The following is a 57,671-nucleotide window of genomic DNA, read 5'->3' as shown; positions in this document are numbered from 1 at the left end:
CTGCTCAAACTCGTCTTCATCGTCAACAAACACACCGTGCAGGGTGGAGCGGATCACGTCCAGGTCCATGTCGATCATATGGAACTCCGTGACACCGGGCCTGATGGTGTTCCAACTGTGGGCCGTGGCGAGGTCAACGTAGATCCGGAAGTCGCCCGGGTACGTATCGTCGTAGAAGGTCGCCACGAACTCACCGGTCCTCGGGACCAGCAGGACAGCGTCCGAAGCCGTGTAGAAGGCTGCCCCGGGACGGGAACAGAACTCCCCCGCGCCCTGGAAAATCCACCAGCCGTGAATGTCTTCGCCAAGATACCTGCCAGGCACCACCCAGTGGGCTTTGCCGTTCCATTTCCTGTTCCTCGACACCACGAGGTCGCCGGGCTGCAGTGCGCCCGGTCCGCGGTTGTCCATCACAACGTGGGCAGACTGCCGGTGGTGGGGTGTTCCTGGCCAGGCAGGGGCCTCGCGAAGGGGACCTTGGTCCCCAAAACCTGGGCTACGACGTCGTGCGTTATCTTCTGGGCGGTGAGTCCAACGCGCTCCAGGACCTGGCTCCGGGTGCCGTGGACGAGGAACTCCACCGGCAAACCGACTTCATTAAGGGCCGTGTCCACCCCCGCAGCACGCATTTCCTGCCGGATGCGGGAGCCAACGCCACCAGCGCGCACGCCGTCTTCAATGCAGATGACCAGGCGATGGCGGGCAGCGAGGGCAATGATCGATTTACGGACCGGAAGGACCCAACGGGGGTCCACCACCGTGGAACTGATGCCTTGGGCGCCCAGTCGGCCGGCTACATCCAGCGCAAGCTCAGACATGGCCCCCACGCTGACAATGAGGACATCGTTTTCGGTCGAACCATCGGGTCGGCGGGCGAGGATGTCAACGCCGTCGTGAAGTCGTTCAATCGCTTCAACCTCGGAACCAACGCTGCCCTTCGAGAACCGCACCACCGTGGGGGCATCGTCAATCGCGACAGCCTCCCTCAGTTCTTCGCGGAGCCTGGTGGCATCGCGGGGCGCCGCCAAATGGAGTCCCGGCACGATCTGGACCATGGCCATGTCCCACATGCCGTGGTGGCTGGGGCCGTCCGGGCCGGTGACTCCGGCCCGGTCCAGGACAATCGTGACGCCGGCCTTATGCAGGGCAACATCCATGAGGAGCTGGTCAAAGGCCCGGTTGAGGAAGGTGGCATACACCGCCACCACGGGATGAAGGCCGCCGAAGGCCATGCCTGCAGCCGACGTGAGGGCGTGCTGCTCAGCGATGCCGACGTCGATGACGCGTTCCGGGTGCCTCTCGGCAAACTTGTGCAGGCCCACCGGAATCAGCATGGCGCCTGTAATGCCCACGATGTCCTCGCGTTCATCGGCAATGTCCGCGATCTCCTCAGCGAACACCGAGGTCCATGACCTGGCGCCGGGCATCTCCGTGGACTCGCCCGTTTCGGGGTCGATGATTCCCACGGCGTGGAATTGGTCTGCCTCGTTGGCCAAGGCCGGAGCGTAGCCGTGGCCCTTCTCGGTCATGGCGTGGACGATCACCGGACCTCCGTAGGCCTTGGCGGTGTTCAGCGCATTTTCCATGGCCTGAAGGCTGTGCCCGTCCACCGGACCGATGTACTTCATGCCCAGGTCCTCGAACATGCCCTGGGGGGCCCACCAATCCTTGATGCCCTTCTTCATGGCGTGCAGGCTCTTGTAAGTGAACTGCCCGGCGGGTCCGCCGTTCTGGAGCTTCTTCTTCCACCAGTCCAGCATCCGCTCATACGCCGGGGTGGTGCGCAGGGAGTCGATGGTGGGGCGCAGCGAAGCGAGGTAGTCGGCAAAGCCGCCTACAGTGGGTGCGTAGGAACGGCCGTTGTCATTGACCACAATGACCACACGGCGACGTTTGTCAGCGGCGATGTTGTTGATGGCTTCCCACGTCATGCCACCGGTGAGTGCGCCATCTCCCACAACGGCGACGACGAACCGGTCACCTTCGCCGGTGAGTTGGCGGGCCCGTGAAATGCCGTCGGCCCAGGACAGGGAAGACGAGGCATGGGAGCTCTCCACAATGTCATGCTCTGATTCAGCGCGCTCTGGATATCCGGAGAGTCCACCCTGCTGGCGGAGGGTGCTGAAATCCTGACGGCCGGTAAGCAGCTTGTGCACATAGGACTGATGCCCGGTATCGAAGACAATACTGTCCCGCGGGGACTCAAAAATCCGGTGGACGGCCAAGGTGAGTTCAACGACGCCAAGGTTGGGGCCCAGGTGTCCACCTGTCGCAGCTACGTTGGTGATCAGGAATTCCCTGATTTCGCCGGCCAGTTGTTCCAGCTCGGTGCCGGACAGTTTGGCCAGGTCCTGTGGATCCTTGACGGCTTCCAAAAGTCCCAACGGCCCTCCTTAGGGTGAATGACGTGCTTGTTAACTTTAGCGCGTGCCCGGGACCCGCGTGTTTCCCCACGCTGGCGCACTGCGTGGCATCGATACCGGGACGGCAACAGCCCCGGCTGGTCAGGCGACCGGCCGGGGCTGTCTTGCGTCGGATTCAGCTGGAAAGCAGCTGGACCTACTTTGCGGTGATTTGGCGCAGAACGTACTGCAGGATGCCACCGTTGCGGTAGTAGTCCGCTTCACCCGGGGTATCGATACGCAGGACTGCGTCGAAGGACTTGCTGGTGCCGTCCTCAGCCGTGGCTGTGACCTTCAGCGTCTTCGGGGTTGTGCCGTTGTTCAGCTCGGTCACACCCTCCACTGCGAAGGTTTCCGTACCGGTCAGGCCCAACGTTGCTGCGGACTCGCCAGCCGGGTACTGCAGCGGAAGAACGCCCATGCCGATCAGGTTGGAGCGGTGGATGCGCTCATAGCTTTCAGCGACGACGGCCTTGACGCCGAGGAGCGCCGTGCCCTTTGCTGCCCAGTCACGAGATGAACCGGAGCCGTATTCCTTGCCTGCCAGGACCACCAGCGGCGTTCCCGCAGCCTGGTAGTTCTGAGCGGCATCGTAAACGTAGGCCTGCGGTGCATCTTCCTGGCTGAAGTCGCGGGTGAAGCCACCCTCAACGCCGTCCAAGAGCTGGTTCTTGATGCGGATGTTGGCGAAGGTACCGCGGATCATGACTTCGTGGTTGCCACGGCGTGAACCGTAGGAGTTGAAGTCCTTGCGCTCCACACCGTTGGCCAGGAGGTACTGGCCTGCCGGAGTGTCCGACTTGAAGGAACCGGCCGGCGAGATGTGGTCCGTGGTGACGGAGTCGCCAAGCTTCAGGAGCACGCGGGCACCGGAAATATCCTGGACAGGATCCGGCTGGGCCTTCATGCCCTCGAAGTATGGGGGCTTCCGTACGTAGGTGGAATCCTCGGCCCAAGCGAAGGTGTCACCGGCGGGGGTGTCGAGTGCCTTCCAACGGTCGTCGCCGTCGAAAACGCCCTCGTAACCCTTGGCGAACATTGCCTCGTCGATGGAGGAGTCGATGACTTCCTGCACCTCGGTGGGGTTCGGCCAGATGTCCTTCAGGAAGACTTCGTTGCCTTCGGAGTCGGTGCCCAGGGCATCGGTTTCGAAGTCGAAGTCCATAGAACCGGCAAGTGCATAAGCGATGACCAGCGGCGGGGAGGCCAGGTAGTTCATCTTCACGTCCGGGTTGATGCGGCCTTCGAAGTTGCGGTTACCGGAGAGGACCGCCGTCACGGAGAGGTCGTTGGCCTGGATGGCCTCGGAGATTTCCGGCTCCAGCGGGCCGGAGTTGCCGATGCAGGTGGCGCAGCCGTAGCCCACAATGTAGAAGCCGAGCTTCTCCAGGTACGGGGTGAGGCCGGATTTCTCGTAGTAGTCCGTGACCACCTTGGAGCCGGGGGCTACAGAGGTCTTGACCCACGGCTTGGACGTCAAGCCCTTGTCCACGGCGTTGCGTGCCAGGAGGGCAGCAGCCAGCATGACGGACGGGTTGGACGTGTTGGTGCAGGATGTGATCGATGCGATCGACACTGCACCGTGGTCCAGCTCGAACTCGCGTCCGTCGGCGGTCTTGACGTGAACGGGCGAGGACGGGCGGCCGTGCGCACCATTGGCGGCGGACGCAACGCGTGCCGTCTCCGTGGTGTGCGAATCGGCGTGCGTGAAGGACGGCGAATCGGAAGCGGGGAAGGACTCATCCAGGGACTCGTCCACGCTGCCGTCTTCAATGGAGACATAGTTGTGGATGTCCTTACGGAACTGCTCCTTGGCATCCGTGAGCTCAATGCGGTCCTGGGGACGCTTGGGGCCGGAAATCGAAGGAACAACCGTGGACAGGTCGAGCTCGAGGAACTCGGAGAAGCGCAGTTCGCGTGAGGCGTCGTGCCACAGGCCCTGTTCCTTGCTGTATGCCTCCACAAGGGCGACATTCGCTTCGGAACGACCGGTCAGGCGCAGGTAGTCCAGGGTGACGTCATCGATGGGGAACATGGCAGCCGTGGAACCGAATTCCGGGCTCATGTTGCCGATGGTGGCGCGGTTGGCCAACGGCACGGCGGCAACGCCTTCACCGTAGAACTCGACGAACTTGCCGACAACACCGTGCTTGCGCAGCATTTCGGTGATGGTCAGGACGACGTCGGTGGCGGTAGCGCCGGCCGGGATGCTGCCCTTGAGCTTGAAGCCCACAACGCGCGGGATCAGCATGGAGACGGGCTGGCCGAGCATTGCTGCCTCGGCTTCGATGCCGCCAACGCCCCAACCCAGGATGCCCAGGCCGTTGACCATGGTGGTGTGCGAGTCAGTGCCCACACAGGTATCGGGGTAAGCGCGGAGAACGCCATCTACCTCGCGGGTCATGACGGTGCGTGCCAGGTACTCGATGTTGACCTGGTGGACGATGCCGGTTCCCGGGGGGACAACCTTGAAGTCGTCGAACGCGGTCTGGCCCCAGCGAAGGAACTGGTAGCGCTCACCATTGCGCTGGTATTCGATCTCCATGTTGCGCTCCAGTGCGCCGGAGTTACCGAAGGCGTCGATCTGGACGGAGTGGTCGATGACCATTTCTGCAGGTGCCAAGGGGTTGACGCGCTTGGGATCGCCGCCAAGTTCCTTGACAGCTTCGCGCATGGTGGCGAGGTCAACAACGCAGGGAACGCCGGTGAAGTCCTGCATAATGACGCGGGCCGGGGTGAACTGGATTTCCGTGTCGGGCTCCGCATTGGGATCCCAACCGGCCAGGGCGCGGACATGGTCCGCCGTTATATTGGCGCCATCCTCAGTCCGCAGGAGGTTTTCAAGCAATACCTTAAGGCTGAACGGAAGGCTGTCTGCGCCCTCTACGGAGTTCAACCGGAAAATTTCATAATCGGTGCCGGCTACATTCAGTACGCCTTTGGAACCGAAGCTGTCCACAGTGCTCATGGCAGGACTCCTCTCGCAACAGTTTCATCTTTGTCGCGTGGTTGGCCGCTAGCCAGTTAGGCGCACCTTACTTAGCCGGGCGGCATCTCTCGTGATCACCCCGGTCCGCGGTGATGATTCCTGCGAAGCGGGGTACTACGCCCATCGTAGTGGCATCCGTGCCAAGAGTGGCAGGCTGCCGACCAAACCCGGCGCCGCCCGCCGCACTCCGGCGGGCGGGCGACACTCCGGCTAGGCGGAAGGGACGATCAGGCCCACTGTTTCGAGGTGATGGGTATGGGGGTAGAGATCGAAGGCCCGCAGTGACTCGAGGCGCCAGCCTCCCTGATGGAAGTAACCCAGATCACGCGCAAAGGAAGCAGGATCGCAGGACACATAGGCGATTGCGCGGGGACCCGTGGCCATCAATTGCTTGATGACAGCCTTTCCGGCTCCCGCCCGCGGCGGATCCAGCACCAGGGAATCGAAGCTCCGCGCACTCTGGTGCAACACGCGTTCCACCCGCCCTTGGACAATTTCCACCTGCGGTTGCCCGTGCAGGTTCTTGCGGGCATCGCGGCTTGTGCCGGGGGCACCCTCCACTGAAAGCACCGAGCCAGTGACACCCACTGCATCGGCCAGCGGTGCCGTGAACAGCCCGGCACCGGCGTAGAGATCGGCAACTGCGGCGCCGGGCTGCAAGTGCCCGCCGCGCGAAAGATAGTCCGTCACAGCGCCCACCAGCGTTTCCGGTGCGTCTTTGTGGATCTGCCAGAAACCCTCGCCGGTGACCCGGTAATCATGGCCCGCCGCGGTCTCCTGCACCCAGGTCCTCCCCCGGAGCTGCAGGACCCCGCCCTTGCTGGGGTCGAAGCTGGCGACGGACACGTCATGCGGCAACTGAGACAAAATGCTGTGCACCCTCTTGGGGCTCGTCCCCTCCTCCGGCGCCAGTAGTATCAGGGGCCTGGAACCATTGGCCGGGACGGCAACCTCGACGCGGGCGATGCCCGAGAGGTCAAGGTCCCACAGCTTCAGGTCGTTCAGTCCGGGGAGCGCCAACGGCATCTCCTTGATGGGAAGCACCACGTCCGAGCGGTGGGCATGCATGCCCAACCGCCCCTTGGAGGTCACGGCAAAGCCGGCGCGTGTGCGCCAGCCGAGGCCGTCATCGTGATGGTCCCCCACGGCTTCCACCTCGGTGGCGAGGTCCAGTCCGGCCAGCCGCTTGAGTTGTTCGGCGAGCACCTCGGCTTTCAGGGCGCGCTGGTGCTCCAGCGAAATATGCCCGAGCTCGGCTCCGCCAACCGGCGGCCCGCCGCGGCGCCAGGAGGCCTGCGAATCCGCTGCCCTCCAGAAGTGCGGGACCCGGTGCGGCGAGGCTTCAAGGACTTCGACGACGTCGGCCCGCCAGAAGCGCGACGAGTCACCGGAGTCAGTCAACCGGATACGGACCTTCTCCCCCGGGATGGCGTGCCGGACGAAGATGACGCGGCCATCATGCCGCGCGACGAAGTGCCCTCCGTGCGCGATGGGACCAATGTCAACGACAAGTTCAGTACCGGACGCCCCCTGGTTGTCATTGACGGGGTGATCGGTGTGGGAGGAATTGCTGTGGGAGGTCATTTAGGTATCCTGCAGTGCCTTTGCTTCTTCGGAGGATTTCAGCTGCCACGGAACGCTGGCAACCATGACTCCAGGTTCAAAGTGGAGCCTCGTCTTGATTCTGAGTGCTGTCTGGTTATGGACCAGTTGTTCCCACCATTTGCCCACGACATATTCGGGGATGTAAACCACGATCAGGTCCCGCGGCGAGTCACGGCGCATGTTCTTGATGTAGTCCATGATGGGCGTCACGGTCTCGCGGTACGGGCTGGCCAGGACGGTCAGGGGCACCGGAATTTCCAGTTTCTCCCAATCCCGGACGGTGTGCTCGGTCTCCTCGGTGTTGATGTCTACGGTAATTGCATCAAGGCGTGAGGGCCTCGACGCCCTGGCATAGGCCAGCGCCCTCAGGACAGGCTTGCGGACGTGCGAGACAAGCAGCACCGCATGGACACGGGTGGGCAACGCCCGCGGGGACGAGTCCTCGTCCACGGCCAGTTCCCTGGCCACATTGTCATAGTGGGCACGGATGCTCCACATGATGAGGAAGAGGACAAACATCGCAAGCAAAGCGATCCAGGCACCTTGCTCGAACTTGGTGATCAACACGATCACCAAGACCAAGGCGGTCATGCCGAAGCCCAGCATGTTGATGGTGCGCGACTTGAAGATGCGGCGGCGGACAGCCTTGTCCCTGGCAAGCTTCAGCTCCCGGCCCCAGTGGCGGATCATCCCGAGCTGGCTGGCCGTGAACGAGATGAAGACGCCCACGATATAAAGCTGGATCAGCTTTGTGACATCGGCATTGAACGCAAGGATCAGCACCAGGGCGCCGGCCGCCAGAGCCAGGACGCCGTTGCTGAAAGCAAGGCGGTCACCCCTGGTTCGGAGCTGGCGGGGAAGGTAACCGTCCTGGGCCAGGATGGAGCCAAGCACCGGAAAGCCGTTGAACGCGGTGTTGGACGCAAACACGAGGATCACACCCGTGGCAGCCACCACGACATAGAAAAGGATGGAGCCCGAGCCGAAGATGGTGTCCGCGATCTGGCTGATGGCGGGCGTCTGGATGTAATCCTCCGGAAGGGGTTTGCCGTCCACCAGGAACTCGCGCGCAGGGTCCAGGACAATGTGCACCTTGGTGGCGTTGGCGAGGTAGAGGATTCCGGCCAGCATGGAGGCCGCTATGACGCCCAGCAGCAGGAGGGTACTGGCTGCGTTCTTGCTCTTTGGCTTGCGGAAATTGGGCACGCCGTTGCTGATGGCCTCAACACCTGTGAGCGCCGCGGCCCCCGAGGAAAAGGCCCGCAGCAGCAGGAAAGCTCCGGCAAGTCCTACCAGTCCCTCGTCGAAGCCCGGCTCCGGGACGATGGTGAAGTTGGCGGAGGGCGCCTCACCCAGTGTCCCGGTAGCTGCTTGGAAGATGCCTACCGCGGTCATGCCCAGGATGGAAGCCATGAAGATGTAGGTGGGGACGGCGAAGAGCGTCCCGGCTTCCTTGACCCCGCGGAGGTTGACCAGCGCAAGGATGACCACTCCGATGGTGGCGATGAGTGCCTGTTGTCCGTGCAACGACGGAATGGCCGTAGTGAGGTAGGTTGCCGCCGAGGACATGGACACCGCCACAGTCAGCACGTAGTCCACCAGCAGGGCCGATGCCACCGTGAGCCCGGCATATTTGCCCAGGTTGACGCTGGCAATCTCATAGTCGCCGCCACCGGACGGGTAAGCGTGGACGTTTTGCCGGTAGGACGCCACCACTGTGAGCAAAACCACCATGACCGCGAGGCCGACAAGCGGGGAGAAAGCCACGGCGCTGACTCCCGCCAGCGCGAGGGTCAGCAGGATTTCGTCAGGGGCATAGGCTACCGAAGACAGCGCATCCGAGGCGAAGATCGGCAAAGCGATGCGTTTGGGCAACAAGGTGTGGGACAGCCGGTCGTTCCTGACTGGCCGGCCCACCAAAACCCGCTTCGCGGCATTCAAAATTGTCAGCACTCCGCAAAGCTACTCTGAATCCCCATCGATGTCATGACGGTTGTCGCGGGCGCAGCCACGCCGCACCGGTAAAGTCATACCGAGCGGGACGGACAGCACAGATAAAGGAGACATGGTGGCTCACTTCGTGATCATGGGTTGCGGCCGTGTTGGCGCAACCCTGGCACACACTTTGGAGGATGCCGGCCATTCGGTCGCCATCATCGACCAGGACGAGCGGGCCTTCCGCCGGTTGCGCAACACCTTTACCGGCCGCAAGGTCACCGGGGTGGGTTTCGACCGGGACACCCTCAAGCAGGCCGGCGTGGAAGAGGCCTACGCCTTCGCCGCCGTCTCCAGTGGCGACAACTCGAACATCCTGGCCACCCGGGTAGCCCGCGAGACCTTCCACGTTGCCCACGTCGTGGCACGGATCTACGATCCCGGACGCGCCGAAATCTACCAACGGCTGGGCATCCCCACGGTGGCAGCCGTCCGCTGGAGCGCCGACCAGGTCCTCCGCCGCATTCTGCCGGAGCAGCATTTGGCCGGAGACTACCGCGAGCCTTCAGGCCGGCTCGTGCTGGCCGAAGTGGACCTGCACGAAGACTGGATCGGCCACAGCCTCGCTTCGATCGAGGCCGCCTCGGGCATCCGCATCGCCTTCCTCACCCGGTTTGGTGAGGGCGTGCTCCCCCAGGCCGGTACGGCTTACCAGGAAGGCGACACGGTCCACGCGATGCTGAGCCTGGACAGTACGTCCGAGATCAGCCGGATCCTCGCCAAAGCACCCGCCAAGGAGTCGTAGTGAAAGTTGTCATTGTTGGCGCAGGAAGCGTCGGCTCGTCCATTGCGCGCGAACTTCTGGCCCATAAGCACCAGATACTGCTGATCGACCTCAAGCCCGAGGTCATTGGCCGCAGCGGGTTGCGCGGCGCCCGCTGGTTGGTGGGCGATGCCTGCGAACTCAGCACCCTGCAGGATGCAAAACTTGAGGATGCCGACGTCGTGGTTTCAGCCACAGGGGACGACAAAGTCAACCTTGTGGTGTCCCTGCTGGCCAAGACCGAGTTTGGTGTGGGACGCACCGTGGGCCGTGTGAACAACCCCAAGAACGACTGGATGTTCAATGATTCCTGGGGAGTCGACGTCGCGGTCAACACCCCGCAGCTCATGACGGCGCTGGTGGAAGAGGCCGTGGAAATCGGCGACATCGTCCGCCTGCTGACGCTGCAGACCGGAGTGGCCTCGATCGTCGAATTCACCGTCCCGCATGACTCCCATGTCATCGGCAGCACTGTGGGCGGGATCGACTGGCCGGAGGACGCCACGTTGGTAGCCATCCTGCGTGACCAAGCGCCGATCACCCCAACCCGGGATGATGTCCTCGATGGCGGCGACGAGCTGTTCTTCGTCACCACCATCGCGGCCGAAGACGGCCTCCGGTCACTGTTGTCGCCAGGTTCCGACGACGGCGGCGAACCCCGTGAGGGAACGTCCGGAGCCGCTGATCAGTCCTCTGAGGACGATGGCTTCGACGGCTGAGGTGCAGGCTTGGTGAGCAGCCAGGCAATCCAGAGGCCCAGGATGTACAGCGGGGCGCCCATCAGGAGCCTGGTGGTCGCCAACGCTGTCAGGCCGGCCTCACCCATAAAGTACAACGGGACCTGCACCACCAGGCGCAGTGCAAGCACCGCCACTACGATCCACGTACCCAGCTTGTAAGCCCGGAGCCGTTCGGGATCCTTCCGCCACTCGAGACCCTCATTGCGAACGAAGCCAAAGAGAAGGCCCGCCACAGGCCATTTGAGGGCAATGGAGAGCACCATGGCCACGATGTAGGCGATGTTGGTGAAGAAGCCCAGGACGTAGAAGTCCTCTGCCTTGCCCGTGGTATTCGCCAGCCACGCGGAGATCCCGACGCCCACCACTCCGGCCAATGCCTGGGTCAGGGGACGCCGTTGGATCAACCGGACAACGGTGAACACCGCGGCGGCAGCCAAAGCCGCCACCAACGCAGGGGTCAGATCCCGCGTCACGGTGAAAACCACCAGGAAAACCAGCCCGGGAAGAATGCTCTCAGCGATTCCCTGCCACCCACCGGCGGACTTCAGCATGTCCACATGCCCAGCGCTGTTCCGGTGAAGGCCGGCTTTTTCGGCGTAGCCGGCAGCGAGATCGGACACGCCGGAGGCTTCCGCCGACGGCTTTGCGGAACCAGCCGCCGGTGAGGTCCGGTGATCGGGAACTGCGCCCCCGGTTTCCTTGGGTTCTGATCCGTTGGCCACGGTCATAGATGCTCCTGACGGGAAAGTATTTCGTAGCGTGGATTGAACATGGCCGGCAAACCGTCATGCTGGGTCACCATGCCGTTCAGGCGAAGCTGCACACCGGCCTCGATGCCGGGGACGCGTGTCCTGCCGAGCCAAATGACGCGAAGACGGTCGTAGGGCTTCCGGACTCCGCCTGCGCTGACGGCCTGATGTGATCCAGGGCCCAGGGCGTCGACGACAACAGCGGAGAAAAAAGGCTGATCGCTGGGCGGCTGATGCGTGACCGACTCGATGAAGCCCGTGCACACCGCCCTTCCCCGGGCAGGAAGATCACGGACTCCCTGCGTCCGGGGACGCTGGCCTGCCAGCCCTCCCCCGCCCGAAGTGTCAGCCAATCTGCGTGATCTCCGGCCCTCGTTCGGGCTGTTCCATGGCCGGAGCACCCTGCGGAGCGCCAGCCTGTCCCGGCACGGCAGCGTCCTTGGGCAGGCGCAGCTGCAGCAGTTCGCGCGGAGGCATCGGGTTGTCGCCGCGCACCACCACTACCCGGCGGAACAGTTCTTCCAGCCCTGCTGCGGCGTCACGTTCCAAGGCAGCCTGACCACCAAGGACTCCGCGGAGGAACCAGCGCGGTCCATCCACGCCCATGAAGCGCGCGGCACGGAAGCCGCGGCTGCCATCGGCCGCTTCAGCTGGCAACTTGGCCACCAGCTCGGTACCAAACGCCCCGGAAACCTCTTCGGTTTCCCCGCCCTGACTGGCCACGGACTGAGTGATCTGTTCCCGGATCTCGTCCCACAAGCCCTCAGAACGCGGTGCCGCAAACGCCTGGAGCTGCAGGCTGGAACCATCCAGGTCCATGGTCACGGCCACCACGCGCTGGGTGGCCTCTTCAACCTCGAGCCTCAACTGGAGACCTTCGGCAGGAGCGATGAGGAGCGCACCGAGGTCCACGTAACCGTCACGGTCCTCGACCTCGTCTATATCCAAGGGGCCTTTGGCAAGCCGGAAATCACCGGGCGTGCCAGGCTGATCTGATTCAGGACTTTGTGCCTCAGCACCGGATTCCTCGACGGTGCCGGTGGTTTCCGACCGCTCGTCCTTGGACTTTTTGCCGCGCCCAAAAAGCATTGGGTTTTCTCCTTAGTAGTGGTCTATCCCCAAGTAAACCGCACCCACGTTGAACCACGTTAACCTCGCCAAGGCGATGCCCCGACGTAGGGAGGTCCAGTGGTTTGCTTAGGCCTTCGGTGCGTTGAAGCCGCCCGTGGAACCGAACCCGCCGGTTCCACGAACGGAATCGGACAGCTGGTCAACGGCCACGAACCGCGCGCACTCAACGCGCTGAATCACCATTTGTGCAATTCTATCGCCGCGCTTGAGGTCAATGGCGTGGTTTTGGTCGGTGTTCAGGAGCGTCACTGCGATCTCACCCCGGTAGCCTGCATCCACAGTGCCTGGAGCGTTGACGACGGTCAGCCCGTGCTTGGTGGCCAGTCCCGAACGCGGGTGGATCAGAGCCACGAATCCATTCGGCAACGCTATCGAAACGCCCGTGGGAACAAGTTTCCGCTCGCCGGGGGCGAGATGAACGTCCTCGCGTGCCCGGAGGTCGGCTCCGGCGTCTCCCGGGTGCGCGTACGACGGCGCTTCCAACCCGGCGTCGAGCATTTTCAGCTGCACTTCGAGGGTGGGGGCTCCGTAGGCCGCGGGGGTTTCACTGCCGTTGCCGGTTCCGGGGGCGGTGTCTGTACTGAATACTGCGGTCTCATTGCTCACAGTGGTCCATTCTACTGGGAGCAGGAACCCGCGCACCCGGCGTGCCGGCCGCCGTCACCTGACGGTGGACGCAGCGGCGCCGCATCGCCCGATAAGCTGGAGGCATGCCTACGCCTGACCAGTCCTCCCCCGTGCCTGCCCGGAACACCCCGTCGTCATCAGAGATCCTCTACTCCGAGAAACTGTGGCCGTCAGTGTGGATCTGGGTTGTGGTGGTTGGCCTGTCCGGCGCCGGCATCCTGATGTTCGGCCCCATCAGCGCAGCAACGGGCATCATCGCCGCCCTGGTCCTGCTTGCCATCATGACCATCATGTTGGTGCTCTCAACACCCACCATTACGGTTACCCCCACCACCGTCCGGGTTGGCCGGGCGAGCATCGACCGGAAGTTCGTGGGTTCCGTCCAGGCCTTCACCAAAGCCGAAGCCACCGCCGAGCGGGGCCCCCGGCTCAACGGACTTGCCTACATGTGCTTCCGTGGCTGGATCGACCCCGTGGTCAAGATTGACATCACGGACCCCGCGGACCGGACTCCGTACTGGCTTGCCTCTTCCCGCAGGCCTGACGAGCTGGTGTCGGCGCTCACCGCCCCGCGGGACTGACAACGTTCTGCAGGAACACCCTGCAGACTGACGCACCTAGCTTTCGCACTCCCTGCAGTACAAGTGTCCGCCACGCTCTGCGGCGATCTGGGACCTGTGCTTCACCAGGAAGCAGTTGGAACAGGTGAACTCGTCCGGTTGGGGTGGCATGACCTGAATCAGGAGTTCTTCACCTGACAGATCAGCACCCGGCAACTCAAAGCCGTCGGCAAGGTCCGACTCATCGACGTCCACGGCGGAAGATTGCTTCCCCGACTGGTGCGTCTTGAGCTCTTCCAGGGAGTCCTCGCTGACGTCTTCCTCGGTCTTTCGAGGGGCATCGTAATCGGTGGCCATGGTCCTTCCTAGTCCTCCTCCATACCTGCAGTGGATTCTCGCCGGTCCGGCGGCCATCGCCGCCGGTGTGAGGGTGCAACGCCGCACGCCTCGGATTTGTGCCCGATATCGGCCAGATTGTCCTCTCCCGGCCCGCTAAAGTCCATAGCCCCCGTCGTTGCCAATGAGCACCGGGAAAACTCATCACCAGGCCTGTTTCACCGGAATATCACGGCACGCCCTCGCTCCTAGTAGGAAAAGACCCCGGCGGGTGGCAGAGTTTCGAATGTCAGTTATGCCATGTGGTGGAGGGTGTTATGCAGGATCTACGACTGGTAGGCGTCCACGACGACGGCGGGCATCTGCTTTTGAGCGGCCCCGGCGGTGCGATGTTCCAGCTTCCGATCGACGAAGCCTTGAGGGCAGCGGCGAGCCGGACCCCTGCCCAAGTGGCGGCCCGCGCCGCCAACACAGCCATTGCCATGTCCCCGCGCGACATCCAGTCAAGGATCCGCAGTGGAGCAACCGCGGCCGAAGTGGCCGAGCTGTCCGGACTGCCCCTCGCCAACGTCCAACGCTACGAAGGACCCGTCCTCGCTGAGCGTGAGTACGTCGTCAGGCAAGCACGCAACATCGAGGTCGCTGCACCCGCTCCCGGCCACGACGCCTACCGATCAGCTTTCGGCGACAACCCGGCCACGCTGGGTGAAATGGTAGACCACAGGCTCGCTGCCCACGGCATCGATTCCGCCACAGCGGAATGGGACTCGTGGCGCCGTACAGACGGTTCTTGGACCGTCGTCGCACGCTTCGAAACGGTACCGGGCACCCACGGCAGCATCGGCGAGGAACCTCCCGCCATGTGGACCTTCAGCCCACAGCGCAAGTCCCTTCAGAACGCCAACCGCTGGGCCCAGCAACTCAGCGAACTGGAGCCACTGGATGGACCTGTCCCGGCACGCAGGCTTGCTGCCGTCTCGGACCGGCCCTTCGATTTCGAAACCGATGCTGAGACAGCCGCCCGTGCATCTGCCAAGGAGTCGGACAGCCTGCTGGAAATGCTCCGTTCGCGTCGGGGGCAACGCTTGGGCGTGGACGAAGACGGAGACGACGCCTTGGCGGTGCTGCTGAGCAACGTTCCCGCCGCCCACCCACGGTCCGGGAGCGAGCACGAGGACCTCGAAGAAACCGCCGCTGCAGAGCCCGAACCGGCCACGGTGGTCGCGGAGGAACCCGCACGCAAGGACGGACGCCCCTCCATGCTGTCGCGGCTGAGCCTGGCACCGCGGCACTTCGAGCCCCACGATGAAGATGATGACGATTCGCTGAAGCTTCACCAGGGCGTCAGCACGGAAACACGGGAAATCACGGTGGTAGCCAGCCCGCTGCGCCCCGTCACTTCCCTCACAGGGCGCAAACCCGCCGGTCTTGACGAGCTCCTTGGTGGCAGCAGCGCTCCTCGAAAGGCAGAGGACTCTCCACGCGAGGAATCTCCTGAAGATCCCCGGGGCAGCGAAACGCCTGCCGATGATGCCAAGAACCCCGAGGACTCCGGGGTCCGCAAGGACGCCGATGCCCCTGCCGAGCGCCAGCCGTCACGGCCAAAGCGGTCCAGTATTCCCAGCTGGGATGAAATCGTCTTTGGAGCCCGCGGAGACTAGTTCCACGACCTAGCTGAGGCGGAGCCCCCCGGCGCCCGGCCAGAGGCAGGCGTCAATGTCGAAAGGGAGCGGCTGGTCCGCCCCTGCCATCAGGTTGGCACCATGCGCTGTGACCCGCCGCATGTAGTGGCGGCGGCACAATGTCTCGTAGCCCACCACAGCCTTGTCGCCTCCGGTGGAGGGTGCTACGTCACCCACCATCACTTGTTCGCCTTCCACCACCATGATGCCGTTCACCGTCCGGGCATTCTGGGTTGCCCGGCGCCCACACCAACACAAAGCTTCCACTTGCAGCACCTGGACCTTATCGGCCAGCTCAATGAGGCGCTGCGAGCCAGGGAACAGCCTGGTGCGGAAGTCCGACGTGATGCCAAAGGCGAAGACGTCCACCTCCATCTCATCCACCACGCGCGCCAACTGCTCCACTTGGGCGGGTGTATAGAACTGCGCTTCATCGCAAATAAGGTAGTCCACGCGAAGTCCGCTGGTGCGGCGGACCACCACTTCGTCCCAGAAGTCAGTGCTGCCCTCAACCTCCACGGCGTCGATGTGGAGTCCCAACCTGCTGGAGATGGTGGAGTACCCGGCGCGGTCGTTGCAGCTAAAGCGAACACCTCCGCGGCCCCTCGCGCGGTGGTTGTGGTCCATCTGGAGGGCCAGGGTGGACTTGCCGCAGTCCATGGTGCCGGAGAAGAAGACCAGTTCAGCCACGTTTACCCTTCTTGCCGGCAGCAGCGAAACATACCAGGGGAACTTCGCGCTCGGCTTTGGTCAGCGATCCGTGCTGGCCCACCACCTCCAGGGAAGCGGGGCGGGCACGGCGGGTGTCATACAGTGCCAGGGTGTCGCGGGCTGCAATCATGACATCGCCGATGCGCGGTGCAACCTCCGGTCGGACAGCACCGAACAATCCGGCGTCCACGGCCTGGTTCCGCGTGAAAGCCCAGATCCGCTCACCGAAACGATTCCGCCAGGCTGCAAGCAGGGCATCGCGATGCTCAACTGTGGCGTCCGGCTCAAGGTACAGGTGGACCATGCGCGGCTCCCCGGCAGTGTGCCTTACTCCTGCCACCAAGGATTCATCCGCGGAGTAGTCGAGCCTCTGGGACTCCGGAACGTCCACCATGCCGTGGTCACCGGTCAACAGGATGGTGGTACCTGCCGGGAGCGTCGAGGAGAGCCGTTTGACCGCGGAATCCAGTTCTTCGAGTTGATGCTCCCAACGGTCCGACTGGCAGCCATAGCGGTGGCCCGCTTTATCCAGCTCATTGAGGTAGAAGTACATCAGGGAACGTCCGCCACCGGACATGGCCTCCGCCGCCGCGGCCGTCCGTGCATGCAGCGTGGTGCCGCCAACAAACCGGCTTCCCCGCAGGGCGGCCTGCGTCATGGGCGAATTACCGAATTGCGGCAGGCTCACTGTCACCACATCCAGTTCCGGGGCCAGGCGTTCAAAGACGGTGGCGTGGGGCTGCCATTCCACCGGATCCACTTGTGAATCCCAGTTGCCCAGGAGGTTCACTACCTTGTCCTGCGCAGGATCCAGGACGTCGTATCCCACCATGCCATGTTGTCCGGCGGGCAAGCCGGTGCCCAGGCTCGCCAGGGAGGCTGCCGTGGTGCTGGGAAATGCTGAGTCGATCCACTGCGGGACGTTGCCCTGCCCTTCGGCCAGAACGGAGCGGAGGAAAGGCGTGTGGGAGGCCTTCTGTTTGAGCAGGTTGCGGCCCAAGCCATCTGCGAGGACAACGCAGACTCGTTGGGATGCCGGTACCTGTAGGTGGTTGGCGAACCCGGGCACTCCGAGAGCTGCTGCAGAACTCGTGAAGACTTCCGCGATCGATTTGCTCCCGAACAGCGGGGCGGAGGGAAGATCGGCTGTGTCGTGGGTCACCGGTGACGAGGTCTGTGCGGCTTCCCTCAACGCTGGTGTCCGCGGCTCAGACGGTTGCTGAAGACACCCGAACGTGGCCGTGGAGCCGGGATGGCCGTGTGCTGGACGGGAGCCGGATTTCCTGTGTTAACGGCACGCAGGGCGCGGGCAAAGAGCTTGGCGTCCTGGACGGCCTGCAGACCATCGGCTTCGGCGCTGATGCGCAGCACAATATCTTCCTGGGCAATGGTTCCGCTGTACCCGTGGTCTGCCTCGCACTGGGGGTCTCCGCAACTCGCCGGCCCCATGTCTAAACGCTGGCCTCCGGACCAGGCAATGGAGACAGTGAGCTCCCGTACAGGATCGGAGGGCTTGTAGTCCTGGGGCTGGGAGTACATGTAGCTGAGGACCACAGAGCGGATTTGGGCCACTGGGACGGATTCCGTGGAGATCTGCGCAACAATTTGCTCGCCGGCTTCATCAAGCTGCTGGTCGTCAACATGGGTAATCACCAGCATGTCTTCGGTGAGCACCAGTACAGTGATGTGCCTGCGGACCTCGGCGCGGTCGAAGTGCGTCTCCAAATGCACCAAATGGGAAAGGCACTCCCGGCCGTCCAAGGCGTCATCGACGACGTCGGCAACCAGCCGTGGATAAAACCCCGCCTGCTGCAGCGCCTGGTCCAGGCTCTGCCCCTGCGAGCTGTGGTTATGCGCGGTGTGGTGCCCGGTGTTGGACGGGCGTGATTGAGGCGTCGGAGACTGGGTGCTCATTCCCCCATTTTCACAGATCGCTTGGTGACTTCCTAACCGTGCGTCCCGCCCTGTGGCTAACTTCGCATTGCACGCCGCGCGCTGTCAGTTCGCTGTGCGGCGTTGCCAATCCAGACGTCGGCACCCAGGATCGTGGCTCCTGAGGGGCCGGCCAGGACGGGGTTGAATTCCACCAGCGCAATTCCCGGGTGGTCGTCCTTCAGCCTGGCAAGCCTGGCAGCTATGTCCTCCAAGGCAGCCACATCCACCGCAGGCAGCCCCTGGTAACCGAAGAGTTTCCTGGAGGCCCGCGGGGAGCGGATGACGTCGTGCAAGTCCGCAGCTGAGAGCGGCGGTACCCGGTGGGCCCAGTCGTCCAGCAGGTTCACGGCATCGCCGGCCAATCCAAAGGAGAGCACGGGCCCCAGCAACGGATCCTCAATGGCCCGGAACGTACAGGCCTGTCCCACAGGAGCCATGGCCTGGACCTCAAGGGACGGCGATCCGTACGGTTCCAAAGCCCGCCGCATCTGTGCAACATTGAGGCGCAGCGATTCCGCGTCCTGGATGTCCAACCGTACGCCGCCAAGGTCCAGCCGGTGCCGGAGGGCTGGGTCTGTGGTCTTCAGGACCACAGGCCAACCCACCGTCTCAGCCGCCTGCACGGCTTCGTCCGGCGTACCGAATCCCAACGTGGGCACCACAGCGATGCCGTAGCCGGCAAGCAGCGCCGCGGCAGCACCGGCGTCGAGCTTCCTGATTTTTTCGCCGGTGACACCGGCCAGCATCGCCGTCAATGTTTCCCGGGTTCCTTCCACGTCGCAGCCATCCGGTTCAACGAACAAGCCCTGGTCCCTGTCGCGCCACTGCGCGTAGCCAACGATGGCCGCGAGGGCAGCCACGGCGGCGCCCGCATTGGAATAGCACGGGAGCACGGGTTTCCCGGCGGAACCCACCATCCCCTCCACGTGGACGGACGGGTCCAGGATTCCGGTAAACGCGGCAACAACGGGCTTCCCTGCCTCCGCAGCGCATTCTGCCAGGACACCGGCCAGCGCCTCTACGGTGAGTCCCCTCGCAGGAAGAAGCGCGGCAATCACGGCGTGGACGGAGGGGTCGGCCAAACTTTCCATGAGGCTGGCCCGAAGTGCCGGGAGCGCAAGCGACATACCGGCGTCGAGGTCAACGTCCGTGACCAGCCGGTTCACCTCCAAGCCGAGCGGACCAGCACTGTCGGAAACCACTTTGCCCAAGGCCACCGAATTGGAATAGACGGCAACGCCGGGGCCCTGGGGCAGCGCCTGGGAGGACACAATCTGGGCGATGTCCACGAGCTGCTCAATGGTTTCCACGCGGATGACTCCGGCCTGGCGCATCATGGCGTCCACTGCTGCAGCCGGGGCTTGGGTGGTCCGCACTTCGTGTCCGGGCGGCAGGCTCAGGCCCGTCACGTCGGACTTGGCGACGATCACCGGTTTGCTCCGCGACAACCGGCGGGCCAAGCGGGAAAACTTACGGGGATTGCCGATGGATTCCAGATACAGGCCCACTGCGGAAGTGTCGGCGTCGTCCTCCCAATACTGCATGGCATCGTTGCCGGAAACGTCGGCACGGTTTCCCGCCGAGAGGAAGGAGGACAACCCGAGCCTGCGACGGCTGGCGGCTGCATAAACAGCAACACCCACAGCAGCAGATTGGCTGAACAGGCCCAAACTTCCCCGCGGCGGCATGGTGGGTGCCATGGAGGCGTTGAGGGATACGGCCGGGTGGGTGTTCAGTATTCCGAGGGACTCCGGGCCGATCACCCGCATCCCGTTGGCCCGGGCCCGTCGCACCAGTTCGTGCTGCCGCGCCAGGCCCTGCTCACCGTCATCGGCAAAGCCTGCAGTTGCCACCACGATGCCCTTGACGCCGGCAGCAGCGCAGTCGTCCACCACCTTCGGAACTTCCTCGTACGGAACGGCGATGATGGCCAACTGCACAGGTCCCGGTATTTCGGACAGCTTCCCGAACGAAACCATGCCGGCAAGTTCGAAAGCTTCCGGATTTACGGCGTAGACCGGGCCCTTGAACCCGCCTTCAATGATGTGTTCGAGCAATTGGTAGCCAACGGTCCCCCATTTACGGCTGGCACCGATGACAGCCACCGACGACGGCGACAACAAGTCGCGCACGCTGCGGGCCTCGGCGCGGTGCTCACGGGATTCCATGACGGCCCGCGACTTCTCCGTGGGATCGATGTTGAATTCAACACTCACGACGCCGTCGTCGAATTGGCGGGTGAGGTCGTAGCCGGCGTCGGCAAAGACCATCAACATTTTCCTGTTGTCCGGCAGGACTTCGGCGGTGAAACGCCGGATGCCGTTCTCGCGGGCAGCAACGGCCAGGTGCTCCAGGAGGATCGAGCCGATCCCGCGGCCCTGATGGGCGTCGGAGATATTGAACGCCACTTCGGCTTCGTCAGGGTCATCCAGGCGGTCGTAGCGGCCGATGCCCATGATCTCGCCGCCGATGGTGATCACGAAGGCCACCCGGTTGATGTGGTCCACTTCGGTGAACCGCCGCACTTCCTTGCCCGAGAGCCGGGGCTTGAAGGAAAAGAACCGCATGTAGATCGACGCCTGCGATTGGCCCGCATGGAAGGCCTGGAGGGCATCGGCATCCTCGGGCCGGATAGGGCGAAGGTGGGCGGTTCCGCCGTCGCGCAGGACGACATCAGCCTCCCAATATTCCGGATAAATGCCGACGCCGGGCTGATCCACCATAGGCTTAGCCTAGCTAAAACATCCGCAGTACAACTTCAAGGATTCACCGACCCCATGGCCCGCAGCCAAAAATCAGCACGGACAGCCGAACCCCTCGGCGATTTCACCGAGAACATCGTGGACATCGACGTCACTTCGGAGATGGAGGGCTCCTTCCTGGAGTACGCCTACTCAGTGATTTATTCGCGTGCGCTCCCGGACGCCCGCGACGGACTGAAGCCCGTTCAACGGCGCATCCTGTACATGATGTCCGACATGGGCCTTCGCCCGGATCGCGGACACGTTAAGAGCGCCCGCGTGGTGGGCGAAGTCATGGGCAAGCTCCACCCCCACGGCGACACCGCGATTTATGACGCCATGGTGCGCATGGCGCAGGACTTTTCCCTCCGCCTGCCGTTGATCGATGGCCACGGCAACTTCGGATCGCTCGACGACGGACCGGCAGCACCGCGGTACACCGAGGCACGACTGGCAGCGGCCGCGCTGACCATGACGGATCACCTTGACGAAGACGTGGTGGACTTCGTCCCCAATTACGACAACCAACTGACCCAGCCGGATGTCCTCCCTGCAGCCTTCCCCAACCTGTTGGTCAATGGCACCACGGGCATCGCGGTGGGCATGGCAACGAACATGCCTCCACACAACCTCGTCGAGGTCGTCGCCGCTGCACGCCACCTGATCGCCAACCCGAGTGCCACGCTGGATGACATCGTGAGGTTCATCCCGGGTCCCGACCTTCCCACAGGTGGCCGGATCGTCGGGCTTGACGGAATCCGTGATGCCTACGCCACGGGCCGCGGTTCCTTCAAGACCCGCGCCAAGGTCGAGGTGGAACAGTTGTCCGCCCGCCGGACCGGCCTGGTGGTCACTGAACTGCCTTACATGGTGGGCCCGGAAAAGGTGATCGAGAAGATCAAGGACGCCGTCAACGCCAAGAAGCTGACCGGCATCAGCGATGTCGTGGACCTCACGGACCGCAACCACGGCTTGCGCTTGGTCATCGAGCTCAAGAACGGCTTCAACCCCAACGCCGTCCTCCAGCAGCTGTACCGCTACTCACCCATGGAAGATTCCTTCGGGATCAACAACGTCACGTTGGTGGACGGGCAGCCGCAGACGCTGGGGCTCCTGCAGTTGCTGCAGGTGTACGTCGAGCACAGGCTCACCGTGGTGCGCCGCCGTACGTCCTTCCGCCTGGGCAAGAAGAAGGACCGCCTCCACTTGGTGGAGGGCTTGCTGATCGCGATCGTTGACATCGACGAGGTCATCCAGATCATCCGTTCCTCCGACGAAGCCTCTGCCGCCCGCGAGCGGTTGATGTCCATCTACGACCTCACCGAGATCCAGGCCAACTACATCCTGGAACTGCGCCTGCGGCAGCTGACTAAGTACTCCCGGCTCGAACTGGAAAAGGAACAGGACGAGCTCCGCCGCGAAATCGAGGCACTTGAGGCCATTCTGGCCTCCGATGAGTTGCTCCGCGACCTTGTCTCCGGCGAATTGGGGGTCATCTCCGAGAAGTACGGCACACCCAGGCGCACGGTGTTGCTGGAATCCGAAGCCGTCTCCCCCACCGTGGCTGCAGCCCTCGCGGCCTCCACTCCCGGCCCAAAGGGCAAGGCCGCGGCGTTGCCCCTGGAGATTCCTGATGACCCCTGCTGGGCCCTGCTCAGCGTCTCAGGCCAGATCGCCAGGACGTCCAACCAAGAGCCGTTGGCCGAAGCGGGACCCCGGGCCAAGCACGATGTCTTCCGTTCGGTGGTCAAGACCACTCCCCGGGGCGAGATCGGCGCGGTGACATCGCAGGGGCGCATGCTGCGCCTGCAGGTCATGGACATGCCCGTCCTCCCCCCGACGTCCGGCCTGCCCAACCTTGCCGGCGGCGTACCGGCGAAGGACTTCATCACGTTGGTCAAGGGCGAGACACTGGTGGCGTTCGTTCCCTTGGATGCCATCCTCGCTATTGGCACCGTTCAGGGCATCGTCAAGCGGGTCCAACCGGACTACCCGTTGAACCGCGAGGACTGGGAAATCATCGCACTGAAGGATAAGGATTCGGTCCTCGCTGTGGAACCGGCACAGGAGGACGACGTCGATCTCGTCTTCGTGACGCGGCAGGCACAGTTGCTCCGGTTCAGTGCGTCCAACGTGCGGCCGCAGGGCCGCACCGCGGGCGGTATGGCCGGCATCAAGCTGGCCGCCGGCGATGATGTGATCCACTTCGGCACCGTACGCGCCAACGATCCCGCCGCCGTCGTCGTCACCATTGCCGGTACCAATGGCGCCTTGCCGGGCACGGCCCCCGGCACCGCGAAGGTGACCGCCTTCGAGGAGTATCCCGCCAAGGGCCGGGCTACCGGTGGCGTCCGGGTGCATCGCTTCCTCAAGGGCGAAGACACCCTGCTGCTGGCCTGGGCGGGACATGGCCCCGCCAAGGCGTCGTCGGCGGCCGGCGTGGCTCGGTCCCTCCCGCACGAGCACGGCCGCAGGGATGGCTCCGGCGTGCCGTTGTCGCAGCCGGTGGAGGCCCTCGGACCGAGCATGGCATGGGCTGAAGCGGCAGAATAGCCGCAGGGGCTTTCCGCCAGGCACGGCAAAGGCCGGGGGAATATACCTCCGGCCTTTGTGATGCCGTGGCCATGAGCCACCGCATGGGCTAGCCGGTTTGGTTGATGCTGAGGATGTTTCCTTCACTGTCCAGGAACCACGCCGCAGCGCTGCCGTCAGGCATCGTGGCAACGCCGTCCTCGGTTGTCAATCCAGGGAAGTCGTAGTCCTCAAACGTGACACCCTTGCCGCGCAGTTCCTGCACGGTGGCCTTGACGTCATCGACGGTCCAGCCCATCTGGGTGTTCTTCGCGGACCCGGCATTGGATGTCTGGTAAACGAAGAATCCCGTTCCATCGCCGCACCTGTACTGGAGGTTGTCGTCGGCGTCCGGATTTTCGGGTTCCTGTCCGAGTTTTTCGCTGTAGTACGCGCGGGCCCGGGCTAGGTCCTGTGCCGGTAGGACGGCACCAACCTGCTGATCCTTGAGCATGTCTTTCTCTTTCCGGCTCTCCCCCCGGAACGAACTCTACTCTTCGGCGGGTCGCTGCGTCATGCGAAAACGACACCATATTTCGCGGTCCACAACGGGGTTGGCATGCATCGGCTTAGACTGGCGGCATGCCGATCATTCCTGACGAAAAAGACTGGACCTGGGTGCTCTCCCGGCCCTGCCCTGAATGCGGTTTCGACCCCGCCACCGTTACTCCCTCCACAGTGCCGGGTACGGTCTTGAACATGCTCCCCCGGTGGAGGGCTGTCCTCCGTCGTGAAGATGCGGCCGTCCGCCCGGACGACCACACGTGGTCCAACCTGGAGTACGCCTGCCACGTACGCGATGTCTTCAGCCTGTTCGACCAACGCCTGAACCTGATGCTGACCGAGGATGATGCCCGGTTCGCCAACTGGGACCAGGACCAGGCCGCCATCGATGGGGAGTACGGTTCCACCGATCCCCGAAGCGTGGCTGATGAACTGGAGGCGGAGGGCAGCGAGATCGCCGAGTCCTTCGCCCGGGTCACCGAGGATGACTGGCAGCGCACCGGGACGCGCAGCAACGGGTCCTCATTTACCGTGCTGACCTTCTCCCAGTACTTCCTCCACGATGTCGTCCACCATCTGCATGACGTGGACGGCTAGGACGGGCTAGAGCATCTTCTCCCACGTCATGCTGCGGTTAACGGGCGCATAGCCCATCCGAAGGTAAAGCTCCAGCGCCCCGGTGGGGTTGGCTGAGTCCACGTCCAGTGACGCTACCTCCATCCCGGCGTCGGTGTACCGGCGCATGGCATCCGCCAGCAGTACTTGGGCTATGCCACGGCCCCTGTAGGCGCGCCTTACGCCCAGGAGCTCCGTGTAGCCCTCCGTGAAGCCGCGGTCGGTTGCGGAATCGGGATCGAAGCTGGTCAGCTGGTATCCGGCCACCTCCCCCGTCCCTGAGTCAAGGACCACGGCGCTGAGATCATGCCGCGCAGTAGGTTCCTCGATGGTGAAGCGCCAGGACTCTTCGTCCCTGGGTTCACTCCCCCAGTGGTCCCTGAAAGCATCGTTGTGCGCTTGGCGTACGGGTTCAAAGAGCGTCGGATCCAGGGTCCTGAGTTCCAGGCCGGCACCCAGGGGCACTTGGGGCAGTTCGTGGGAAAGGGACCGGTGCATCTCATTGAACCAGCGGACGGCAGCATAACCATGCCCCATCAGGAGCGTCGCCTGAAGCTCGTGCTGTTCTTCTGTCTGGATGCGGAGCCGCGGCGGCGCGTCCGTGTGCCCGGCAGCTTGATCGGCGTCGAACCGCCTGCGCACCTGCTCTTCCTGCCACACCAGGACTGCGGAGCCGATCCCGCGTTGCTGCCATTCGGGATCAACGCACGCCGTTCCGTTGGCTTTGTCGCCCTCCGGGTTCTTGGAAATGCGTCCGTAGGCGCGTGCTGCGCCGTCTGCGTCGAAACCCAACAGGGTGCTCGTCTGCGGCGGGTTCTTGCTGGACTCCAGGATGTGGGCCAGGTCCCCGCGCTTTTCGTACCAGACGGGATGTTCGACGGCGGCCGTCCGGGCAATCAGGGCCGCCCAGTTGTCGAGGTCCTCCACAGTGACGGGCCGCCACTGCAGGCCTGTTGCGTCGGCGTCGGGCACGGCAGGGCTTGCGGCGTTGAAAGGCATGCCAACAGGCTACTGAGGGGTACGCTTTCCCACCAGTTCCGCCGCGCCCATATGTGGTGTCGCCGCAGCCTGGCCCGCGGGCAGCTCCAGCCGTGCATCTGCCGGATCAATGTCGTCACGGTTGTGCGTGACCAGGACAACCGTGACGTCCTTGAGGCCCCCGCGGAGAATGGCCATCATTTCCTGTGCAGAACCGGCATCCAGATGGGCGGTGGGTTCATCGAGCAGCAATACCGAGGCTCCGGTCAATAGAGTCCTGGCCATTGCCAGCCGCTGCCGTTCGCCTCCGCTGAGGAACGAACCGCCGGGCCCGATCCTGGCATCAAGCCCGTCCGGCAAAGCCTCCACCACCACATCAAGTCCGACGTCGGCCAGTGCCTTGTGCATCTCGGCCTCGCTGGGCTTCCCCGCGGCCGGACGGCTGAGCAGGAGGTTGCCGCGGATGGTGGAATCGAACAGGTGCGCTTCCTGGGGGCACCAAGCGGCAGTGCCCGTCAGTTTCGCCGTCCCCTGGGTGAGGGGCAGGAAGCCCAACAGCACGGACAGCAGCGTGGTCTTTCCCGCACCCGAAGGTCCTGTCACGGCGAGCCAACGGCCGGGTCCGGCTTCTGCGGTGATCCCGGCGAAGGCAGCGGGACCCCCGGGCCAGGCAGCCGTCGCGCCCGTCAATTCAAGCCCCGCTTTACCGTCGCGGTCCGGGAGCGGCCGCGGGCCGCCGTCGAGCTCTGTGCGCGTTACCTCGGAAGGGTCGGCGGCGGGAGCCTCCAACGCCCCGGTTTCAGCGACCCTGCCCAGCACGGCCGCGAGCGCCGGAGCCTGGCGGACCGCGGACACGATGCCACTGAAAGCGTCCACCAAGGCCAGCTGCATCAGGACAATCACAGCTACGAGTTCGGGGGGAACCACACCGTTGGCAACAGAAGGAGCGCTGAGGACACCTGCCCACAAGGCTGCCAGCGAGCAGGCGAGGACGATCACGGCTTGTCCGAGGCCTTCAGCCCATGCCGAGCGCTGGGCGGAGAGAGTGGCGTCGCGGTCTTTGGTCCGCAGATCCTTCAGGACCGGCTCGGCTACGGAGTTGGCGGTTAGTTCTGCCCGGGCGTCCAAGGCTGCGGCAACGCCGTGAAGTACCACAGAGCGCAGGTGCTGTTCGGCCTTGGCAGCGTTCCGGTCAGCCAGGACGGCAAGGAGCGGGGCGACGGCAAGTCCCACCAGGGACGCCAGCACCACGGCAGGCAGGGCAGCGGGCAGGACGATGGCCGTGGCGATGATCGCCGCTGCACCGACCCCCACTGCGGTGACGGGCGGAAGTGCCACACGTGGCAGGAGGTCCCGGAGGGTATCGACGTCATCCACGATTGCGCCAAGCACGTTGCCGCCCTGGAGAAGGCGCCTCAGTGACAGTGCCTTGCGGCTCAGTGTCGCCCACAGTGCTCCGCGGAGGCGGGTCATGGCGGCAAACACGGCGTCGTGGGTCAGGAGCCGCTCGCAGTAGCGCAGGACTGCCCTGCCGATACCGAAGAACCTGACGCCCACAATCGCGCCGAGCAAGTAGAGGATGGGGGGTTGTTCGCTGGCCCTGATGATGAGCCACCCGGACAAACCGGACAGTGCCACCGCGAACAGGGCAGCCAGCACGGCCACGATGCCGGCAGCGGCAAACTTCGACTGCACCGGCTTCAGTATTCCCATGAGGCGCTTCAGGCTGCCGGCCTGTGGGGCGGGCTGGGTGAAGTCCTCGATCCTGGATGTTTGGCTGCGTTCGCCGGAGGCAGCATCCAGGCTGTCACCAGTGCGCAAGGACCGAACCATGGGAGTGCCCTCGAAGCGTTTGTTTCCCACGGGTACCACGTGGTCCGCGAGCGCGCGGGTGGCGGCGTCGTGGGCCACCAGGATGACCGTGACGTTGCCTCGCAGTGACTCGATGGCGTTGCGGACCACGCTGGCTGAGTAGGGATCCAAGTGCGCGGTGGGCTCATCCAGAAGCAGCACCGTGGCGCCTGTCTCCACCCGGGCCAGTCCGCGGGCGAGCGCAACACGGCGCAGTTCGCCGGGGCTCAGTTCGGCGGGGTTCTTCGCTGCCAGGTGTGCTGCCTTTGCTTTCGACAGGACATGTGTGACGGCTTGGGCGGCATCGCCGTCGTACCCGTCAAGGTACAGGGACAGTTCTTCGTGGACGGTATCTGCTGCCATGACGGGGTGCTGCGGCACCCACGCAACGGCCCCCTTCCCGGCCCCTGTGACGGTTCCCGTCACGGCGGCTCCCGGCCCTGGGCCGATCAGACCTGCGAGGACGCCCAGGACGGTGCTTTTCCCGGCGCCGCTGTCGCCGTCGAGGGCTGTAATGCTGCCCTGCGGGGCGGTAAAGCTGATCGGCCCGACGGCGGCTGTGGACCTCCCGCGGTAGGTCACCGACAACGCGTCAACCACAACGCCGGACGGCGTGCTGTTGGAGGGTGCTTTGTCCGGCAGGGGCTGGTGCGCGGGGGCATCCAGCACCGCATTGGTGGTTTCCAAGGCGGCCCGGCCGTCGTCGCTGGCGTGGTGTGCAGTACCCAGCTCCCGCAGGGGCAGGTAGCAGTCCGGGGCGAGGATGAGCGCCAAAAGTCCGGCTTCAAGGGCCATGTCGCCGCCCACCAACCTGACGCCGATGAACACGGCAACAACGGCAACGGAGATCGTGGCAATGAGTTCGAGCGCCAACGCTGACATGAACGCTGTACGGAGGGTTCCCATGGTCCGGCTCCGGTACTGCTCCGAAATGTCTTCCAGGGCTGCGCGCTGTTCGGTGGCGCGGCCCAGGCCCACCAGCACCGGTAGCCCTTTGGCCAGTTCCAGGATGTGGCCGGAGAGTCTCCGGAGGGTTCTCTGGGCGTCCCTGACGTTGTCCTCCGTGTGCCGGCCAATCAGGACCATGAACAATGGCACCAGCGGAACGGTCAGGACGATCACTACCGCACTGATCCAGTCGGCAAAGAGAATCCTGGCCCCGATCAACAGCGGTACTGTGGCGCAATTGACCAAGGCTGGCAGGTACTGGGTGTAGTAGTCGTCCAGCGCATCCAGGCCACGCGTCGCCAGGATCGCCAGGCCGCCGTCGTTCATTCCTTCTGCCGGCGATGAAGCACCACCGGCGAGTGAGCGGCGCAGCAACTGCGCCCTCAACTCCTCCTTGACACCCAGGGCCGCCCGTCTGGAGGCGATGCCCTGGCCCCAGACCGTGACGGACCTGAGGACGGCTCCCACAGCACCCCAGACAAGTCCGCTGCTCCAGTCCCCCGTTCCGGAGGCGAGTCCTGCCAGCATTCCCGCCACGGCCTGGGCCATGAGCACCAGGGACAGCGCTTTGAGGGCGGACAGGAGCCCTATGGCGTAGAGCGCGGATCGGGTGGCGGGGCCGGAGGGGAACACGGGTTTCATGAGGCGGCTAGTCTCCCTTGGTGCCCGCGGCTGGCTGGCTGTCCTTGGAGATCAGGACCTTGGCAGCAATCGCCGGAAGGAAACCGTGCGCTTCAGGGATGTGCGCCGCGCTGACACGCCTGCGGAACACCCAGTAGGTCCAGGACTGGTAAGCGATCACCAAAGGCAGTCCTACGGCTGCCACAATGCTCATCAGGCCCAGCGTGTAGTCCGAGGATGATGCATTGGAGATGGTCAAGTTGAACGCTGGATCAAGGGTGGAAGGAATCACCACGGGGAAGGCTGCCCCGAAGATCGAAGCGGTGGCGCACACAATGAACGCACCCAGGGCACCGAAGGCCCGTCCTTCTGCCCCTGCCCGGGCCAACGTCCACGCCAGGATTACAGCCACGACTCCGGCCGCCACCAGCGCCCAGGTCCACGGCTTGCCGCTGAGGAATTGTACTGACAGCATCCAGCCGAACATCGGCAGCACCGCGAACGGCACCAACCGCACAAACCAGCGGCGGGCACGGTGCCGGACATCGCCGTCGGTCTTGAGGGCCAGGAAGGCAAGGGCGTGGACCAGGGCGAACGCCACCACACCGAAACCGCCCAGCAGCGCATAGCCGCTGAACCAGGACATCGGGCCGCCGCTGCGGTCTCCGTTGGCGTTGAGCGGAAGGCCCGTAGTGGTCAGCGCCAGGGCGGCACCAATGCCGAAGGCTGCGACGAAGGATCCGACGGCGATCGCCCAGTCCCAGCGGTTCCGCCAGCGTTCTGAGTCCACTTTGCCGCGGTATTCGAACGCGACAGCCCGGAAGATCAGCGCGGCCAGGACCGCCAGGAGCGGGAGGTAGAGGGCTGAGAACAGCGAGGCGTACCAGAGCGGGAAGGCCGCGAACGTGGCACCGGCCGCAGTGAGCAGCCATACCTCGTTGCCGTCCCACACTGGGCCTATGGTGTTAAGCAGCACACGGCGGTCCGTGTTGTTGCGGGCAAACAGCTTCATGAGCATGCCGACGCCAAGGTCAAAGCCCTCCAGGAAGAGGTAGCCCGTCCAGAGCACCGCGATGGCCACAAACCATATGGTTGGCAACAGTTCCATTGTCAGTCTCCCCTGTTCTAGTAGGCGAATGCCAGGACGTCGTCGCCGGACTTGTCCGGACCGGCGTCGTTCTTGTCGTCGTCGTCCGCGTCCTTGGCCTGGTGGGCCAACTCCGGCATCGCGGAGGCCACGCCGCCACGGATGTACTTGACCAGGAGCTTCACTTCGACCACCAGCAATACCGCGTAGATGGCGGTGAGGACCACCAGCGAGGTCAGGAGCTCACCGGCACTGACCCCCGGTGACACGGCGGCAGCAGTGAACATGAACACTTGGTCGATGCCGTTCATATCCGGGTTGGGCGCCACCACGAACGGTTGCCGGCCCATTTCAGTGAAGATCCAGCCCGCTGCGTTGGCGCCAAAGGGTGCGAGGATGCCAAAGACGGCGAGGCGCATGAGCCACTTCGATTGCGGTACTACGCCCTTGCGGGTCACCCAAAGAGCCAGCAGGGCGGCAAAAGCGGCGATCCCTCCGAAGCCGATCATCATGCGGAAGCCCCAGTAGGTCACTTCCATCACGGGCACGTACTGGATTTCCTGTCCCGCGCGGTCGCCATAGAGTGGGTTGTCCGGGAGGTGGGTTCCGTACTTTTCCTTGTACTCGCCCAGCAGGCTGTTGACGCCCTTCACTTCTGTTGTGAAGTCGCCCTTGGCCAGGAAGGAGAGGATGCCGGGTACCTCGATCACGGCGACAATGTCATCGCAGTTGGTGGCGCCAAGGTTGCCAACACTCAGGACCGAGAAGCCCGTGCCGTCGTGGCAGGCCGCTTCAGCGGCAGCCATTTTCATGGGCTGCTGTTCAAACATCAGCTTGCCCTGCAGGTCGCCCGTGATGGCGGTGCCGGCAAAGGAAATCATGGCAACAATGGCACCGATCCGGAGGCTCTTCATCCACACGGTGTAGTCGGACTTGTCCCGGCCCGGAATCGCAGCTTCCCCAGGAACCAGCTTGCCGTCCTTGCCCACGACGTCAATGCCGTCATGCCGGCGACGCCACAGGTGGTACCAAGCGATGCCCAGGAGGAAGGCACCGGCAACTGCCAGCGCACCGAACAGCGTGTGCGGCACAGCCACCAGGGCGGTGTTGTTGGTGAAGACTGCCCAGGCGTCGGTCATCACTGGCCGCCCGTCCACCATCTCCACCCCTACGGGGTGCTGCATCCAGGAGTTCGCCACGATGATGAAATAGGCGGAGAAAACCGAACCAATCACGGCGATCCACAAACAGGCAAGGTGCACGCCGCGCTTGAGTTGCTTCCAGCCGAAGATCCACAGCCCCAGGAACGTTGATTCAACAAAGAAGGCCAGCAGGGCCTCCAGAGCCAGCGGCGCGCCGAACACGTCACCGACGAACCGGCTGTACTCGCTCCACGCCATACCGAACTGGAATTCCTGCACGATGCCCGTGGCCACGCCCATGATGAAGTTGATGAGGAAGAGCTTTCCCCAGAACTTGGTCATCCGCAGGTATTCGGGCTTGCCCGTGCGGTACCAGATGGTCTGCATGATGGCCACCACCAGGCCCAGGCCGATAGTGAGGGGCACCATCATGAAGTGGTAGACGGTAGTGATACCGAATTGCCAGCGTGCGATTTCCAAGGCGTCCATGGCTGTCCTTTGTACGGCGGACCGAAGTACGATGACGTTACTTCTACGTTGCGTAGAAAACTGTTCTTCTACACAGTGTAGAACAAATGGCGGGCGACGAAACCCATTCTTCAAGTGGCGTAACCCACGCGCAAGGGCTCTCCGCGGGCCGCGGCGCGCCGAGAGTTCTACCTCACGTAGAATGAAGAGCTGAAAAGCGGTAGATTTATGGTGGAATGTTGGATCATCGCTCCCGGCAGCAGTTACCCTGCACCGGGAAGCGGAAGGTAGGGACGTATAGATGGCAAGTCTTGGGGAACTGGAACGGGCAGTGATGGATCTGCTCTGGGCAGGCCAGGAGGCTGCAACTGCCAATACCCTGCGCGATCTCCTGGCGCAGGATTCCGAGGCCGGAGACGGCACTGCGGGACATCAGGGCAAGGATTTGGCTGTGACCACGGTTCTGACCGTGCTGTCACGCTTGGAAAAAAAGGGGCTGGTGGAGCGTGAACGCGGTACGCGCCCGCACCGCTACCAAGCTGTTTCCAGCCGCGCGGACCACACCGCCGAACTGATGCATGAAGTCCTGGGCTCCGCTCCGGACCGCGAGGCTGTCCTGGCGCGCTTCATTGGTTCCGTCACCGAAAGCGAAGCCGCTACCCTGCGCAAACTGCTCGGCTACAATTAGCCACTATGTTCTGGACCTCATACCTGCTTGCGGTCCTGGCATTGATTTTGGCATGGCCCGTCCCGGTGCTGCTGTCCCGCGCCCAGTGGCCGGCACGCTCGCCGTTCACGGCCATGGTCCTGTGGCAGGCGATCGCCCTCGCCGGTGGATTGTCCATGATCGGCGCGATGCTGGTCTACGGCCTGGAACCCATTGGCGACAACCTCATAGCCGGGCTCAAGAGCCTGGCCGGGATGGTCTTCAACAACGAGCCCACCACAGCGTTGGGCTTTTGGCACCTCTTCGCACTGTCCGCGGCAGCCCTGTTGACCGCGCACTTGGTTTTCACCCTGCTGCTGACCTATTACAAGATAGAGCGCCAGCGGCGGCGGCACCGCGAATTGCTGGCCTTGCTTGCCTCACCGTCCGACGACGGCCCCGGCACCGTGGTCATCAACCACGACTCCCCCGTGGCGTACTGCCTCCCCGGTGGCGCACGATCCGTCACGGTGCTGTCCGACGGCCTGATGGCAGCCCTGGAGCCGGCTGAGCTCAGGGCCGTCCTCATCCATGAGAACGCACACCTGTCCCAGCGCCATGACCTCCTGCTGTGGGCTTTCGCCGCCTGGCGCCAGGCCCTGCCGTGGTTTCCCACCACGCGACTGGCCCAGACGGCGGTTAACTCCCTGATCGAGATGCTGGCCGATGACGTCGCTTTGCGGACCGAGAGCAAAGGCACCCTGATCAAGGCCATTGCGATCGTCGCCAGCGGAACCTCCCAACCTGCCATCGGAACCGGGGCGCTCAACGCCGGCGGGGCTGTGGTGGAAGGCAATGCCGTCAGTGCCACCGGAGGCGCCGACTCGCCACGCACGACGGCGTCACGCGTCAGCCGCCTCCTCTCACCTCAGCCGCCACTTACCAGAGGCCTGCGCATCCTTGTCCTGGTGGCATCGGCCTTGCTGTTGGCTGTGCCCACGGCGCTGTTGATCGTCCCCGGTCTCTTGGGCTGAACGGTGGACTCTTGGGCCGAGCGGACAAATACCGGCCAGTAGTCGGCGAACGCGGAGGCTACTCCGGCAGCGTGGCCTCGTACACCAGGGATGCGTAGCCTTCCAGTGCTTCCGCGCAGCGAGCCAGGTGGGCAGCAGCTTGCCCGGCATGCGGCAAATGCAGGACATCCCGTGACTTCAACTCCCGGTACCAACGCCGCAAGCGCTCCAGGCTTTGCTCCTCTTCTTCGAGTTCGGCGAACGTAAACTTACGCCGCGAAATCTCCTTGGCTATCTCCTGCTCAAACTTGCCACAGTCTGCTGTGAACTCCGCCCATTCCTCCAGCCGGGCAGCTTCGAAAGCACTGCGGAAAGTCTCGGCGCCGCCCTCACGCGGCGAAGCGTCTACCAAGGTCCAGGATCCCTCGCCCTTGGCCACCAGCGCCCCGGTCTTCTTGAGTCCCTCGTCAAAGGCCGGGTGGGCAGGGAGCACCCAGGTACCGGGCGACAGCGGAACGGCCCCCATACGCCGCAGTTCCCGCCAGACAGCGACACGGTGACGGGACGGCTGGGAAGGAACCTGGACCAGGATGAGTAACCATCGATCTTCAATCACACTGTTGAATGTAGCAGCTGTTACATTGTGAAGCGTGAATCCCACTGACACCGCCCCCTTCCCCATCAGAGCGACCCAGCGCTGGCCTCTCTACGCGGCGGGATTCACCACCGCCTTCGGCGCGCACGCTGTCGCGGCCGGCCTCGGGGCGGAAAGCGCGGACATTGGATTGAGCTTGTTGGCCTTGGGCCTCCTGCTGGCCTTGTACGACATCGCCGAAGTGTTCCTCAAGCCGGTGTTTGGCGCCTTGAGTGACCGCATTGGTCCAAAACCGGTCATCGTGGGTGGGCTCTTGGCCTTCTCCGCGGCCTCACTGATCGGGTTATGGGCCGACCAGCCTTCCATGCTCGCCGCGGCGCGACTGGGACAGGGCATGGCGGCTTCGGCTTTCTCACCGGCGTCATCGGCCAGCGTGGCCCGTCTTGCGGGGAAGAACACCGGACGTTACTTCGGACGATACGGTTCGTGGAAGGGGCTCGGCTACGCCATAGGACCGCTGCTGGGAGCTGTTGCCATCATCGCTGGTGGGTTTACGCTCCTGTTCGGGATCCTGTCCGCCCTGGGCCTCATGGTGGCCCTGTGGGCTGCGGTTGCGGTGCCTCGACTGGCACCACTGCCCCGTCCCCGGTACACCATTGTCGATGTCTGGCGCCAGAGCACCGAGAGATCATTCCTGGGCCCCACAATGGTCCTTGCTGCGGCCACCGGAGCCCTCGGCGCAGCCGTCGGCTTCCTTCCTGCCTCGGCAGCACGCGAAGGCCTTGGCACCGCGGGAAGCGTGGCAGTTGTGACGGTCTTGGCCCTTACCTCGTCGCTGATACAACCGCGCATCGGCAGGCTGCGGGACCAAGGCCTCCTCGCCGACAAGCCAGGCATGGTGGCGGGCTTGCTCTGCATCGCAGGGGGCACGCTGATGGCCGGGCTCATCCCCGGAGCGGCCTGGATCTACCTTGCCGCCGTCCTGATCGGGGCAGGGATAGGCGTTTCCACCCCGCTGGCCTTCGCGCACCTGGCAGACTCAACCCCCTCCGAACGGCTGGGCAGAACCATGGGGTCTGCTGAGCTTGGACGGGAACTCGGCGATGCCGGTGGTCCGTTGTTGGTGGGCGGAATCGCCGTGGCGGCAGGGCTTCCCTGGGGATTGGGAGCCTTGGCACTGCTGGTGGGGCTGACGGCATTCGCCGCGCCAGGAACCAAGGAAACAACGGCTCCGCCCGCGGCCGGCTAAGCGTCGATGCGTTCCCGGTCCAGCGTGGCGGCGCCGGCAATGATGAACTCCTTGCGGGGCGCTACATCTGAGCCCATGAGAAGGTCAAAGACCTCTTCAGCGCGCTGGGCACTGTCGATGCCAACCTTCCGCAGGGTCCTATGCCTCGGGTCCATGGTGGTCTCAGCCAGTTGCTGGGCATCCATTTCGCCAAGGCCCTTATACCGCTGGATGGGCTCTTTGTAGCGCTTGCCTTCCTTGGCGAGGTTGGCCAGGAGGACATGGAGCTCCGCCTCAGAGTAGGTGTAGATCATCTCGTTGGCCTTCTGGCCGGGGTTGATCACTTCCACCCTGTGCAGGGGCGGTACGGCTGCAAATACGCGGCCCGCTTCCACCATGGGGCGCATGTAGCGGAAGAACAGTGTCAGCAGCAAGGTCCGGATATGGGCGCCGTCCACGTCGGCGTCGGTCATGAGGATAACCTTGCCGTAGCGGGCTGCCTCAATGTCGAAGCTGCGGCCCGAGCCGGCCCCCACTACTTGGATAAGCGCCGCGCACTCGGCGTTGGACAGCATGTCCCCCACGGAAGCCTTTTGGACGTTCAGGATTTTTCCGCGGATGGGCAGCAAGGCCTGGAAATCGGAAGACCTGGCGAGCTTGGCTGTACCCAGGGCGGAGTCACCTTCAACGATGAACAGCTCCGAACGGGCAACATCGTCCGTACGGCAATCGGCCAGCTTGGTGGGCATCGAGGAGGTTTCCAACGCATTCTTGCGACGCTGCGTTTCCTTGTGAACCCGTGCCGAGATGCGCGACTTCATCTCGCTGACCATCTTTTCCAACAGGAGCGCCGACTGCGCTTTGTCGTTGCGGTTGGCCGAGGTCAACCGGCCAGTGATCTCCTTTTCCACCACTTTGGCAACAATGGCCCGTACCGCCGAGGTGCCCAGGATCTCCTTGGTCTGGCCCTCGAACTGCGGCTCCGCAAGCCGGACAGTCAAGACAGCGGTGAGCCCGGCGAGAATGTCATCCTTCTCGATTTTGTCGTTGCCGGCCTTAAGCTTGCGGGCATTCGTTTCCACAGCCTTACGGAAGGTCTTCAGCAGCGCTGCCTCGAAGCCCGACTGGTGGGTGCCGCCTTTGGGAGTGGCGATGATGTTGACGAAGCTGCGCATGGTGGTTTCGTAGCCGATGCCCCAGCGCAGGGCAATATCCACCTCACAATCACGTTCGACTTCCGCGATCTTGCTATGCCCGTTCTCGTCCAACACCGGGACGGTTTCCTTGAACTTACCCGAGCCGTGGAGTCGCCAAACGTCCGTCACCCCGGCATCTGCAGCCAGGAACTCAACGAATTCCGAGATGCCGCCGTCATGGTGGAACACTTCCTCGTGTGCACCGTTCTCGCCTGGAGTTCCGGGGAGCTTGCGGTCATCGCGGACCGTAATCTTCAGCCCAGGCACGAGGAATGAGGTCTGTCGGGCCCTCGCGGCGAGGTCGTCGTAGGAGAACTTGGCATCAGGGGTGAAAATCTGCCGGTCCGCCCAGTAGCGGACCCGGGTTCCCGTCACGCCCCGCTTCGCCTTGCCCACCACGTCCAGCACGGAATTCTCAACGAACGGCTCGAACTGCGCTTCGGGGCCCGGCTTGGAACCCGAATCCACGAACCGGCCAGGCTCACCCCGACGGAAGGACATTTGGTAGGTCTTGCTGCCGCGATCCACCTGAACGTCCAGGCGGCTCGACAAGGCATTGACCACAGAAGCGCCGACGCCATGCAGACCGCCGGATGCCGTGTAGGAACCGCCGCCGAACTTACCGCCCGCGTGCAGCTTGGTGAAGACGACCTCGACGCCGGACAGGCCGGTCTTGGGCTCAACGTCCACCGGGATGCCGCGGCCGTCATCGTGGATTTCCACAGAGTTGTCGGCGTGCAGGATCACCTTGATGTCATGCCCGAAGCCCGCCAACGCTTCATCAACGGCGTTGTCGATGATTTCCCACAGGCAGTGCATGAGGCCGCGGGAGTCGGTGGAACCGATGTACATGCCCGGGCGTTTGCGGACCGCTTCCAGACCTTCAAGGACAGACAGGTGCCGGGCGTTGTATTCAGAACTCGGTGCCACTCGCGGTGTGCTCCTTCGGGGTATATCTCAGGGTGTATCTCGGGTACTTCCCAGCCGTTATTGTGCTGGTTATTGCCGGTTATGTGCCGGTGATTCAAGGCAAACACTGCCCATACTAGGCTAGCCCCGGCGGCCCAGTCGCACTGGTTGCCACTCCCAGTCCGGGCCGAGCTGCCTGGTTACGTTACGCACATGTGATACGCGGACAGCGAAAGTGACCCATCCTTGCCATGGATCTGCGTCGAATGCTGGTTATATGGATGTACGGAACTACTAAGGAGGCCGACATGACAACAGCAGTTGCAGACCGCACGCTAAACGCAGCTGACCGGTGCGATCGTTGCGGAGCCCAAGCATATGTCCGCGTTGTACTCGAGTCCTCCGGTGGTGAGCTTCTTTTCTGCGGCCACCACGCACGTGCAGTTGAAGCTACGCTCCGGCCCATGACTTCCGACTGGCACGATGAGACCGAGCGCCTCAACGAGAAGGCACCCGTCCCCGTCGACTAGGCAGGGCAGCCCGCACAGCGGACTCCCATTTTCACCAAGTATCGCGATGATCAGAAAGCAAGGCCCCTCCCACCAGGGAGGGGCCTTGCTGCTTTCCGGCTGTGGCCGCGTGGTGCTTCATACCCGTGGCGGTCAACAAAAAAGCGGCCCGGTCGGTCATCCGACTGGGCCGCTTTTGCAGTGCGGGTAGATTTAGTCCAGGTAGTCCCGGAGGACCTGCGAACGGGACGGGTGCCGCAGCTTGGACATTGTCTTCGATTCGATCTGGCGGATGCGCTCACGCGTCACTCCGTAGACCTTGCCGATTTCGTCTAAAGTCTTCGGCTGGCCGTCGGTCAGGCCGAATCGCATGGCCACAACACCGGCTTCGCGCTCGGACAGGGTGTCCAGCACCGAGTGCAACTGCTCCTGGAGAAGGGTGAAGCTGACAGCGTCGGCCGGAACTACAGCCTCCGAGTCCTCGATCAGGTCACCAAACTCGGAGTCACCATCCTCGCCGAGCGGGGTGTGGAGGGAGATCGGCTCGCGACCGTACTTCTGGACCTCTACAACCTTCTCAGGGGTCATATCCAGCTCCAGTGCCAGTTCTTCAGGCGTCGGTTCGCGACCGAGGTCCTGGAGCATCTGGCGCTGTACTCGTGCCAACTTGTTGATAACTTCCACCATGTGCACCGGAATACGGATGGTGCGGGCTTGGTCAGCCATGGCGCGGGTGATGGCCTGGCGGATCCACCAAGTGGCGTATGTGGAGAACTTGAAGCCCTTGGTGTAGTCGAACTTCTCCACGGCACGGATAAGGCCCAGATTGCCTTCCTGGATCAAGTCCAGGAAGAGCATGCCACGGCCCGTGTAACGCTTGGCCAAGGAAACGACGAGACGCAGGTTGGCCTCGAGCAGGTGGTTCTTGGCGCGCTTGCCGTCGTGGATGACGAACTCAAGCTCACGCTTGAGCTTTGGATCCATGGATCCGTTGTCGGCGTTGATCTTTTCCTCAGCAAAAAGGCCGGCTTCAATGCGAAGTGCCAGGTCCACTTCCTGCTCGGCGTTCAGCAGGGCGACCTTGCCGATTTGCTTCAGGTAGTCCTTGACGGGGTCGGCAGTCGCGCCTGCGGACATGACCTGCTGGACCGGGGCGTCGTCGTCGTCGGCGTCGGAGTAGACGAATCCCGAGCCGGACGGGGCAGGCTTGTCCTTGGCGGCAGCTGCGCCATCCTCGGTGTCATCTTCGCCGGCTTCGACTTCCTCCGCTGCTGCGGGATCAAAGTCTTCGTCCTCGGCAGTGGCTTCCTCGGAGTCGGAGCCGGACTTGTTCGCGGCCTCAGCGGCGGCCTTCGCGCCGGGCTTGGGGCCACGCTTCTTGGGTGCGGGCTTGTCAGAGTCGCCCTCTGAAGCCTTGTTGGCAGCGCGTGTCGCCGCGCGCTTTGCCGATGTGGCCGCCTTCTTTTCCTCGGCAGTCAATTCGGCCTGGGCGGCGGGTTCCTTCTCGACGGAAGACGGAGTCACAGAAAACCTTTCTAGCGGCGGTCTGTGGAATCACCATACGGGCAACACCACTATGACCCTGTCAAGTCCGCGATCAATTTCAAATGCGATCGCCGTCTGCAGAGTCTGTAGATAGAACTCCCGACAACGCTGTTTTGTTCCCGTTTCCGGGCCAAAGCAGGCATTCAAACGCGGACCCAACCGGGTCTCGGCATCCATTGTCTCACGGTTTTGCGAATCCCACGCCTGATGGATTCCCACCACGCGGGTACAGGCCCCCTATACATGCGCCTGCCTGGATCCCCGCCATGCCGAGTCGGGCCGGCTCGCCCAACGACAAACGGCGCCCTGGCGCAGGACTTTCATCAGAAGTTCGGCAAGTCGATAACCCGGCCGGGCCGCTTCAGCCCGGACAAGGCACGCGTGGGCCATTGAGCCACTGCCCTTGCACCACGAGATCCACCCTTGAAGCGTGAACGCCGCGGCAGCCACTTCACCTGGTTCGTCTTCCACGCACAGCCCGGCGAGAACATGGTGCAACGCATCAACGAGGCTCCAGCACGGCGTATCCGGCCGCATTCCCAGCAGGACATCCCCATAAGTGAAGACGTCCCCCGGCCCACGTGAACCACTCGGCGCAATGGTTGGCGGAGCGGCCGCGGATGCCGGAACGCCGAGTTCGCCAACATCAAACGGCGGCGCGCATGACTCGTCGTCATCGCTGAAAAGTCCAAAGGCAGCAGCGCCGGATTTTGCAGAGTCCATGCCGGCGGCCGCCATCACCACCACCGCGTCCCGCCAAGCCGGAACCTTCAGCGTGGTCCGGAGGAATCCGATGAGTTGCGCATCAGTCGCCGGCTGCAATGCAGCGCCATGTTCAAACGTGGCGAGGACATGATGCCAGACAGCAAGGACGGATTCCAGGCATCGCTCACTGCGCCACATGCCCAGGATGCGCTCCCCGAATCGGGACTCCGCTTCCATCACGGACGGATCAAGCGGTCCTGATCTGGCAAATGAAGGTTGTCCGGTCACGCTCCTTGGCGACGGACCGACCACACTCCCCTGGTACACGAGCTCAGCACTCAGCTGGCTGTCCTTGATACGGGCGACCGGAAGTCCTGGATCCGGGCAACAGCCATGGTCCGAACAGAAGGCGCTGCGCCAGTACTGGGTGCCGATCAACCAAGCGTCCCGCACCGACAGATCAACCTCGTCGAGGGACAGCTGCAATGCTTCAATCAGCGGCATCGTCTGCTGGAGCACGGTGCCATCGGCCCACCCGGCATCAGTGTAAACAGCAAGCATCACACCATTGGCGGCTTCGTCCGCGACCAGGTAATGGCGTATCTGCTCGGCGAAGCCGGCAAGTGCCCGGGGCGAGTGGCCGGACGGTAAGTCCACCCGCAGCGTGGCGCCCAGGATTTTCCCCTGCACGGTGATGGCAACCAGGCTGTCGTCCGGCCAATAGCCCAGCAGGTGCGGGATATAGCCAAGAATGTCTTCAGGCCGGTGGATACTCAGTGTTCTCTTGGTGGTCATGCATCCAGCCTGCCTACCTCCGGGCAACCGAAACAGAGCACACCTTGCCTATGTGGAAAAGCTCGTCAAAAGACCGCCCAGGCGAGGGCCGGCAGCCGCTCTAATGATCCCCTGCGGCGGTGTTGCGCGAGGCGCGCCTTCGTTCCATACGCTCGCGGCGCTGCTTGGCCAGGGTCGCCACCAATGGCTGTACATGGATCCCCTGGGCGGCCATTTGGCGCCGGACTTTACGCCGCGTCACCAGGATAAGGACCGTTCCCAGGCCCAGCAGCAGGAACTGCACGCTGAGTGCGATGCGGAATGGTGCCAGGCCGTACAAATCTCCGCCCGAGAAACCACTGGCATTCAGGACGTCCAAAACCACGCCAATGAGGTAGATGGCAACAAGTGCCGCAATGAAGCCACCAACATTCACAATTCCGGTTGCCGTGCCGATCCGGTGTGAAGGGTTGAAGGTCCTCGCAAAGTCAAAACCGATCATGGACCCCGGACCTCCGACCGCCAGTACTACTACCAGGACCACCAGCATCCACAGCGGAGCGCGGTCAGGAAGAAGGAGTACGGCAGCCCACGCCACAGCAGTGGCCAAGGTGATCAGGAGGACCATCGCTGAACGCCGCATGGGGTGTTTTGAGACGAAGCGGCCAAATCCCGGACCCGCAATGATGGCGGTTGCCACAAAGAGCGCCATCAAAGCGGAGACAGTTCCGGCATCCAGGCCCTGGGCCGAGAGCAGGAACGGGTAGCCCCAGGTCATGGCGAAAAGGTTTCCACTGAACTGCACGGTGAAATGGCTCCACAGACCCAGGCGGGTTCCCGGCTGTTTCCAAGCACGCGACAGGGAGACTCCCGTGGCCCTCAGGCCTTGGCCGGACTCTTCGGGCGGATGCCCGGGAGGGGCGTCCCGCAGCATCGCGAGAACCAGCACGACAGCCAGCACGGACATGGCGGCCAGGGTGAGGAATGCGGGGGTCCACCCTGCGGTGTGAAGGAGGAGGGCAAACGGAACCACGCTGAAGAGCTGACCCAACTGTCCGGACATCCCGGTGAGCTGGGTAACCAAGGGAACCTTGGCAGGAGCGAACCACAACGGCACCAGGCGGATCACCGAAATGAAGGTCATGGCGTCCCCGGCACCCACCAGGACCCGGCCCAGCACGCCCCCGGGCACACTGTCCGCGAACGCGAGCTGCAATTGGCCCAGCCCCATCAGGACTGCTCCACCGGCGATCATGGCCCGTGAGCCGAACCTGTCCACCAGGACACCCACCGGAATCTGCAGCCCTGCATAGACCAGGAGTTGAAGCACGGTGAAGAAGGAGATGGCAGCAGCACTGGCGTTAAACCGCTCAGTAGCTTCCAATCCAGCAACACCAAAGGACGTTCGTTGGGCCACCGCCACCAGATAGGCGAACACGCCGATCGTCCAGATAAGCCAGGCGCGGGGTGCATTCACCCTTCAATTATGCCTGTCACCGCCTGAAAGATGATTTATTGAGGCGAGTCCTTACGGGCCAAATAGGCCTCGACGGCCGCTCCGATGTCCTCGGCATTGGGCAGCTCATCGTTTTCGTCTGCCAGCAGCGAGCGGCGGACTACGCCTTCGGATTTCTCGTCGTAACGGGCCTCAAGATTGGTGACCACCGCTTGGACCTCTTCCGAGGCCTCGATCTGTTCGGCGATCTGGCGACCAACGTCCCGGCCGGACTCACGGAGCCGGTCGGTGGGCAACATCAGCGATGTTGCGGCCCCCAAGTACTCCAGGCCGGCCACGGCCGCCGGAGGGTATTCGGCTTCTGACAAGTAATGCGGAACATGGATCACATAGCCCGCAACGTTCCGTTCCGCTTCCGTCAGCCGGAGTTCAAGGACGTGGCCGATTGCAGCCGGAACGTCCACAGTGGGCTTCCAGCTGGAAATACCCTCGATGAGATCGGGGCGGTTGCCATGAACGGTGACTCCCACGGGCCGTGTGTGCGGAACAGGCATGGGAATGGAGTGGATCCAGGTGACCAGGTTGACGTCCAGCTCTTCAACAATCCCGACGACGGCCCGAGAGAAACGCTCCCATTGGAGGTCCGGTTCGAAGCCGGCCAGCAACAGGAACGGTTGACCGAGGCCGTCAGTCAACTTATACAGACCCAGCTTGGGAGCCTGGTAATCCTGCAGGTGATCTTCCACGAAGCTGATGTGGGGGCGCCGCGAACGGTAGTCGATCAGTTGGTCGGCGTCGAACATGGCCACGACCTCGGCGTCGAGCTCGTCCAGCAGTTCCGCGTTGATCTGCCGGACCACCTGGCCGGCGTCGGCAAAGCCAGTGAATCCCATGACCATGTTCAACCCGCGGAGCTCAGGGCTGTGGAAGGTCTCGATGTTGCGCGCGTACAGCGATTCAGGGTCCAGGAGGGAGCCGGATATCCGTTCAAACACGGCGTGTTCCTTTCGCAATGACAAAGTAGGGGAAGGTCCCGGAGGCGCCGGCCACATGGCTTTAACGAGGCCTTTGGGAGTAGCGCGGGGGTTCCATTAACCCTTACAACGCTGCACCTCGAGCGGACATTCCTGCGCCGGATGTGCCGCAGCTCTCATTTAATTGCTGTCCGCAGCGCTCAAGAGACTACGATCGAAACGGGCCGGTATCCTCTTGCGACACTGGACCGTGAAGACCAAGGCCGCCGTCGGAAGATGACGTCGGACGCGTACCGGGGCAGGCCGCCAAACATGCGGCCCAGCCATGCAATGCAGAGAGAAGTGAGGCAACATCCTCGTGGTCAAGACTACTGACATCATCCTGGGCATCATCGCCAAGGACCTGAAAAAGTCCCCCAGCGACGCACTTGTGATTGGAGTTGCGCAAGGCGCGGATGGGCCAGTGCTGCTCCCGAATCCGCTGAGCGCAAAGGCAGCCGAGTCCGTTGCGGGCTCGCTCAAGCTGTTGGGCATCACCGGCGCTGCCGATCAGGCGCACCGGCTCCCAGGCTTGCCGGAGACCGGCTCGGGAATTTTGGTCCTGGCCGGCGTGGGCAAAGTGTCGGAATCCGGCAGCATCCCCGAAGAATCCCTGCGTCGCGCCGCAGGGTCTGCCGTCCGGCAGTTGGCCGGCCTTGCGTCGGTAACGTTGGCGTTCCCAACCACCGGCCTCGCCGACGTCGCGGCAATCGCCGAAGGTGCCTCCCTTGGCGCCTACTCCTACACGGAGCACCGTTCCAGCAAGGACGGGCTGAAGGCCCCTGTAACAAAGGCCCTGATTTTTTCCGACGTCGATCCCAAGGACGCACAGCCGGCACTGGACCGTGCTGCTGTTGTGGCCCGCGCCGTCAACGCCACCCGGACCCTGGTCAACCAGCCTCCCAGCCACCTCTACCCGGAGTCCTTTGCCGAATCCGCCAAGGAACTCGCCAAAGGCCTGCCCGTCAAGGTCACTGTCTGGGATGAAAAGCGCCTGGAAAAGGAAGGCTTCGGCGGCATCCTTGGCGTGGGCAAGGGTTCAACGCGCCAGCCACGCCTTGTGAAGGTCGAATACACGCCGGCCAAGGCCACCAAGAAGATTGCGCTCGTGGGCAAGGGCATCACGTTCGACACCGGCGGTATCTCCATCAAGCCGGCCCTCGGCATGGGTGACATGAAGAGCGATATGGCGGGCGCCGCCGTCGTTCTTAACACTGTCCTGGCCATCGCTTCGCTTGGGTTGAACATCAAGGCGACTGCGTGGCTCTGCATTGCGGAGAACATGCCCTCGGGTGCTGCGGCACGGCCTGCCGACGTCTTCACCATCTACGGTGGGAAGACCGTCGAGGTCCTCAACACCGACGCCGAAGGGCGCTTGGTCATGGCCGACGGACTCGTCGCTGCCAGCTTGGAGAAGCCGGACGCCATCATTGACGTTGCCACGCTGACCGGCGCCCAGCTCATCGCCCTGGGACTGCGCACGGCTGGTGTCATGGGCTCCGATTCCGTCACCGCTGCCTTGAAGTCAGCGGCAGACCGCGCAGGCGAGCTGGTCTGGCCGATGCCGCTGCCCGAAGAACTGCGCCCAAGCCTCGATTCCCAGGTGGCAGACCTTGCCAACATTGGGGAGCGCAACGGCGGAATGATGACTGCGGCTGTTTTCCTGCGGGAATTCGTCGGCAAGAACGGCGACGGCCAGCAGATCCCTTGGGCGCACGTCGACATTGCGGGCCCGTCGTTCAACAACGGCAGCCCGTACGGCTACACCCCTAAGCAGGGAACCGGATGCACCGTCCGCACCCTGGTTGCCTACGCCGAGGATCTGCTCGCAGTCTCCGCCTAAGCGGCGAGCCCCCGCCCTTCCGGGCCGCGGCGGCCCTTGCAGGACATCCTGCAAGGGCCGCGCAACCCCGGAATTATGCGGCGTGTAGCGCTGTGTCACAAGTGAACGTGAGTCTGGACACAAGCGCTCCACAAACACCCGCAGAGGGTGGAGCATGGGTAGGTGGTTCGCTAAGGTGAACTCGATAGTCACAAATGCAAGAGAACTTAGGTGCTGGCATAATCACGGCAGAACAAGTTCCAAAGACCAGATGGCACGCAGTCCCGTGTCATCATTCACGCGAGGGAGCGTTTTAGTGGCCGATCAGGCAACTGCGCAAGAATTCGACATCCTGGTACTCGGTGGCGGCAGCGGCGGCTACGCCACTGCCCTGCGGGCCGTTCAGCTTGGGTTCACCGTTGGCCTTGTGGAAAAGGCAAAGCTCGGCGGAACCTGCCTGCACAACGGTTGTATCCCCACCAAGGCACTCCTGCACTCGGCCGAACTGGCCGACCATGCACGCGATTCCGCCAAGTATGGTGTGAACGTCACGCTGGACAGCATCGACATGCCGGCCGTGAACGCCTATAAAGACGGCATCATCGCCGGTAAGTACAAGGGCCTCCAAGGACTCATCAAGTCCAAGGGCATCACCGTCATCGAGGGTGAAGGCAAGCTCCAGGGCAACAACACGGTAGTTGTCAACGGCACCCCCTACACGGGCAAGAACATTGTCCTGGCGACCGGTTCCTACTCACGCTCCCTGCCTGGCCTGGAAATCGGCGGCAAGGTCATCACCTCGGACCAGGCGTTGACCATGGACTACATCCCCAAGAGCGCAATCGTCCTCGGCGGCGGCGTCATCGGCGTCGAGTTCGCTTCCGTATGGAAGTCGTTCGGCGTGGACGTCACGATCATCGAGGGCCTCCCCTCCTTGGTTCCGAACGAAGACGCATCCATCGTCAAGAACCTCGAGCGTGCCTTCAAGAAGCGCGGCATCAAGTTCACCACCGGCATCTTCTTCCAGGGTGTTGAGCAGAACGACGACGGCGTCAAGGTCACCTTGGTTGACGGCCAGACCTTCGAAGCCGACCTCCTGCTCGTTGCAGTTGGCCGTGGTCCCGTCACCGCCAACCTGGGCTACGAAGAAGCCGGCATCAGCATTGACCGCGGCTTCGTCATCACCAACGAACGCCTCCACACCGGCGTTGGCAACATCTACGCCGTCGGCGACATCGTCCCCGGCGTCCAGCTCGCACACCGCGGCTACCAGCAGGGCATCTTCGTCGCCGAGGAAATCGCCGGCCTGAACCCGGCAATCGTCGAGGACATCAACATCCCCAAGGTCACCTACTGCGAGCCCGAAATCGCCACGGTCGGCTACACCGAAAAGGCCGCCAAGGAAAAGTTCGGCGACGACCAGGTGCAGACCCAGGAATACAACCTGGCCGGAAACGGCAAGAGCTCCATCCTCGGCACCGGCGGCATCGTCAAGCTCGTGCGCCAGAAGGATGGCCCCGTAGTGGGCATCCACATGATCGGCTCCCGCATGGGTGAGCAGATCGGTGAAGCCCAGCTGATCGTGAACTGGGAAGCCTACCCGGAGGACGTGGCCCAGCTGGTCCACGCCCACCCCACCCAGAACGAAAGCCTGGGCGAAGCCCACCTTGCCCTCGCGGGCAAAGCTCTCCACGGCTAAGTCTTACCAAGACCCACGGTTCAGGTGCATGCGGCGCGATATGCCGCATGCACCTGAACCGGACCAGCAGAATTCATCCGCACAAAGATCAATAAGGAGAACGGGGACGACATGTCTGAATCCGTTAACTTGCCCGCCCTCGGTGAGAGTGTCACCGAAGGAACCGTCACCCGCTGGCTCAAGCAGGTTGGTGACCGGGTGGAGATCGACGAGCCGTTGCTCGAGGTTTCAACCGACAAAGTAGACACCGAAATCCCTTCTCCGATCTCAGGCGTCATCGAAGAAATCCTCGTCGCTGAAGACGAGACGGCTGAAGTCGGTGCCCCCTTGGTCCGCATCGGCGACGGTTCCGGCTCGGCCGCTCCTGCTGCCGAGGCTGCACCGGCCGAGGAAGCACCTGCCGCCCCGGCGGAGCAGGCAGCACCGACCCAGGAGGCTCCGGCTGCACCAGCAGCAGAGGAAGCTCCTGCTGCCGAGGCACCCGCCGCTTCCGGCGGCGAAGGCCACGAAGTTACCCTCCCCGCGTTGGGTGAGAGCGTCACCGAAGGTACCGTCACCCGCTGGCTCAAGGCTGTCGGCGACACCGTGGAGGTGGACGAACCCCTCCTGGAGGTTTCCACCGACAAAGTCGACACCGAAATCCCGTCGCCGGTTGCAGGCACCCTGCAGGAGATCCGCGTCAACGAGGATGAGACCGCTGAGGTTGGCTCCGTCCTGGCCGTCATCGGTTCCGGTGCAGCCGCACCGGCGGCCGCTCCGGCCCCGGCGGCGGCACCTGCTGCTGAGGCCCCGGCTGCTGCTCCCGCACCCGCCGCCGCTCCCGCACCTGCTGCTGCTCCCGCTCCTGCTGCCGCTCCGGCTGCTGCTGCACCGGCACCTGCTGCTGCACCGGCTCCCGCTCCTGCTTCACCCGCAGCTGAGGGTTCTTCGGAATCCGGTTACGTCACTCCCCTGGTCCGCAAGCTTGCCAACCAGCATGGCGTGGACATTGCCTCCGTCTCGGGCACCGGCGTCGGTGGCCGCATCCGTAAGCAGGATGTCCTGGCCGCTGCCGAAGCCAAGCAGGCCGCCGCTGCTCCCGCAGCATCGGCTCCCGCGGCTCCTGCTGCCAAGGCTGCTGCTCCGGTAGTAGCGTCCTCGCTGCGTGGCACCACGGAGAAGGCGCCGCGTATCCGTCAGGTCATCGCCCGCCGCATGCGCGAGTCCCTTGAGGTCTCCACCCAGCTGACGCAGGTGCATGAGGTCGACATGACCAAGATCGCCAAGCTCCGTCTCAAGGCCAAGAACCAGTTCCTGGCCCAGAATGGCGTCAAGCTCACCTTCCTGCCGTTCATCGCCAAAGCTGTCGCTGAGGCCCTGAAGCAGCACCCCAAGCTCAACGCTGCCTACGACGAATCCAAGCAGGAAATCACCTACCACAACGCCGAGCACCTGGCGATCGCCGTCGACACCGACAAGGGCCTCCTGGTTCCGGTCATCTCCGACGCCGGCAACCTGAACCTTGCGGGCCTCGCCGGCAAGATCGCTGATGTTGCAGGCCGCACCCGCGACGGCAAGATCGGTCCGGACGAGCTGTCCGGCGGTACGTTCAGCATCACCAACATCGGGTCTGTCGGCGCTCTGTTCGACACCCCGATCATCAACCAGCCGCAGGTGGGTATCCTCGGGACCGGCGCGATCGTCAAGCGTGCCGTGGTGGTCGCCGACGAGAATGGCGATGATTCGATTGCCATCCGCTCCATGATGTATCTCTCCCTGACGTACGACCACCGTTTGGTGGACGGCGCAGACGCCGGTCGCTTCCTGCAGACCCTCAAGGCCCGCCTTGAGGAAGGTGCTTTCGAAGCTGACCTTGGCCTCTAGGGCTTAGCGCCACAAAGGTCCGCCTTTGGCGCGAAGGGGCAGGTCACCGGGAAATCCGGTGACCTGCCCCTTTGCTGTATCCACCTCCGCGTGGCTTTGCTACAAGACGTAGAACCAACTCGATAAGCTGGGACCATGAGTATTCTCTTCAACATCCTGGTGTTCTTGCACATCGTCGGCGCAGCCATGATTGTGGGCTACTGGATCGCCACCATCAAGGAGCCAACCATCCACCCCCGCCAGCGTGATGGCGCTTTCCTGCAGCTCCTGACCGGCATCGCCATGATGGGCTTGTTCCCCTTGCTGCCTGATGCCGATCCCAACTACTTCAAGCTCGGGGTCAAGTTCGCCATTGGCGTGGCCGTGGCAGTCCTGGCCGTCATCGGTTCCCGCAAGGTCAAAAAGGGCGAGCCTGTCTCCACCGGATTGGCTCATGGTGTAGGCGGTCTTGCCCTGGTGAACATCGCGATCGCCACGCTCTGGAACTGATCCGGCGCCTTCCTGACGCCGGCAGCCGTCCCACTCCACGACCATGCGGAGAGGGACGGCTGCTTTTTCGTGGCGGAGGTGGTAGGAGTTTGCCCGTGAGGCAAGCGCCTATTCCTGGGCTATGCAGAATTCGTTGCCTTCGGGGTCTTGCATGACATCCCAATGGAAGTCGCCAATGCTGTGGCCTTCCACGAAGGAAGCTCCCAACAACTCCGCCTTGTGCCGCAAAGCAGAAGGGTCGGCGTCGTGGAGGTCCAGATGCAGTCTGCGGCGGCCCTCCGTCGGCGCTGCGACCTCTTGAAACGCCAACTGGGGAACTCCTGGTTCTGCGGGCCGCAGCCAGATGAAGCCCTCATGGCGGCCGGATACCGGCATGTCCAACAGTTCCGACCAGAAGGCTGACAATCGGGCAGCGTCAACTGCATTGATCATGATGGACGCGATTCTCGGGCCTCGGCCCTTCCCTGCAGGTGGTTGTACTTCCGTCTCCATCCCGCCAGTCTAGGGGGTCACAATCCACTGACAGCGGAATGGCCGTGCGGTCCCACCGGCAAATCCCTAGGATGGAACCCGGTGGCACCCGCCTCGGGCTGGGTGCCGACTCACAACGACCCCAAGGAGTGGACATGGCAGCAACACGCACCGCACACACGGTTTGGAACGGCAACCTGATCGAGGGCGCCGGCAACACGACGCTGGACAGCTCAGGCCTGGGCACGTTCGATGTCACCTGGAAGGCACGTACTGAACAGTCCGGCGGCAAGACCAGCCCCGAAGAACTGATCGCCGCGGCCCACTCCGCATGCTTCTCCATGGCTTTCAGCCACGCCCTCGCAGGTGAAGGATTCACCGCTGAGGAAGTCAACACCAAGGCCGATGTCACCTTCGTTCCCGGAACCGGCATCACCGGAAGCCACCTGACCATGACCGCCAAGGTTCCTGGCCTGTCCGAAGAGGACTTCCGCCGGATCTCCGAAGACGCGAAGACGGGTTGCCCCGTTTCGGGTGCACTGGCCAGCATCGAGATCACCTTGGATGCCACGCTTTCGGCGTAGCACCACCGTGTGCTGAACAGCAGCACTAACCACGAGAAGAGCCCCGCCGCTTCCTTCACGGAAACGGCGGGGCTCTTCTCTGTTTACCTCTGCCCTTAGCCCTTTTGCGGACGTGAAGGCAAGGGTTCCGGACGGACCTTGCGGTAGCCCTCGCGGAGGGGAGGCCTGTCAGTGGGCAATTCCTGGATCATTTCCTTGAGGGCACCAATGCCGTACTCCAACTGCGGATCAGTGCCGGCCGCATAGGCATGAGGCGGGAACAGCACTTCGATGTCCGGCTCCACACCTCGGTTTTCAACATCCCAGCCGATTCCGCCGCTGAACCACGTGGCGTATCGGGGCTGCGTCACCCCGGTGCCATCTGCCAAGGCGAAGCGGTTGTCGATGCCTACCACGCCTCCCCACGTCCGCGTACCGATCACGGGGCCAATGCCCCTCAGCTTGGACACCTGGGTGATGATGTCCCCATCCGATCCCGCAAATTCGTCTGCGAGGATGATCACCGGACCGCGCGGTGCATGATCCGGGTACGTCCGCGGCTTCTCCCCACGCGGCATGCTCCAGCCAGTGACCTTCCGGCCGATGAGCTCGGCAACCAGCTGGGAGGTGTGCCCGCCACGGTTGCGCCGCACGTCCACAATCAGCCCGTCCAAGGCAGTTTCGGTATCCAGATCGCGGTGGAGCTGCGCCCAGCCGTTGGCCATCATGTCCGGGACGTGCAGGTAGCCGAACTTGCCGTCCGAGGCCTCCCGCACAGTGCGGCGGTTGGCCCGGACCCAGTCCTGGTACCGAAGCCTTTCTTCATCACGGACAGGGACCACAGCCACGCGACGCTGGGCCCCCGCGGCTCCTCCGTGCCCCTCACCGTTCAGCAAGGTCAGCTCCACCGTGCGGCCGGCCGCTCCCACCAACTGCATTGCGGGCGTCAGAGCCGCTGAAAGTTCGACGCCGTCAATCGCCAGCAGGACGTCACCGGCCTTCGCGTCGGCGCCCGGTCGGGTCAAAGGCGACGTGGCCAGCGGGTCCGAGGACTCGCCCGCCAGGATCCGTGTGATTTCCCAGCCTTTGCTGCCGAAGTGAAGCTCAGCCCCCAAGCGGCCCTGGCCGTTGCGCCCTGCCTCGCTCACTGCGGCAGGCTTGACGTAGGCATGCGATGTTCCCAGCTCACCGTGGATCTCCCACAGCAGGTCCACGAGGTCGTCATGCGAACCGAGCCGGTCCACCATAGGGCGGTAGCGTTTGTAGACGGAGTCCCAATCCTGGCCCGCCATGTCCGCGGTCCAGAAGAAGTCCCGCTGAAGACGCCAGGCCTCCTCAAATGCCTGCCCCCAGGCAGCCACCGGGTCAAGGATGACCCGGACCCTGTTAAGTTCCACCTTCACCAGGTCGCCGGATTCGTCGTCCACCTTGGTGTCCGACGGCACCGACGTGACCTGCTGGTCCAGGATGTACACCACCCGATTGAGATCTCCCGACAACCTGTAGCTGTCCACTGCGGCAACCAAGGTGGTTTTCTTGCGCTTGGCGAGCTCGTAGCGCACCAATGACGGTGCGGTCTTCTTATCTGCGAGGGAGCCCTTGCCTTCACCAGTCACACCCGAGAGTTCAGTATCGAGCCACAACAAGGCACCGTCCGCGACAGCCAACTGCGAGTAGTTTCCCTGCGGCACGGGCACACCGATGACGCGGTGAGCCAGGCCCTCCGGGTCGACGCGCACGGCAGGCGCGGCGCCGTCGTCGGACTTTACCGGGGCAGTCGCCACATCCTCAAGTGCGTCAACAGACGGGCCAAAAGGTGAAGGCGTGTCCGCAGCCAAGGCAACCAAATACGGCTTGATGGGGCTCGGGAAAGAAAGGTCGAAGGAGTGCCCGTCATAGACGGGATCGAAGCTGCGATTCGACAAGAACGCGAGGAACTTCCCGTCAGGGGTGAACCGCGGCGATTCGTCGCAGAAACGTCCGTCGGTGAGATCGATGATGCCCGCTTCAGCGTCACCCGGGCGGGTGATGCGGAGCTTACTCCGCGAACCGAAGGATGTGACCGGCTCTGACCACGCCAGCCACTGCGAATCCCCGGACCACGCCAGTTGTTCGATGCTGCCCTCACCCACGCTGACAACAAGGGTCAACGTTCCCTGAGCGGTATCAGCGACATAGACGTCTCCAAAGGAGGTTCCCACTGCGAGCCATCGCCCATCCGGGCTTGCCTCCAGCGCACTCGTGCGCGTGGGCGACGGAAAATCGATCCGAACGTCAACTGCGTCTTCCGCCATGTCAGTGACTGCCGGCGCGTCCGCGGCACTCACAGTGTCAGCGGACGGCTCGGCCGGCGTACCTGATGAAGTGCCGCTTGCCGTGCCAGTTGGCGGCGTGGCAGGGGCTGTTGCTTGCGCCGCAGTTCGTCCCTGCCCCAACACCTTGGACGCGGCTACCGGTTTGGGCAGTGGATCGGCTTCGTTGACCGGAACCGGCGTCGGAACAACTGCGTCGGGTACGTCAACCAGTGCCGACAACGGAGACGCGATGCGCTTGATGTACAGGGCTTCAACAGACCCATGGTCAGCGACGTAAGCAATCCGGCCGGCCGTCAGCGGACGCGGCAGGCGGGCACGTACGCCGGGTGTCGCCTCCACCACGCGCGAGGGCCCGTCCTTGTGCCGGAGCCAGTGCAGCGTGCCGTGCGACTCCACGGCGCTGGCCGTACCCGAGGCGTTGGGAACGACGTCGCCGAGGTGTGCAGCGACTTTGAGGGGTGCGGGACGGCGGGCCGGCGACGCCGATCCCAGCGTGATATCCAGTTTGCTTGGCTCGGCGTCGGCGTCGGCATCGAGTGAAGGAACCATCCACAGCTCGCCGGCCGATTCAAAGATCACCCGGCCACCATCCGTGCTCGCGTGCCGGACATAGAAATCTTCGTGATCCGTGTGGCGGCGCAGCCCCGACCCGTCCGGAAGAACTGAGTAGAGATTGCCGTACCCCTCGTGGTCCGACAGGAAGGCGATACGTCCCTTGACCCAGAGGGGGTCGGTGAGGTTCCCGTCGACCTCCGGAACCAGTCGCTCGAACTCACCGTTACCGTCGGCATCGATCCACAGCTTGCCCGCCGTGCCGCCCCTGTACCGCTTCCACCAAGCAGGCTCACGGGAAAGGACGCTGGCCACCACCACAGGCTTCTCGTCCCCGATTTCGGGACCGAAGGCAACTGCCTCAACGGGACCAAAGGGAAGTTCGACGGCGGCGCCCCCGTCAAGCGGGAGACTGTAGGCATGTGTGTGGCGGCTTTCCGCCTGCTGGAAGGCGCTGGTCACCACCACGTTTCCTGACGGCGTGAAGCCTTTGACTTTAGTGGTGCTGTGGCCGAAGTAGGTCAGCTGCCTGTAGCCACCGCCGTCGACGTTTGCCGTGACAACCTCCGGCGACGTACCCACAATCACCGTCCACACGAGTCGTTTTCCATCCGGAGTGAAGCGGGGGTTCCTTGCCGGCAACTGCTGGGAAGAAACCCGCCAGGCACGCCCGCCGGAGAGGGCGGCGACCCAGATGTCGTCTTCGGCCACGAAAGTGACCAGATCGCCGTGCACATGCGGGAAACGGAGGTAGCTGGAGGAGGTCATTGTTCGATCATAGTCAAGAGGCGCCCACCCTCAGCCGCACCGACAGGCGTTTCCGCCACACGCGTTTCCCATGGTGAGATGGGTCATGAGAATCGTGATGTCCGGAGCGTCGGGAATGATCGGAACGGCTTTAACGGAGCACTTGGCCGGCCACGGCCACGAGGTCACCCGGTTGGTGCGCAGGCCCGCCAAGGACCCCGGCGAGTGGACATGGGACCCGGCCGCAGGGCATCTCGACGAAGCCGTCCTTGATGCCGCGGAGGCGGTCATCAACCTCTCCGGAGCCGGAATCGGGGACCGCCCCTGGACCAAGAAGCGCATCCAGGAACTCCGGGATTCACGGCTCCAAGCCACCCGGACCCTGACCGCTGCCATGGGAAGACTCGGCACACCACCGGCTACGTTCATCAGCCAATCCGCCTCCGGCTACTACGGTGCATCACGTGAGGGCGTTCTACGGGAGGATTCGGGGCCCGGGCATGGCGTGCTGGGAAGTTTGTGCGTCGAATGGGAACGAACTGCCAGGACCGCACCTTCCGGTGTACGCGTAGTGACTCCCAGGACCGGCGTAGTACTCACCACGTCAGGCGGCGCGCTTGGACCTCTCCTCCCCTTGGTGAAGATCGGGCTGGGCGGGCCGTTTGGGAACGGGCGGCAGTACTGGCCATGGATCACACTGGCCGATGAGGTGGCCGCATTGGCGCATCTCCTGACAACCGACATTGATGGCGCGGTGAATGTTTGCGCCCCGGAAAGCGCGGACGTCAACACGATCGTCGCCGCCCTGGCCAAAGCCTTCCACCGGCCAGCTTTCCTGCGTGTCCCCCGTCCCGCTTTGCGCTTGGTGCTGGGGCGCCTTGCCGATGAGCTGGTTCTGGCCAATCAGAGGATGGAACCCGCCCGGTTATCGAATGCTGGTTTCACGTGGGAGCATCCATCCTTATCAGACGCCATGGCCTGGTTGACGACAGACAAAGCACGCTGACCAGGTGGTTGAGTGATCAGCCAATGGTGGCTGGGCCGGTGTCGTCCGGGGCGGCGTTTTCCTGGCCGGCGTTTTCCCGGCCGGGGCTTGGGGCAAGGATTTCCCAGATCCACCATCGCCCGTCAGCGCGAACGACGTGAACGCGAAGCTCCTGCGGCGGGCCCGCAGGCTGTGGCCGGGCTTTGGCCTCTGAGGCATCGCGTTCTTCATAGCCGGATGTCGCCACGGTCACCGTGACCACTGCGTCACCGGCCTCCCCGGATCCGGAGACACCATCCGCAGATAATGTCGTCGAGAACCCGGCATACATCGTTCCGGCTTTCCGGAGGTGATCCGCCAGTAACCGGTCAGAGGCTTCCGCGGGTGACCCAGCGGCATTGACCAAGGCCAACAACTCGAGCCTTCCCTGCGCCAGTGCCATGTCACGTACGGATGACAGCGTGCCTACGGCCGCTGCCGGGTCATCAGCCAGGAGCCCTTCGGCTAGCTCTTCCGGCAGGTCGGCGGACACCGTGGTTCCTGGTCCGGGGACCGGATTGACGGTTTCCGCCGCTGCTTGCTGCGGCTGTGCAGATAACTCCATGCTCTGTTGCTGCGGGTTTTGCGGCCACAGGAACCATGCCGCGGTGCCGAGCATCAGCCCGGTAGTCAGTGTGGCTGCACTGGCCATGAACCAACGGCCACGACGTCGGGGCCGACGGCCCTCCGGGCGAAGTCCAGGTTGTAATCCAAGCGAAAGGAACCTCCGCCATGATCCAACCCATCGGGGGATGCGGCGGGTGGGACGCCCCAAGGCCTGCCGGCGCGTCAGCAGCTCAGGTATGACGGAGGAATGTACGGCGCCGGACAAGTCCACCGGCTCGGGCGCCGCGCTCCTGAAGATCGCCATGGCCAGTTCCCTGGCTGTTGGCCGCACCAGCGGATCCACATCCAGGGCAGCCTCCAACGCCGCCACTAAGGACCTCGGAACATCCGGAACCACCACAGACAACGGCGGCCGGTGCCGGGTAGCCTCCGGGGCCGCCCCCGTCAGGCAGTACCAGCCGATGGCGGCAAGCGAAAAGACATCACGCGCGGGCTGCAGTTCCTGCGATGAATCAGTCCCGCTGCCGGACGCTGCGTCGCCGGGACAGGTGAAGCCAGGCGTTCCGGCCCCAGGGTTTGGCCGGACACCACCCACGATGGAGGCAATGCCCAGGTCCGCGAGCAGTGGCTTTCCCTCGGCCGTGAAGAGGACATTCCCGGGCGCTACGTCACCATGCACGGTGCCGTTGGCATGCAAATAGTCCAATACCTGGGCAAGCGGGGTGAGGATGGTGACGGCTTCCCCCACCCGAAGCCTTCCCCGCCCTGCCATCAGGTTGGCCAGCGAGCCACCCGCCGCAAAGTCCATGACGATACCCGGTGTCCCCGCAGAATCGCCTTCCAGCGGAACGACGCCATGGACCCCCACCAGGTGCTGGTGCCTCAGGCCGGACAACAGCCTGACCTCTCGCGCTACCTCCTCAAAGATCAGGGATTGCGCCACGTGGCCTTCGGGCGTGCCGGGAGTGGCGCATTTAATGGCAAACCGAGCCCCGTCGCAGCTCCTGGTGACAAGCCAAACGGTAGAAGTACTGCCTTGGCCCAAGAGGCGGGATGTCTCATAACCCGTAACGGACGGCATGATGGCGGCGGGCGGATCCAGAGTTTCCATAGATAAGATCTACCGGAATACGGGATTTTCCGCAGAAGTTATCCACAGGTAGCACCCTGACGACAACACCACGCGATGCGACTGAGAGGTTCGCCACAAAACCATGGCCAGTCTCCCGCTGGGTCTAAGCTTGAACCCATGACTCTTGAGTTTTCACAACTGGGTCTTGCCCCTGATTTCGTTGACTACATGCAGGGCTGGGACCTGCAGCGCGAGATCCACAACAAAGTTGTTGCGGGCGAGAAGAACAGCACCGTTTTACTCCTGGAACACGCTGCCGTCTACACGGCCGGCAAACTCACGGAAGATCACGAGCGACCCTTCGACGGGACACCCGTTGTTCCCGTGGACCGCGGCGGGAAGCTGACCTGGCATGGACCCGGACAGTTGATCGCCTATCCCGTCCTCAAGCTTAAGAACCGCGCCGGCATCCGCGACTATGTGGAGCGGCTCGAAGCCATCATGATCGCCGTGATGTCGGACTACGGCATCAACGCAGTGACCGTGAAAGGCCGGGCCGGCGTCTGGATGCTTGCTGATGAGAAAGGTCCAGACCGCAAAATTGCCGCTATCGGTATCCGCGTCCTGGACGGCGTCACCATGCACGGTGTCGCCATTAACTGCAGCAATGACTTGGCGCCTTACGCACAGATCATTGCCTGTGGAATTACCGACGCCAGTGTCACCACCATGTCCCTGGAAGCCGGCCGGACCATCAACCCTGCCGACATCGTTGACCGCTTCGTGGAAGAATTCCGCAAGCATGAAGAAGCACTCATTTCCACCCACGAAGGAGCACTCCAGTGACCCTGGCACCTGAAGGCCGTAAGTTGCTGCGCGTTGAGCAGCGTAACTCGGCGGTCCCGGTTGAACGCAAGCCCGAGTGGATCAAGGCCAAGGTCCAGATGGGGCCGGAGTTTGTCCAGCTCAAGAACCTGGTGAAGAAGGAAGGCCTGCACACGGTGTGTGAAGAGGCCGGCTGCCCGAACATTTTTGAGTGCTGGGAAGACAAGGAAGCGACGTTCCTGATCGGCGGGTCCGAGTGCACCCGGCGCTGTGATTTCTGCCAGATCGATACCGGTAAGCCGTCCCCGGTGGACATGTTCGA

45 protein-coding genes and 1 pseudogene (1 of these 46 running past the window's edge) are annotated in these 57,671 nt (G+C 63.5%); 18 read left to right on the top strand and 28 right to left on the bottom strand.

What is annotated here, in order from left to right:
- From RQH14_RS19585 to RQH14_RS19565, 5 genes are all read right to left on the bottom strand, one after another.
- A protein-coding gene (locus RQH14_RS19585) for a DUF402 domain-containing protein (protein ID WP_311214797.1) crosses the window boundary here: on the bottom strand, nucleotides 1–414 show its 5' portion. Its footprint begins 153 nt before the window's first position; 414 of the gene's 567 nt are visible here — the first part of the coding sequence; it begins with the start codon at nucleotides 412–414; the stop codon falls past the left edge of the window.
- Nucleotides 411–2,384, bottom strand: coding sequence for a 1-deoxy-D-xylulose-5-phosphate synthase (gene dxs, locus RQH14_RS19580; protein WP_311214796.1), 1,974 nt, complete (start codon nucleotides 2,382–2,384; stop codon nucleotides 411–413). Before dxs ends, RQH14_RS19585 begins: the two co-directional genes overlap by 4 nt.
- 175 nt (nucleotides 2,385–2,559) lie before the next feature.
- Nucleotides 2,560–5,370, bottom strand: coding sequence for an aconitate hydratase AcnA (gene acnA, locus RQH14_RS19575; protein WP_311214795.1), 2,811 nt, complete (start codon nucleotides 5,368–5,370; stop codon nucleotides 2,560–2,562).
- Between the two features lie 231 nt (nucleotides 5,371–5,601).
- A complete protein-coding gene (locus RQH14_RS19570; RefSeq protein WP_311214794.1) occupies nucleotides 5,602–6,975 on the bottom strand; it encodes a TRAM domain-containing protein in 1,374 nt (457 codons plus the stop codon).
- Nucleotides 6,976–8,949 carry an APC family permease gene (locus RQH14_RS19565; RefSeq protein WP_311214793.1) on the bottom strand — a complete coding sequence of 658 codons (1,974 nt, stop codon included), beginning with the start codon at nucleotides 8,947–8,949 and terminating at the stop codon, nucleotides 6,976–6,978.
- A 115-nt stretch (nucleotides 8,950–9,064) separates the two neighbouring features.
- On the opposite strand from RQH14_RS19565, the gene RQH14_RS19560 reads away from it, so the two are divergent.
- Entirely contained in the window at nucleotides 9,065–9,736 is a 672-nt protein-coding gene (locus tag RQH14_RS19560; protein ID WP_311214814.1) for a TrkA family potassium uptake protein, read from the top strand.
- Complete coding sequence (locus RQH14_RS19555; protein WP_311214792.1) at nucleotides 9,736–10,473, top strand: NAD-binding protein; 738 nt, start codon at nucleotides 9,736–9,738, stop codon at nucleotides 10,471–10,473. The genes RQH14_RS19560 and RQH14_RS19555 overlap by 1 nt, the downstream gene beginning before the upstream one ends.
- Here the strand turns inward: RQH14_RS19555 and RQH14_RS19550 are convergent.
- The 4 genes from RQH14_RS19550 to dut form a co-directional block, all read right to left on the bottom strand.
- Nucleotides 10,440–11,222: a DUF3159 domain-containing protein gene (locus tag RQH14_RS19550; RefSeq protein ID WP_311214791.1), complete on the bottom strand. Its 783-nt coding sequence runs from the start codon at nucleotides 11,220–11,222 to the stop codon at nucleotides 10,440–10,442. The two genes, RQH14_RS19555 and RQH14_RS19550, sit on opposite strands and share 34 nt — an antisense overlap.
- Nucleotides 11,219–11,596 carry a hypothetical protein gene (locus RQH14_RS19545; RefSeq protein ID WP_311214790.1) on the bottom strand — a complete coding sequence of 126 codons (378 nt, stop codon included), beginning with the start codon at nucleotides 11,594–11,596 and terminating at the stop codon, nucleotides 11,219–11,221. The genes RQH14_RS19550 and RQH14_RS19545 overlap by 4 nt, the downstream gene beginning before the upstream one ends.
- On the bottom strand, nucleotides 11,589–12,332 hold the full coding sequence (locus RQH14_RS19540) for a DUF3710 domain-containing protein (RefSeq protein WP_311214789.1): 744 nt from the start codon (nucleotides 12,330–12,332) through the stop codon (nucleotides 11,589–11,591). Before RQH14_RS19540 ends, RQH14_RS19545 begins: the two co-directional genes overlap by 8 nt.
- A gap of 108 nt (nucleotides 12,333–12,440) precedes the next feature.
- On the bottom strand, nucleotides 12,441–12,980 hold the full coding sequence (gene dut, locus RQH14_RS19535) for a dUTP diphosphatase (RefSeq protein ID WP_311214788.1): 540 nt from the start codon (nucleotides 12,978–12,980) through the stop codon (nucleotides 12,441–12,443).
- Between the two features lie 104 nt (nucleotides 12,981–13,084).
- Here dut and RQH14_RS19530 point away from each other — a divergent pair, with 104 nt between their 5' ends.
- Nucleotides 13,085–13,582 carry a DUF3093 domain-containing protein gene (locus RQH14_RS19530; RefSeq protein ID WP_311214787.1) on the top strand — a complete coding sequence of 166 codons (498 nt, stop codon included), beginning with the start codon at nucleotides 13,085–13,087 and terminating at the stop codon, nucleotides 13,580–13,582.
- A gap of 36 nt (nucleotides 13,583–13,618) precedes the next feature.
- Here RQH14_RS19530 and RQH14_RS19525 read toward each other — a convergent pair whose 3' ends face one another.
- Nucleotides 13,619–13,918 (bottom strand): DUF4193 domain-containing protein, encoded by a 300-nt coding sequence (locus RQH14_RS19525; RefSeq protein ID WP_311214786.1) that lies wholly within the window; start codon nucleotides 13,916–13,918, stop codon nucleotides 13,619–13,621.
- 296 nt (nucleotides 13,919–14,214) lie between these two features.
- On the opposite strand from RQH14_RS19525, the gene sepH reads away from it, so the two are divergent.
- Nucleotides 14,215–15,558, top strand: coding sequence for a septation protein SepH (gene sepH / locus RQH14_RS19520; protein ID WP_311214785.1), 1,344 nt, complete (start codon nucleotides 14,215–14,217; stop codon nucleotides 15,556–15,558).
- Between the two features lie 9 nt (nucleotides 15,559–15,567).
- Here sepH and RQH14_RS19515 read toward each other — a convergent pair whose 3' ends face one another.
- The 4 genes from RQH14_RS19515 to RQH14_RS19500 are packed head-to-tail and all read right to left on the bottom strand — an operon-like array spanning nucleotide 15,568 to nucleotide 20,948.
- A complete protein-coding gene (locus tag RQH14_RS19515) occupies nucleotides 15,568–16,269 on the bottom strand; it encodes a thymidine kinase (protein ID WP_311214784.1) in 702 nt (233 codons plus the stop codon).
- Nucleotides 16,262–17,452 (bottom strand): alkaline phosphatase family protein, encoded by a 1,191-nt coding sequence (locus tag RQH14_RS19510; RefSeq protein ID WP_311214783.1) that lies wholly within the window; start codon nucleotides 17,450–17,452, stop codon nucleotides 16,262–16,264. Before RQH14_RS19510 ends, RQH14_RS19515 begins: the two co-directional genes overlap by 8 nt.
- 26 nt (nucleotides 17,453–17,478) lie before the next feature.
- Nucleotides 17,479–18,204, bottom strand: coding sequence for a DUF5998 family protein (locus RQH14_RS19505; protein ID WP_311214782.1), 726 nt, complete (start codon nucleotides 18,202–18,204; stop codon nucleotides 17,479–17,481).
- A gap of 56 nt (nucleotides 18,205–18,260) precedes the next feature.
- The gene (locus RQH14_RS19500; protein ID WP_311214781.1) at nucleotides 18,261–20,948 is read right to left on the bottom strand and encodes a GNAT family N-acetyltransferase; all 2,688 of its coding nucleotides are present in this window, start codon (nucleotides 20,946–20,948) and stop codon (nucleotides 18,261–18,263) included.
- Nucleotides 20,949–21,002: 54 nt separating this feature from the next.
- Between RQH14_RS19500 and RQH14_RS19495 the strand changes: the two genes are divergently transcribed.
- A complete protein-coding gene (locus tag RQH14_RS19495) occupies nucleotides 21,003–23,519 on the top strand; it encodes a DNA topoisomerase IV subunit A (protein WP_311214780.1) in 2,517 nt (838 codons plus the stop codon).
- Nucleotides 23,520–23,607: 88 nt separating this feature from the next.
- Here the strand turns inward: RQH14_RS19495 and RQH14_RS19490 are convergent, their stop codons facing one another.
- Nucleotides 23,608–23,991 carry a VOC family protein gene (locus tag RQH14_RS19490; protein WP_311214779.1) on the bottom strand — a complete coding sequence of 128 codons (384 nt, stop codon included), beginning with the start codon at nucleotides 23,989–23,991 and terminating at the stop codon, nucleotides 23,608–23,610.
- Between the two features lie 128 nt (nucleotides 23,992–24,119).
- Between RQH14_RS19490 and RQH14_RS19485 the strand changes: the two genes are divergently transcribed.
- Nucleotides 24,120–24,638, top strand: coding sequence for a DinB family protein (locus RQH14_RS19485; protein WP_311214778.1), 519 nt, complete (start codon nucleotides 24,120–24,122; stop codon nucleotides 24,636–24,638).
- A 6-nt stretch (nucleotides 24,639–24,644) separates the two neighbouring features.
- Here RQH14_RS19485 and RQH14_RS19480 read toward each other — a convergent pair whose 3' ends face one another.
- The 4 genes from RQH14_RS19480 to RQH14_RS19465 are packed head-to-tail and all read right to left on the bottom strand — an operon-like array spanning nucleotide 24,645 to nucleotide 31,772.
- Complete coding sequence (locus RQH14_RS19480) at nucleotides 24,645–25,655, bottom strand: GNAT family N-acetyltransferase (protein ID WP_311214777.1); 1,011 nt, start codon at nucleotides 25,653–25,655, stop codon at nucleotides 24,645–24,647.
- Between the two features lie 9 nt (nucleotides 25,656–25,664).
- Nucleotides 25,665–29,075 carry a thiol reductant ABC exporter subunit CydD gene (gene cydD, locus RQH14_RS19475; RefSeq protein WP_311214776.1) on the bottom strand — a complete coding sequence of 1,137 codons (3,411 nt, stop codon included), beginning with the start codon at nucleotides 29,073–29,075 and terminating at the stop codon, nucleotides 25,665–25,667.
- Between the two features lie 7 nt (nucleotides 29,076–29,082).
- Nucleotides 29,083–30,162, bottom strand: coding sequence for a cytochrome d ubiquinol oxidase subunit II (gene cydB, locus RQH14_RS19470; protein ID WP_311214775.1), 1,080 nt, complete (start codon nucleotides 30,160–30,162; stop codon nucleotides 29,083–29,085).
- 17 nt (nucleotides 30,163–30,179) lie between these two features.
- Nucleotides 30,180–31,772: a cytochrome ubiquinol oxidase subunit I gene (locus tag RQH14_RS19465; RefSeq protein WP_311214774.1), complete on the bottom strand. Its 1,593-nt coding sequence runs from the start codon at nucleotides 31,770–31,772 to the stop codon at nucleotides 30,180–30,182.
- A gap of 280 nt (nucleotides 31,773–32,052) precedes the next feature.
- Between RQH14_RS19465 and RQH14_RS19460 the strand changes: the two genes are divergently transcribed.
- Both RQH14_RS19460 and RQH14_RS19455 read left to right on the top strand, forming a co-directional pair.
- A complete protein-coding gene (locus RQH14_RS19460) occupies nucleotides 32,053–32,439 on the top strand; it encodes a BlaI/MecI/CopY family transcriptional regulator (protein ID WP_011774471.1) in 387 nt (128 codons plus the stop codon).
- A 5-nt stretch (nucleotides 32,440–32,444) separates the two neighbouring features.
- The gene (locus tag RQH14_RS19455; RefSeq protein WP_311214773.1) at nucleotides 32,445–33,431 is read left to right on the top strand and encodes a M56 family metallopeptidase; all 987 of its coding nucleotides are present in this window, start codon (nucleotides 32,445–32,447) and stop codon (nucleotides 33,429–33,431) included.
- A gap of 58 nt (nucleotides 33,432–33,489) precedes the next feature.
- Here the strand turns inward: RQH14_RS19455 and RQH14_RS19450 are convergent, their stop codons facing one another.
- Nucleotides 33,490–34,026 carry a Chromate resistance protein ChrB gene (locus RQH14_RS19450; protein ID WP_311214772.1) on the bottom strand — a complete coding sequence of 179 codons (537 nt, stop codon included), beginning with the start codon at nucleotides 34,024–34,026 and terminating at the stop codon, nucleotides 33,490–33,492.
- Nucleotides 34,027–34,060: 34 nt separating this feature from the next.
- On the opposite strand from RQH14_RS19450, the gene RQH14_RS19445 reads away from it, so the two are divergent.
- Nucleotides 34,061–35,254, top strand: coding sequence for an MFS transporter (locus tag RQH14_RS19445; RefSeq protein WP_311214771.1), 1,194 nt, complete (start codon nucleotides 34,061–34,063; stop codon nucleotides 35,252–35,254).
- Here RQH14_RS19445 and RQH14_RS19440 read toward each other — a convergent pair.
- Nucleotides 35,251–37,359 (bottom strand): DNA topoisomerase IV subunit B, encoded by a 2,109-nt coding sequence (locus tag RQH14_RS19440; protein WP_311214770.1) that lies wholly within the window; start codon nucleotides 37,357–37,359, stop codon nucleotides 35,251–35,253. The two genes, RQH14_RS19445 and RQH14_RS19440, sit on opposite strands and share 4 nt — an antisense overlap.
- A 287-nt stretch (nucleotides 37,360–37,646) precedes the next feature.
- Here RQH14_RS19440 and RQH14_RS19435 point away from each other — a divergent pair, with 287 nt between their 5' ends.
- The gene (locus RQH14_RS19435) at nucleotides 37,647–37,868 is read left to right on the top strand and encodes a hypothetical protein (protein ID WP_018778705.1); all 222 of its coding nucleotides are present in this window, start codon (nucleotides 37,647–37,649) and stop codon (nucleotides 37,866–37,868) included.
- A 192-nt stretch (nucleotides 37,869–38,060) separates the two neighbouring features.
- Here the strand turns inward: RQH14_RS19435 and RQH14_RS19430 are convergent, their stop codons facing one another.
- The 4 genes from RQH14_RS19430 to RQH14_RS19415 all read right to left on the bottom strand — a co-directional run bounded on the left by RQH14_RS19430 (nucleotide 38,061) and on the right by RQH14_RS19415 (nucleotide 43,322).
- A complete protein-coding gene (locus RQH14_RS19430; RefSeq protein ID WP_311214769.1) occupies nucleotides 38,061–39,371 on the bottom strand; it encodes an RNA polymerase sigma factor in 1,311 nt (436 codons plus the stop codon).
- A 258-nt stretch (nucleotides 39,372–39,629) separates the two neighbouring features.
- Complete coding sequence (locus RQH14_RS19425) at nucleotides 39,630–40,892, bottom strand: DUF4192 domain-containing protein (protein WP_311214768.1); 1,263 nt, start codon at nucleotides 40,890–40,892, stop codon at nucleotides 39,630–39,632.
- Between the two features lie 100 nt (nucleotides 40,893–40,992).
- Nucleotides 40,993–42,348 (bottom strand): MFS transporter, encoded by a 1,356-nt coding sequence (locus RQH14_RS19420; protein ID WP_311214767.1) that lies wholly within the window; start codon nucleotides 42,346–42,348, stop codon nucleotides 40,993–40,995.
- Nucleotides 42,349–42,383: 35 nt separating this feature from the next.
- On the bottom strand, nucleotides 42,384–43,322 hold the full coding sequence (locus RQH14_RS19415) for a PAC2 family protein (RefSeq protein ID WP_311214766.1): 939 nt from the start codon (nucleotides 43,320–43,322) through the stop codon (nucleotides 42,384–42,386).
- 337 nt (nucleotides 43,323–43,659) lie between these two features.
- On the opposite strand from RQH14_RS19415, the gene RQH14_RS19410 reads away from it, so the two are divergent.
- The 4 genes from RQH14_RS19410 to RQH14_RS19395 all read left to right on the top strand — a co-directional run bounded on the left by RQH14_RS19410 (nucleotide 43,660) and on the right by RQH14_RS19395 (nucleotide 49,213).
- The gene (locus tag RQH14_RS19410; protein ID WP_311214765.1) at nucleotides 43,660–45,183 is read left to right on the top strand and encodes a leucyl aminopeptidase; all 1,524 of its coding nucleotides are present in this window, start codon (nucleotides 43,660–43,662) and stop codon (nucleotides 45,181–45,183) included.
- 295 nt (nucleotides 45,184–45,478) lie between these two features.
- Nucleotides 45,479–46,861, top strand: a complete 1,383-nt coding sequence (gene lpdA, locus RQH14_RS19405) for a dihydrolipoyl dehydrogenase (protein ID WP_311214764.1) — start codon at nucleotides 45,479–45,481, stop codon at nucleotides 46,859–46,861.
- A gap of 111 nt (nucleotides 46,862–46,972) precedes the next feature.
- Nucleotides 46,973–48,724 (top strand): 2-oxoglutarate dehydrogenase, E2 component, dihydrolipoamide succinyltransferase, encoded by a 1,752-nt coding sequence (gene sucB, locus RQH14_RS19400; protein ID WP_311214763.1) that lies wholly within the window; start codon nucleotides 46,973–46,975, stop codon nucleotides 48,722–48,724.
- Nucleotides 48,725–48,859: 135 nt separating this feature from the next.
- Nucleotides 48,860–49,213 (top strand): hypothetical protein, encoded by a 354-nt coding sequence (locus RQH14_RS19395; protein WP_311214762.1) that lies wholly within the window; start codon nucleotides 48,860–48,862, stop codon nucleotides 49,211–49,213.
- Nucleotides 49,214–49,321: 108 nt separating this feature from the next.
- On the opposite strand, the gene RQH14_RS19390 is transcribed toward RQH14_RS19395, so the two are convergent.
- Entirely contained in the window at nucleotides 49,322–49,645 is a 324-nt protein-coding gene (locus tag RQH14_RS19390; protein WP_311214761.1) for a VOC family protein, read from the bottom strand.
- A 194-nt stretch (nucleotides 49,646–49,839) separates the two neighbouring features.
- On the opposite strand from RQH14_RS19390, the gene RQH14_RS19385 reads away from it, so the two are divergent.
- On the top strand, nucleotides 49,840–50,268 hold the full coding sequence (locus RQH14_RS19385; RefSeq protein WP_062067972.1) for an OsmC family protein: 429 nt from the start codon (nucleotides 49,840–49,842) through the stop codon (nucleotides 50,266–50,268).
- Nucleotides 50,269–50,363: 95 nt separating this feature from the next.
- On the opposite strand, the gene RQH14_RS19380 is transcribed toward RQH14_RS19385, so the two are convergent.
- Nucleotides 50,364–53,882: a S41 family peptidase gene (locus RQH14_RS19380; RefSeq protein WP_311214760.1), complete on the bottom strand. Its 3,519-nt coding sequence runs from the start codon at nucleotides 53,880–53,882 to the stop codon at nucleotides 50,364–50,366.
- Nucleotides 53,883–53,967: 85 nt separating this feature from the next.
- Here RQH14_RS19380 and RQH14_RS19375 point away from each other — a divergent pair, with 85 nt between their 5' ends.
- Nucleotides 53,968–54,867, top strand: a complete 900-nt coding sequence (locus tag RQH14_RS19375) for a TIGR01777 family oxidoreductase (protein WP_311214759.1) — start codon at nucleotides 53,968–53,970, stop codon at nucleotides 54,865–54,867.
- Between the two features lie 16 nt (nucleotides 54,868–54,883).
- Here RQH14_RS19375 and RQH14_RS19370 read toward each other — a convergent pair whose 3' ends face one another.
- Nucleotides 54,884–56,563, bottom strand: coding sequence for a serine/threonine-protein kinase (locus tag RQH14_RS19370; protein WP_311214758.1), 1,680 nt, complete (start codon nucleotides 56,561–56,563; stop codon nucleotides 54,884–54,886).
- Between the two features lie 138 nt (nucleotides 56,564–56,701).
- On the opposite strand from RQH14_RS19370, the gene lipB reads away from it, so the two are divergent.
- Both lipB and RQH14_RS19360 read left to right on the top strand, forming a co-directional pair.
- On the top strand, nucleotides 56,702–57,370 hold the full coding sequence (gene lipB / locus RQH14_RS19365; protein WP_311214757.1) for a lipoyl(octanoyl) transferase LipB: 669 nt from the start codon (nucleotides 56,702–56,704) through the stop codon (nucleotides 57,368–57,370).
- Nucleotides 57,367–57,671: pseudogene (locus RQH14_RS19360) on the top strand (lipoyl synthase); the annotation flags it as partial. The gene lipB and the pseudogene RQH14_RS19360, both read left to right, overlap by 4 nt.

The organism is Arthrobacter sp. WCS2018Hpa-7 (assembly GCF_031843805.1).
Classification (GTDB): domain Bacteria; phylum Actinomycetota; class Actinomycetes; order Actinomycetales; family Micrococcaceae; genus Arthrobacter.
Note: the sequence above shows the minus strand (reverse complement) of the source record. Positions and strands in the feature narration are given on the sequence as shown.

Bases quoted from the DNA above. Each gene is read 5' to 3' on its own strand.
- RQH14_RS19500 (WP_311214781.1), bottom strand. From the start codon at position 20,948: ATGGTGGATCAGCCCGGCGTCGGCATTTATCCGGAATATTGGGAGGCT.
- RQH14_RS19495 (WP_311214780.1), top strand. From the start codon at position 21,003: ATGGCCCGCAGCCAAAAATCAGCACGGACAGCCGAACCCCTCGGCGAT.
- RQH14_RS19490 (WP_311214779.1), bottom strand. From the start codon at position 23,991: ATGCTCAAGGATCAGCAGGTTGGTGCCGTCCTACCGGCACAGGACCTA.
- lipB (WP_311214757.1), top strand. From the start codon at position 56,702: ATGACTCTTGAGTTTTCACAACTGGGTCTTGCCCCTGATTTCGTTGAC.
- RQH14_RS19380 (WP_311214760.1), bottom strand. From the start codon at position 53,882: ATGACCTCCTCCAGCTACCTCCGTTTCCCGCATGTGCACGGCGATCTG.
- RQH14_RS19390 (WP_311214761.1), bottom strand. From the start codon at position 49,645: ATGATCAATGCAGTTGACGCTGCCCGATTGTCAGCCTTCTGGTCGGAA.
- RQH14_RS19455 (WP_311214773.1), top strand. From the start codon at position 32,445: ATGTTCTGGACCTCATACCTGCTTGCGGTCCTGGCATTGATTTTGGCA.
- RQH14_RS19550 (WP_311214791.1), bottom strand. From the start codon at position 11,222: ATGACCGTGGCCAACGGATCAGAACCCAAGGAAACCGGGGGCGCAGTT.
- RQH14_RS19485 (WP_311214778.1), top strand. From the start codon at position 24,120: ATGCCGATCATTCCTGACGAAAAAGACTGGACCTGGGTGCTCTCCCGG.
- RQH14_RS19505 (WP_311214782.1), bottom strand. From the start codon at position 18,204: ATGAGCACCCAGTCTCCGACGCCTCAATCACGCCCGTCCAACACCGGG.
- RQH14_RS19540 (WP_311214789.1), bottom strand. From the start codon at position 12,332: ATGCTTTTTGGGCGCGGCAAAAAGTCCAAGGACGAGCGGTCGGAAACC.
- RQH14_RS19375 (WP_311214759.1), top strand. From the start codon at position 53,968: ATGAGAATCGTGATGTCCGGAGCGTCGGGAATGATCGGAACGGCTTTA.
- RQH14_RS19480 (WP_311214777.1), bottom strand. From the start codon at position 25,655: ATGCCTTTCAACGCCGCAAGCCCTGCCGTGCCCGACGCCGACGCAACA.
- RQH14_RS19460 (WP_011774471.1), top strand. From the start codon at position 32,053: ATGGCAAGTCTTGGGGAACTGGAACGGGCAGTGATGGATCTGCTCTGG.
- RQH14_RS19465 (WP_311214774.1), bottom strand. From the start codon at position 31,772: ATGGACGCCTTGGAAATCGCACGCTGGCAATTCGGTATCACTACCGTC.
- sucB (WP_311214763.1), top strand. From the start codon at position 46,973: ATGTCTGAATCCGTTAACTTGCCCGCCCTCGGTGAGAGTGTCACCGAA.
- RQH14_RS19370 (WP_311214758.1), bottom strand. From the start codon at position 56,563: ATGGAAACTCTGGATCCGCCCGCCGCCATCATGCCGTCCGTTACGGGT.
- RQH14_RS19530 (WP_311214787.1), top strand. From the start codon at position 13,085: ATGCCTACGCCTGACCAGTCCTCCCCCGTGCCTGCCCGGAACACCCCG.
- RQH14_RS19435 (WP_018778705.1), top strand. From the start codon at position 37,647: ATGACAACAGCAGTTGCAGACCGCACGCTAAACGCAGCTGACCGGTGC.
- RQH14_RS19385 (WP_062067972.1), top strand. From the start codon at position 49,840: ATGGCAGCAACACGCACCGCACACACGGTTTGGAACGGCAACCTGATC.
- RQH14_RS19425 (WP_311214768.1), bottom strand. From the start codon at position 40,892: ATGACCACCAAGAGAACACTGAGTATCCACCGGCCTGAAGACATTCTT.
- RQH14_RS19525 (WP_311214786.1), bottom strand. From the start codon at position 13,918: ATGGCCACCGATTACGATGCCCCTCGAAAGACCGAGGAAGACGTCAGC.
- cydD (WP_311214776.1), bottom strand. From the start codon at position 29,075: ATGAAACCCGTGTTCCCCTCCGGCCCCGCCACCCGATCCGCGCTCTAC.
- sepH (WP_311214785.1), top strand. From the start codon at position 14,215: ATGCAGGATCTACGACTGGTAGGCGTCCACGACGACGGCGGGCATCTG.
- cydB (WP_311214775.1), bottom strand. From the start codon at position 30,162: ATGGAACTGTTGCCAACCATATGGTTTGTGGCCATCGCGGTGCTCTGG.
- RQH14_RS19570 (WP_311214794.1), bottom strand. From the start codon at position 6,975: ATGACCTCCCACAGCAATTCCTCCCACACCGATCACCCCGTCAATGAC.
- RQH14_RS19395 (WP_311214762.1), top strand. From the start codon at position 48,860: ATGAGTATTCTCTTCAACATCCTGGTGTTCTTGCACATCGTCGGCGCA.
- acnA (WP_311214795.1), bottom strand. From the start codon at position 5,370: ATGAGCACTGTGGACAGCTTCGGTTCCAAAGGCGTACTGAATGTAGCC.